The organism is Aquirhabdus sp., assembly GCF_046462495.1.
Taxonomy (GTDB): Bacteria; Pseudomonadota; Gammaproteobacteria; order Pseudomonadales; family Moraxellaceae; genus Aquirhabdus.
In genome coordinates this window covers 288,358-346,028 of sequence record NZ_JBKGVE010000012.1, presented here as the reverse complement: position 1 = coordinate 346,028, position 57,671 = coordinate 288,358, and the positions used below count along the sequence as shown (strand labels likewise).

47 protein-coding genes and 2 pseudogenes (2 of these 49 only partly in view) are annotated in these 57,671 nt (G+C 46.0%); 28 read left to right on the top strand and 21 right to left on the bottom strand.

The window, feature by feature from the left end; genetic code table 11:
- Both ACLHG7_RS15900 and ACLHG7_RS15895 read right to left on the bottom strand, forming a co-directional pair.
- A pseudogene (locus ACLHG7_RS15900) lies at positions 1 to 61 on the bottom strand (ABC transporter C-terminal domain-containing protein) (its annotated part extends 176 nt beyond the left edge of the window); the annotation flags it as partial.
- An 81-nt stretch (positions 62 to 142) separates the two neighbouring features.
- Positions 143 to 1,726 (bottom strand): annotated as a pseudogene (locus ACLHG7_RS15895) (ATP-binding cassette domain-containing protein); the annotation flags it as partial.
- 114 nt (positions 1,727 to 1,840) lie between these two features.
- Between ACLHG7_RS15895 and ACLHG7_RS15890 the strand changes: the two are divergent.
- Complete coding sequence (locus ACLHG7_RS15890; protein ID WP_410211942.1) at positions 1,841 to 2,104, top strand: SlyX family protein; 264 nt, start codon at positions 1,841 to 1,843, stop codon at positions 2,102 to 2,104.
- A 51-nt stretch (positions 2,105 to 2,155) separates the two neighbouring features.
- Here the strand turns inward: ACLHG7_RS15890 and ACLHG7_RS15885 are convergent, their stop codons facing one another.
- Positions 2,156 to 3,136, bottom strand: coding sequence for an AraC family transcriptional regulator (locus tag ACLHG7_RS15885; protein WP_410211941.1), 981 nt, complete (start codon positions 3,134 to 3,136; stop codon positions 2,156 to 2,158).
- 153 nt (positions 3,137 to 3,289) lie between these two features.
- Between ACLHG7_RS15885 and ACLHG7_RS15880 the strand changes: the two genes are divergently transcribed.
- From ACLHG7_RS15880 to ACLHG7_RS15865, 4 genes are all read left to right on the top strand, one after another.
- Entirely contained in the window at positions 3,290 to 3,952 is a 663-nt protein-coding gene (locus ACLHG7_RS15880) for a sterol desaturase family protein (RefSeq protein ID WP_410211940.1), read from the top strand.
- A gap of 565 nt (positions 3,953 to 4,517) precedes the next feature.
- Positions 4,518 to 4,805 (top strand): DUF3649 domain-containing protein, encoded by a 288-nt coding sequence (locus ACLHG7_RS15875; RefSeq protein WP_410211939.1) that lies wholly within the window; start codon positions 4,518 to 4,520, stop codon positions 4,803 to 4,805.
- A gap of 18 nt (positions 4,806 to 4,823) precedes the next feature.
- On the top strand, positions 4,824 to 6,434 hold the full coding sequence (locus tag ACLHG7_RS15870) for a PepSY-associated TM helix domain-containing protein (RefSeq protein ID WP_410211938.1): 1,611 nt from the start codon (positions 4,824 to 4,826) through the stop codon (positions 6,432 to 6,434).
- Positions 6,431 to 6,784: a DUF3325 domain-containing protein gene (locus tag ACLHG7_RS15865; protein ID WP_410211937.1), complete on the top strand. Its 354-nt coding sequence runs from the start codon at positions 6,431 to 6,433 to the stop codon at positions 6,782 to 6,784. Before ACLHG7_RS15870 ends, ACLHG7_RS15865 begins: the two co-directional genes overlap by 4 nt.
- A 169-nt stretch (positions 6,785 to 6,953) precedes the next feature.
- Here the strand turns inward: ACLHG7_RS15865 and ACLHG7_RS15860 are convergent, their stop codons facing one another.
- From ACLHG7_RS15860 to ACLHG7_RS15825, 8 genes are all read right to left on the bottom strand, one after another.
- Entirely contained in the window at positions 6,954 to 7,844 is an 891-nt protein-coding gene (locus tag ACLHG7_RS15860) for an outer envelope protein (RefSeq protein WP_410211936.1), read from the bottom strand.
- A gap of 278 nt (positions 7,845 to 8,122) precedes the next feature.
- On the bottom strand, positions 8,123 to 9,565 hold the full coding sequence (locus ACLHG7_RS15855) for an amidohydrolase family protein (RefSeq protein ID WP_410211935.1): 1,443 nt from the start codon (positions 9,563 to 9,565) through the stop codon (positions 8,123 to 8,125).
- A gap of 17 nt (positions 9,566 to 9,582) precedes the next feature.
- Positions 9,583 to 10,410, bottom strand: coding sequence for an ABC transporter permease (locus ACLHG7_RS15850; RefSeq protein WP_410211934.1), 828 nt, complete (start codon positions 10,408 to 10,410; stop codon positions 9,583 to 9,585).
- 12 nt (positions 10,411 to 10,422) lie between these two features.
- Positions 10,423 to 11,235, bottom strand: coding sequence for an ABC transporter ATP-binding protein (locus ACLHG7_RS15845; protein ID WP_410211933.1), 813 nt, complete (start codon positions 11,233 to 11,235; stop codon positions 10,423 to 10,425).
- The gene (locus tag ACLHG7_RS15840; protein WP_410211932.1) at positions 11,235 to 12,272 is read right to left on the bottom strand and encodes a Rieske 2Fe-2S domain-containing protein; all 1,038 of its coding nucleotides are present in this window, start codon (positions 12,270 to 12,272) and stop codon (positions 11,235 to 11,237) included. Before ACLHG7_RS15840 ends, ACLHG7_RS15845 begins: the two co-directional genes overlap by 1 nt.
- 54 nt (positions 12,273 to 12,326) lie before the next feature.
- On the bottom strand, positions 12,327 to 13,346 hold the full coding sequence (locus tag ACLHG7_RS15835) for an ABC transporter substrate-binding protein (RefSeq protein ID WP_410212052.1): 1,020 nt from the start codon (positions 13,344 to 13,346) through the stop codon (positions 12,327 to 12,329).
- A 488-nt stretch (positions 13,347 to 13,834) separates the two neighbouring features.
- Positions 13,835 to 15,214, bottom strand: a complete 1,380-nt coding sequence (locus tag ACLHG7_RS15830; RefSeq protein ID WP_410211931.1) for a cytochrome-c peroxidase — start codon at positions 15,212 to 15,214, stop codon at positions 13,835 to 13,837.
- A 240-nt stretch (positions 15,215 to 15,454) separates the two neighbouring features.
- On the bottom strand, positions 15,455 to 17,113 hold the full coding sequence (locus ACLHG7_RS15825) for a phospholipase C (RefSeq protein WP_410211930.1): 1,659 nt from the start codon (positions 17,111 to 17,113) through the stop codon (positions 15,455 to 15,457).
- Positions 17,114 to 17,603: 490 nt separating this feature from the next.
- Between ACLHG7_RS15825 and ACLHG7_RS15820 the strand changes: the two genes are divergently transcribed.
- From ACLHG7_RS15820 to ACLHG7_RS15795, 6 genes are all read left to right on the top strand, one after another.
- Positions 17,604 to 19,571 (top strand): PhoX family protein, encoded by a 1,968-nt coding sequence (locus tag ACLHG7_RS15820; protein WP_410211929.1) that lies wholly within the window; start codon positions 17,604 to 17,606, stop codon positions 19,569 to 19,571.
- A 193-nt stretch (positions 19,572 to 19,764) separates the two neighbouring features.
- Positions 19,765 to 20,712, top strand: coding sequence for an MOSC domain-containing protein (locus ACLHG7_RS15815; RefSeq protein ID WP_410211928.1), 948 nt, complete (start codon positions 19,765 to 19,767; stop codon positions 20,710 to 20,712).
- Between the two features lie 92 nt (positions 20,713 to 20,804).
- On the top strand, positions 20,805 to 21,296 hold the full coding sequence (locus tag ACLHG7_RS15810; protein WP_410211927.1) for an ammonium transporter: 492 nt from the start codon (positions 20,805 to 20,807) through the stop codon (positions 21,294 to 21,296).
- A 77-nt stretch (positions 21,297 to 21,373) separates the two neighbouring features.
- On the top strand, positions 21,374 to 24,163 hold the full coding sequence (topA, locus tag ACLHG7_RS15805) for a type I DNA topoisomerase (RefSeq protein ID WP_410211926.1): 2,790 nt from the start codon (positions 21,374 to 21,376) through the stop codon (positions 24,161 to 24,163).
- A gap of 154 nt (positions 24,164 to 24,317) precedes the next feature.
- Entirely contained in the window at positions 24,318 to 24,821 is a 504-nt protein-coding gene (locus tag ACLHG7_RS15800) for a DUF6586 family protein (protein ID WP_410211925.1), read from the top strand.
- Between the two features lie 204 nt (positions 24,822 to 25,025).
- Positions 25,026 to 25,382 carry a hypothetical protein gene (locus ACLHG7_RS15795; protein WP_410211924.1) on the top strand — a complete coding sequence of 119 codons (357 nt, stop codon included), beginning with the start codon at positions 25,026 to 25,028 and terminating at the stop codon, positions 25,380 to 25,382.
- Between the two features lie 131 nt (positions 25,383 to 25,513).
- Here the strand turns inward: ACLHG7_RS15795 and ACLHG7_RS15790 are convergent, their stop codons facing one another.
- From ACLHG7_RS15790 to ACLHG7_RS15775, 4 genes are all read right to left on the bottom strand, one after another.
- Positions 25,514 to 27,262: a cation:proton antiporter gene (locus ACLHG7_RS15790; RefSeq protein WP_410211923.1), complete on the bottom strand. Its 1,749-nt coding sequence runs from the start codon at positions 27,260 to 27,262 to the stop codon at positions 25,514 to 25,516.
- 283 nt (positions 27,263 to 27,545) lie between these two features.
- The gene (gene rpmG, locus ACLHG7_RS15785) at positions 27,546 to 27,701 is read right to left on the bottom strand and encodes a 50S ribosomal protein L33 (protein ID WP_114898118.1); all 156 of its coding nucleotides are present in this window, start codon (positions 27,699 to 27,701) and stop codon (positions 27,546 to 27,548) included.
- 21 nt (positions 27,702 to 27,722) lie between these two features.
- Positions 27,723 to 27,959, bottom strand: coding sequence for a 50S ribosomal protein L28 (rpmB, locus tag ACLHG7_RS15780; RefSeq protein ID WP_114898119.1), 237 nt, complete (start codon positions 27,957 to 27,959; stop codon positions 27,723 to 27,725).
- 262 nt (positions 27,960 to 28,221) lie between these two features.
- Positions 28,222 to 29,673 carry a coniferyl aldehyde dehydrogenase gene (locus ACLHG7_RS15775; RefSeq protein WP_410211922.1) on the bottom strand — a complete coding sequence of 484 codons (1,452 nt, stop codon included), beginning with the start codon at positions 29,671 to 29,673 and terminating at the stop codon, positions 28,222 to 28,224.
- Between the two features lie 186 nt (positions 29,674 to 29,859).
- Between ACLHG7_RS15775 and ACLHG7_RS15770 the strand changes: the two genes are divergently transcribed.
- The 4 genes from ACLHG7_RS15770 to ACLHG7_RS15755 all read left to right on the top strand — a co-directional run bounded on the left by ACLHG7_RS15770 (position 29,860) and on the right by ACLHG7_RS15755 (position 34,852).
- Positions 29,860 to 30,531, top strand: coding sequence for a TetR/AcrR family transcriptional regulator (locus ACLHG7_RS15770; RefSeq protein ID WP_410211921.1), 672 nt, complete (start codon positions 29,860 to 29,862; stop codon positions 30,529 to 30,531).
- A gap of 224 nt (positions 30,532 to 30,755) precedes the next feature.
- The gene (locus ACLHG7_RS15765) at positions 30,756 to 32,378 is read left to right on the top strand and encodes a hypothetical protein (RefSeq protein ID WP_410211920.1); all 1,623 of its coding nucleotides are present in this window, start codon (positions 30,756 to 30,758) and stop codon (positions 32,376 to 32,378) included.
- Positions 32,379 to 32,567: 189 nt separating this feature from the next.
- Complete coding sequence (gene purU / locus ACLHG7_RS15760) at positions 32,568 to 33,434, top strand: formyltetrahydrofolate deformylase (RefSeq protein WP_114898122.1); 867 nt, start codon at positions 32,568 to 32,570, stop codon at positions 33,432 to 33,434.
- Positions 33,435 to 33,478: 44 nt separating this feature from the next.
- Positions 33,479 to 34,852, top strand: coding sequence for an MFS transporter (locus ACLHG7_RS15755; protein ID WP_410211919.1), 1,374 nt, complete (start codon positions 33,479 to 33,481; stop codon positions 34,850 to 34,852).
- Between the two features lie 11 nt (positions 34,853 to 34,863).
- On the opposite strand, the gene ACLHG7_RS15750 is transcribed toward ACLHG7_RS15755, so the two are convergent.
- A complete protein-coding gene (locus tag ACLHG7_RS15750; protein WP_410211918.1) occupies positions 34,864 to 35,613 on the bottom strand; it encodes a class I SAM-dependent methyltransferase in 750 nt (249 codons plus the stop codon).
- A gap of 226 nt (positions 35,614 to 35,839) precedes the next feature.
- On the opposite strand from ACLHG7_RS15750, the gene ACLHG7_RS15745 reads away from it, so the two are divergent.
- Positions 35,840 to 37,231 carry an L-cystine transporter gene (locus tag ACLHG7_RS15745; protein ID WP_410211917.1) on the top strand — a complete coding sequence of 464 codons (1,392 nt, stop codon included), beginning with the start codon at positions 35,840 to 35,842 and terminating at the stop codon, positions 37,229 to 37,231.
- Between the two features lie 69 nt (positions 37,232 to 37,300).
- On the opposite strand, the gene aspS is transcribed toward ACLHG7_RS15745, so the two are convergent.
- Positions 37,301 to 39,112 carry an aspartate--tRNA ligase gene (gene aspS, locus ACLHG7_RS15740; protein WP_410211916.1) on the bottom strand — a complete coding sequence of 604 codons (1,812 nt, stop codon included), beginning with the start codon at positions 39,110 to 39,112 and terminating at the stop codon, positions 37,301 to 37,303.
- A gap of 367 nt (positions 39,113 to 39,479) precedes the next feature.
- On the opposite strand from aspS, the gene ACLHG7_RS15735 reads away from it, so the two are divergent.
- The 3 genes from ACLHG7_RS15735 to ttcA all read left to right on the top strand — a co-directional run bounded on the left by ACLHG7_RS15735 (position 39,480) and on the right by ttcA (position 42,297).
- Positions 39,480 to 40,688: an MFS transporter gene (locus tag ACLHG7_RS15735; RefSeq protein ID WP_410211915.1), complete on the top strand. Its 1,209-nt coding sequence runs from the start codon at positions 39,480 to 39,482 to the stop codon at positions 40,686 to 40,688.
- A gap of 36 nt (positions 40,689 to 40,724) precedes the next feature.
- Positions 40,725 to 41,228: a RidA family protein gene (locus tag ACLHG7_RS15730; protein ID WP_410211914.1), complete on the top strand. Its 504-nt coding sequence runs from the start codon at positions 40,725 to 40,727 to the stop codon at positions 41,226 to 41,228.
- Positions 41,229 to 41,358: 130 nt separating this feature from the next.
- Positions 41,359 to 42,297 (top strand): tRNA 2-thiocytidine(32) synthetase TtcA, encoded by a 939-nt coding sequence (gene ttcA, locus ACLHG7_RS15725; RefSeq protein ID WP_410211913.1) that lies wholly within the window; start codon positions 41,359 to 41,361, stop codon positions 42,295 to 42,297.
- A 41-nt stretch (positions 42,298 to 42,338) separates the two neighbouring features.
- Here the strand turns inward: ttcA and ACLHG7_RS15720 are convergent, their stop codons facing one another.
- Complete coding sequence (locus tag ACLHG7_RS15720; protein WP_410212051.1) at positions 42,339 to 42,935, bottom strand: TetR/AcrR family transcriptional regulator; 597 nt, start codon at positions 42,933 to 42,935, stop codon at positions 42,339 to 42,341.
- A gap of 294 nt (positions 42,936 to 43,229) precedes the next feature.
- Between ACLHG7_RS15720 and ACLHG7_RS15715 the strand changes: the two genes are divergently transcribed.
- The 6 genes from ACLHG7_RS15715 to ACLHG7_RS15690 all read left to right on the top strand — a co-directional run bounded on the left by ACLHG7_RS15715 (position 43,230) and on the right by ACLHG7_RS15690 (position 51,804).
- Positions 43,230 to 45,062 carry an acyclic terpene utilization AtuA family protein gene (locus ACLHG7_RS15715; RefSeq protein ID WP_410212050.1) on the top strand — a complete coding sequence of 611 codons (1,833 nt, stop codon included), beginning with the start codon at positions 43,230 to 43,232 and terminating at the stop codon, positions 45,060 to 45,062.
- 61 nt (positions 45,063 to 45,123) lie between these two features.
- Positions 45,124 to 45,993 (top strand): SDR family oxidoreductase, encoded by an 870-nt coding sequence (locus tag ACLHG7_RS15710; RefSeq protein WP_410211912.1) that lies wholly within the window; start codon positions 45,124 to 45,126, stop codon positions 45,991 to 45,993.
- A gap of 62 nt (positions 45,994 to 46,055) precedes the next feature.
- Entirely contained in the window at positions 46,056 to 47,669 is a 1,614-nt protein-coding gene (locus tag ACLHG7_RS15705) for an acyl-CoA carboxylase subunit beta (protein WP_410211911.1), read from the top strand.
- A gap of 72 nt (positions 47,670 to 47,741) precedes the next feature.
- The gene (locus ACLHG7_RS15700) at positions 47,742 to 48,899 is read left to right on the top strand and encodes an acyl-CoA dehydrogenase family protein (protein WP_410211910.1); all 1,158 of its coding nucleotides are present in this window, start codon (positions 47,742 to 47,744) and stop codon (positions 48,897 to 48,899) included.
- Positions 48,900 to 48,952: 53 nt separating this feature from the next.
- Entirely contained in the window at positions 48,953 to 49,762 is an 810-nt protein-coding gene (locus ACLHG7_RS15695; protein WP_410211909.1) for an enoyl-CoA hydratase/isomerase family protein, read from the top strand.
- A gap of 98 nt (positions 49,763 to 49,860) precedes the next feature.
- Complete coding sequence (locus ACLHG7_RS15690) at positions 49,861 to 51,804, top strand: acetyl/propionyl/methylcrotonyl-CoA carboxylase subunit alpha (protein ID WP_410211908.1); 1,944 nt, start codon at positions 49,861 to 49,863, stop codon at positions 51,802 to 51,804.
- Positions 51,805 to 51,888: 84 nt separating this feature from the next.
- On the opposite strand, the gene ACLHG7_RS15685 is transcribed toward ACLHG7_RS15690, so the two are convergent.
- Positions 51,889 to 52,134, bottom strand: coding sequence for an RNA recognition motif domain-containing protein (locus ACLHG7_RS15685; RefSeq protein ID WP_114898134.1), 246 nt, complete (start codon positions 52,132 to 52,134; stop codon positions 51,889 to 51,891).
- Between the two features lie 202 nt (positions 52,135 to 52,336).
- Complete coding sequence (locus tag ACLHG7_RS15680; RefSeq protein ID WP_410211907.1) at positions 52,337 to 52,642, bottom strand: VF530 family DNA-binding protein; 306 nt, start codon at positions 52,640 to 52,642, stop codon at positions 52,337 to 52,339.
- Positions 52,643 to 52,711: 69 nt separating this feature from the next.
- Here ACLHG7_RS15680 and ACLHG7_RS15675 point away from each other — a divergent pair, with 69 nt between their 5' ends.
- Positions 52,712 to 53,875 carry an isovaleryl-CoA dehydrogenase gene (locus ACLHG7_RS15675; protein ID WP_410211906.1) on the top strand — a complete coding sequence of 388 codons (1,164 nt, stop codon included), beginning with the start codon at positions 52,712 to 52,714 and terminating at the stop codon, positions 53,873 to 53,875.
- 54 nt (positions 53,876 to 53,929) lie between these two features.
- On the opposite strand, the gene ACLHG7_RS15670 is transcribed toward ACLHG7_RS15675, so the two are convergent.
- On the bottom strand, positions 53,930 to 55,225 hold the full coding sequence (locus ACLHG7_RS15670) for an MFS transporter (protein ID WP_410211905.1): 1,296 nt from the start codon (positions 55,223 to 55,225) through the stop codon (positions 53,930 to 53,932).
- Between the two features lie 337 nt (positions 55,226 to 55,562).
- Here ACLHG7_RS15670 and ACLHG7_RS15665 point away from each other — a divergent pair, with 337 nt between their 5' ends.
- Positions 55,563 to 56,600 carry an AraC family transcriptional regulator ligand-binding domain-containing protein gene (locus ACLHG7_RS15665; RefSeq protein ID WP_410211904.1) on the top strand — a complete coding sequence of 346 codons (1,038 nt, stop codon included), beginning with the start codon at positions 55,563 to 55,565 and terminating at the stop codon, positions 56,598 to 56,600.
- 132 nt (positions 56,601 to 56,732) lie between these two features.
- Positions 56,733 to 57,671, top strand: the 5' portion of a protein-coding gene (locus tag ACLHG7_RS15660) for a fatty acid desaturase (RefSeq protein ID WP_410212049.1). 114 nt of this gene lie beyond the right edge of the window; 939 of the gene's 1,053 nt are visible here — the first part of the coding sequence; its start codon is at positions 56,733 to 56,735; its stop codon lies beyond the right edge, outside the window.

The following is a 57,671-nucleotide window of genomic DNA, read 5'->3' as shown; positions in this document are numbered from 1 at the left end:
CAATCACTGCGGGCAGTCCATCTAATTCTCTTTGATCTTTATAACTCAATTTTACCGTTTTGGGTAATGGTTTTGCTATTGTCGTGTTGGATGTGGCTTTTACGGCGACAGGAGGCAACTTTTTCATGCGCTGTTGCACTTCGCGCTGAGCGAGATAATCTTTATAGCCACCAATGTATTCTTCAACGTATCCCTTACCATCAAACACCCAAGTCGAGGTCACGACTTGATCAACAAAGGCCCGGTCATGGCTAATCAGGAGCAAGGTGCCTGGATAGCTGGCAATGGCTTCTTCAAGCAGCTCCAGTGTCACCATATCCAGATCATTGGTGGGTTCGTCGAGAACCAGTAGGTTGGACGGACGAATCAGCAAACGTGCTAACAATAAGCGGTTGCGCTCACCCCCAGACAATGCTTTGACAGGTGTTCGTGCACGTGCTGGAGAAAATAGAAAGTCTTGCAGGTAGCTTAAGATATGACGACGGTTACCGTTGATTTCGATAAAGTCAGAACCTTCACTGACGTTTTCCAGTACGGTTTTTTCCAGATCCAGCTGATTACGCAGTTGGTCAAAGTAGGCGACGTCCAGTTGTGTCCCTGTTTTGACCGAACCGCCATGCTCCATTTCACCGAGCAGGGCGCGAATGAGTGTGGTTTTACCGACACCATTGTCTCCGATCAACCCAATCTTGTCACCACGCATGACCATGGCTGAGAAGTTTTCAACCAATAGTCGATCACCAAAGCCGACTGAGAGGTTTTCGATATCGAAAACCAGCTTGCCTGAACGGTTAGCATCTTGTACGACCAGTGATACATTGCCCTGTTGGCTACGGCGGGCTTTATGTTCTTCACGCAGTGCTTCAAGAGCACGGACACGGCCTTCGTTACGGGTACGGCGTGCCTTGATGCCTTGGCGAATCCACACTTCTTCTTCCGCGAGCTTCTTGTCGAAGTTGGCGCTTTGTTTTTCTTCGGCCTCAAGCTGTTGGGCTTTAATTTCTAAATATCGTGCGTAGTTGCCTTCATAACCGCGCAGTACGCCGCGATCCAGTTCCACAATCCGCGTTGCCAGACGATCCACAAAGGCGCGGTCATGGCTGATAAACATCAAGGTTAAGTTCGGCCAATCCAGCAGGAATTGTTCAAGCCATTCGATACTTTCAACATCTAAATGGTTGGTTGGCTCATCGAGAAGCAGTAATTCAGGTTGTGTCAGGAGTGCGCGAGCGAGCAATACACGGCGTTTACGACCACCAGATAGATCAGCAAGATCAGCATTGCCATCAAGGTTCATTTTACCCAAAATGGTATCCACTTGACGCTCAAGCGCCCAGCCATCGCCGTCGTCCAGTTTGCTTTGCAGGTCGCTCATGCGCTCACAGGCATCCATATCACCCAGTGCACAAGCTTCGCTTTCATGGTGATAGTCAATCAAGACTTGGGCAATGGGACCCGCACCGCCTGCGACAATGTCTGCAACCTTGCCCGTTGACATCGGCACATCTTGTTCGAGCATGGTGATGCGTAAACCACCTTGCTTGGCAATTTCGCCTTTGTCAGGAAGAAGCTGACCGCTTGCCAGTTTGAGTAGGGTAGACTTACCTTCACCGTTACGGCCAATAATACAGACACGCTCCCCCCGCTCAATTGAAAGACTTGCGCCGTCCAGTACTGCAGGGCCGCCAAAAGCCAATTGAATGTCGCGTAAAGTAAGCAATGCCATGAAGCTATTTTTCCGTATCGGGGGGTATCTGAGTCAATGATATAATCGGTCTATAGACTGATCAATCGGTAAGACCGAGAACTAAACTAAATTGAATATCAGGTGAAGGGCGGTATGATGAACGAACATTGTGACAAACGCCAGTTAGATGAGCCTTTAAGCATCATTTTACGCGATAGAATCGATGAGTTAGAGATTCGCGTGGCTTTTTTGGATGATTTAATGGATTCCTTGAATTCAACAGTAGCCGCGCAGGCACAACAATTGATGGATTTACAGGATCAATTTAAAGTGCTTTATAGCCGTATGGAGTCTGCCAATAAAGGCGAAGGGATCGCGATTTTTGATGCCGCCGCTGAGGTTCCACCGCATTATTAATGATTCATTGCTCATCGTGCTTTATACATAATACATACCAAACGCATTCCATCACTTCCTAAAGTTTTTAGGGAGTTCTCCAGTCCAGCGTTTCACCGCACGGGTGAATGCACTTTGTTCGGAATAGCCTAAACGGAGTGCGATTTCAAACAGAGTCAATTTTTCGTTTTTGATATATTGATTAAATAAATCAAGCTTCACGCTTGCGAGCAACTCCTGAAACTTGATGTCATGTTGGTTGAGTTTGCGTTGCAAGGTGCGTATAGATGTATTCATGCGCATTGCGATATGAACCAAAGAGGGCTCTTCTTGTTTTTGAACAATCTCCGTTAAGAGCGATTTCAATTGTGTTTCAAACTGGTCGCTCGGCAAGGTGCTGAGTAATGATTGAGCATGGCCTTCAAGCAAATGAAGTAAATTTGAATCTCGATTTTGTAATGCAATGTTCAAATATTCTGCAGGGAACTCGACAATGGTGCGAATCCCGCCAAAACTGACGGGGCAATGAAAAAAACGTTCATAAGGTGACTTATCCGCAGGGGTTGGATTAATAAAATTAATTCTGGTTGGGTACATGGCCTGACCTGCAATCGTCTGAATCATGGTCGCAAATGCGGAAATGGCAGTTTCATCCGCAAGTTGTCCGGGGGTGCCGTGCTCACTGCCCCAACTGATCGATACCAGATGACCTTCCAGTGTAATCGACAATGAGTTGACGTCGTAGATCAAGCGCGCAAATCGCTCAAACAGTGAAACAGCCTCGCCAACACTGCTGCAAGACAGCCCCAGATATCCTACTATTCCTGTATGTGCTGCTTTGATCTGCTGACCGATGAGTAGGCCGACTGCCGGAACAGGTGTGAGTATCGCAATTTCGTTGAGCAGGATAATCCAATCGACAGCAGAAATACGATCATATTGTTGGTAATGCAGAATTTTCTGTCTTAATACAGTGGAATCGACTGTTTGGGCTTCGAGATAATCGATCAGCATGCCGATCAGCGAGCTGTTTACATATAGCGAGGAATTCATCATTGACGCTCTGTTATCCATGGTTGGCATCTTGTCCAAAAACTATAAAGCGAATGGCGTGAAATGTCAAAAACATGGCAATGAGCGGTCAAGTCTAGTGATTAAACTTCTGCCATTATCATATGACTTCGTTTGATATAGAGTGACTGAGCCATGTTGGGGATTCCCGTTGCGTTATTTTTTGCCAATGGCGTTGAGTGGTATATGCATAAGTATGCCTTGCACGGTACATCACAATCGGGTGGGGGGCGGAAGTCGTTTTATTCTTTGGGCATGAAGTACCATTGGGCGCATCACCGTCGTGTTCGTCTAGCCCAATATCGTGATGACGAACTCTATCAGCATCCCTTGGAAAATGATGCGGCTCGGAATGAAATCAAGGGTGTTATTTTTCTTGCTGGGCTTACGACCTTTGTTTTTCCGATTGCACCGTTGTTTACACTCACTTCCTACTATTGTGGCTGGAATTACTACAATACTCACCGCAAGTCGCATCTTGATCCAGCATGGGGGAAAAAGAAAATACCGTGGCATTACGATCACCATATGAACACTAATCAAGATGCGAACTGGTGTGTGACCAAACCTTGGTTTGATTATTTAATGGGTACGCGTGTGATTTCATCGACTGATTTACAGGAGTCGAACCCGCTTGGCATTAAGCTGCCAAGAGTGATTGAAAATAAATTGAATCTATGGGCTCGTCGCTATGCCCCGCAGGCTTTTGCCAAACTCGATGCCAATATGTGTGATGAGCAAGCTAGACGCCGTAATGGTCTGGAGGATTTGATGCCTACGGATATTGTGGCCAAGTAAATCGTTTTTTAATTTTTTGAAGATTTTGACGAAGTCACTATTGATATTTAGTTATCCCCACACAAACTGGGTAACTGTCCGTGTTGTTTCAGCTTCAATGATATCCTTGATTGAATTGGTCTTAAAACAGGTTCTGACATCATAATATTGAACGAGTTATATTAAATTATTGATTTAATATAACTCGTTCAATATGCCAACCCACTTTTTTTGCAGCATTTAGTTCTACACGACTTCAAAATTACTGACCAGAATCCTATGTGCCGCAGCGCTTATGCGGGAGATGATTTCTGCACACATCAATTTCGTTGCCTAGTATGGTGACAAAGTGCAAGGTATTGTCCACAGGTGGAGCAACTTTCACTAAATATAATTTTTATTGTGTTTGATAATCATTATCGTTAAGATGGGATGTTGGTGAGCCTGCGCCTACTGCTTAGCCCATTATTCGTTATTCTCATAATGAAGCCTTCTGTTTTCGTAGTCATTCAAGATTGAGTAAGGGGCAAGGCTGCGCTCATACTGAGTTTTATATTACTTAGATTTAAAAAAAATGATTATGGCAATGAGTTCAAGAGCATCATATCGCTGGATGGTTGCATCGCGCTGTATTGCAGCGATTGTTGGTGGATATGCGTTTACGACAGCAATCACGGTTTTCTTGTCTCTGACATTACCGGGACCCAGAGCTGAGGTCGTTGTATTTGCAAGCTTACTAAGTTTTGTTTTTTATCTGCTGGCAGTGTTATGGGTATTTGCAGCGAAAACGGCTTGGCGAGCATGGTTATGGCTATTAGTGCCGACATTGGTTCTCGCGACTATTTCTTATTTAATCAAAAGAGCGGTGATCTAAGCGCTGGGGTCTCGTGTAATGCAAAATAGTTTTCGTCAATCAATGGCATGGCTACATACTTGGGTTGGTCTGGTTTTAGGGTGGATCATCTTTACGATCTTTATCATGGGAACAGCCACGTACTTTAAGCCTGAAATTAATCAGTGGATGCACCCTGAAGCACAGTTTCAAGCACCTGCGCCTGAAAAAGCAGCCCTCATTGGATTGATGACTTTAAACCGTATTGCCCCTGATGCTGAGAGCTGGTATCTGATTTTGCCCAACGAACGCGCACCTATTACTTCGGTGTTCTGGAAAGAGTCAGGTGAAAATGGTCAATATAAAAGTCAGGATATGAATCCACTCACAGGGGAGAAAGTTGTTGCCCGAGATAGTCTGGGTGGGGATTTTTTTTATCAGATGCATTATCAACTCTACGGTTTTCCTGCAATTACTGGTCGAATTATTGTTGGTATAGGCGCAATGTTTATGCTGGTTGCATTGATCAGTGGCGTGATTACCCATAAGAAGATATTCAAAGAATTTTTTACCTTTCGCCCGAGGAAAGGACAACGGTCATGGCTTGATTTTCATAATCTTACGGCTGTTATCGCATTACCATTTTTTATCATGATTACCTACACGGGTCTTGCGATCTTTTTCTATCTTTATATGCCATGGGGGCTGATGGCTCGTTTTGGCAGCGAGACAGGCAAACTGTATGATGAGTTACAAGATAGCGCAGCGGTTGTGAAATATGACAGCAAGCCAACTAATCAAAGAATGCAGCCTTTTGAACTCATGATTCAACAAGCGGCGGCAGAGTGGCAGTCTGGAAGTCCTATGGGCAGTATTTATGTCAAGCTTCCCAATACGAATCAAGCAGTCATTGCTTTCACGCGGAAGCCTCAAGAAATACTAAATAACCGCTTAGGTGAAACACTTTCCTTCAATGCAATGACGGGGGTGAAATTACCCAATCAGAAAAATCAGAGTGCTATCGCACAGACGGGTGGGGTCATTTACGGTTTACATGAGGCGCAGTTGGCAAGCTGGCCACTGCGTTGGTTACTCTTTTTTTCAGGTTTGCTTGGCACGATGATGATTGCTACGGGGTTGATTCTCTGGACCGTAAAACGTCGTGTGCAAAATCTAAAAGCGGGTAAGACCTCGTTTGGACACTATCTTGTCGAACGCTTAAATATTGCAGCTATCGCGGGCTTGCCCATCGCCATGGCCGGATATTTCTGGGCCAATCGTCTGATCCCCGTGCAACTGGCATCGCGCTCTGACCTTGAAATTCGCAGTTTCTTTATTATTTGGCTCATCAGCCTCGTGCATGCGCTGGTTCGACCTTGGCAAAAAGCATGGCATGAACAGTTGATGGTTGCAGCTGTGCTATTTATGAGCATTCCTTTTATTAATATGGTGATGACCCCTGGGAGTTCTTTGCTGGCGACACTGCAAGAGGGGCACACCGTTTTAGCGGCGTTTGATTTGACCGTGTTTGGTGTCGGGCTATTTTTTGCGTGTGCGACTTATAAGGTGATGCAGCCCAAGCACTCTACAAAGCACAATGCCAAACGGACGATTGCGAAAACACATCATGACTTGCATACGCCTCAGCATGAAGAGATGTCTAAACCATGATGCTATGGTCATTGATATTGGCTTTTGTGGCATGGACGATGCTTTGCGCTGCGATGAGTCGTCCTTATACCGAGCTATTTTCTTATGCTCGAGTCAAGCCTAATCCAGTGGTATTGCGAATTATTGGTTGGCTACTGCTTGTGGTTTCCTTGTCGTGTAGCGTGGCAAAGTGGGGTGGTTCTGTCGGATTTGCTGCGTGGTGGATTCTGCTCGCTGTGAGCGCCTTTGGTTGCATTATCATGCGAACCTATTGGCCGAAGCACATATTGTTTGTTGCGGGATTGGTATTTGTTCTGGGTGGCTTGTGCTCAGTAATCAGTGTTGCTGTGTTTAACGCAATTCCTTGGTAACGTTTGAATAATAGGTCAGCCGTCATCGGTTGCTAATTGAGCTTTATATCTAGATATGTTGAGTAACACCTGATGTGCTTCATCAGGTGTTACTGTTTTTATTACAAGAAATATTATTTATGTAATTTATTCAATATCTTATATCAGTTGTGTTGTTTTGTATGAAGTACTAAAAATGGTATTCAACACGAACCATGGGCGTGCTGGCCGTAGCACCTTTACCTGCTTGAGATTCGGGGTTACCGAACTTATTATGCCAATATTCATATTCAGCACCAATACGAACAGTCTTCGCGGATACTCCTAGATTGTGACTTAAGTCATACATCAGCTTCATGTCGAGATGCGTCTCTGGAGCAGTTGACTCACCAAATTCACTTGTACCTTTTGACCCAATGAAAAGCGCGTACCCTTCAAATGATAACGGCAGTGAATAGACAGGCAGACCCCATACAATTTCAAGTTCAGGATGAGTCCTATATTCATAGCGTTTTGCAATGCCATCAGGATCATTACTTTCAAACAAAGCCAATAAGCTGATATTTAAGTATCCAGGTACATCCATCATCAGGCTTGGACCAATGAGTAACTCCCGTTTTTTGGAACCATAGCTATCATTCTTGCTATTAAAATCGAATCCTGCTTCAGCACCAAAACTTCTGATTGGGCCAAGGCCAAGATCCTTTTTAAATATTTTTCCAAAATCCAGCATGTTGCGGTAAACCACATATGCTTCTTGAGCTCCACCGCTGGTCCCTTTCCCCGGATCTTTGCTATCGGAAAGCAAAAGGTCCGCATTAAAGAAATTGGTTCCATATTGATAACCACTACTATGGGTCAACGAAACAATATTTTTGCCGATATCCTGGCGGCTTCCATCGGGCTTGTTGACATACGGTTCTGCAAACATCGTTCCATAACGCCAACCTAAAGACGTATCACTCCAGTCTGCTGCATGAACGGATGCTGTGTCGATGGTCAGACTTCCAATGGCAAGGCTCATGAGGGTAATGAAAGAAAATTCGCGGTTTTTGAATCCGATTGGTGATGCTGATAACATGATAAAACCCCTGAAAATAAAAAATTGAGATGAGTAAATTCCATCGTTTCAAATCGAACGATTGCAATAAAAAAGTTTGATTCAGTAATGTGTTTTAACGGTCTTACTTTTTCTGAGGAGGGCCAGTTATGTTTATAAAATTAGTCAATAAGCGATGAGCGATCATCTGACTAAAAATAGTCAGATCTTGATTGATTTTAATCACGATATTTCCTATGTATAGAGTATTGGATCTGATCAATAGATGTAATTTTTAAGGCAGCAAATAGTCAAACAATCTAAGCCATATCATTGAGCAATGCTTTTACGGCGGCACGCGTTTCAATACCGAGCGCCATTAGATCAACATCTTTGATCTGATCGTCGTGGACAATCTGCTGACCCGCAGAGAAAAGTGCTTTTAAATAAGGTCGCCCACCTGAAACCACAGGACCGATCGCAGGATCATGCAATCCAAAATAACGCGGGTCATCCAGTCGATAAACTGCAATATCTGCAGAATAACCCGATGCAATTTGCCCCACTTCGGGAAGTCCCAGAATTTGAGCGCCGCCTGCGGTTCCCCAATGAATCACATCTTCTACACTGGCTGCATTTGCCCCACCTTCATAAGAACCTCCACGAAAGTTAGGCAGCGCATCCATGCCCAACCGAGCTCTTTGAGCCAGCCAAGTCATATGCACTTCTGAGATCATATCGGCGGCTTCATTGGATGCCGCACCATCAACACCAATGGAGATCGGAACCCCCCTCTTTGCCATATCACTGATCGGGCTGATGCCGCTGCCAAGCCTGCCATTACTTTGTGGGCAATGAGCCACGCCCGTACCTGTTTGTGCCAGCATGGAAATTTCATCGGCATCAACTTTCACCAAATGGGCATACCAGACATCCGGTCCCAACCAGTCATGCTCGCCGCAGAACGCAACAGGAGACTTTTGGTACATTTGATAAGCGCTGTCCTGATAACCAACGGTTTCTGACAAATGGCTATGCATGCGTAAACCAAGCCGACGAGCTGTAGCCGCGGTTTGGCGCATCTCGTGAGGTGAAATACAATACAGTACAGTCGTTGGTGCCATGACGATGCGCTGCATCGCACGAGGAGACGGATCGTGATATTGAGCTGTTAGACGCTCAATGTCAGAAATAAAAGAATCAATCGTTTCGGGACGTAATGCAGATGGTAAGTCTGCTTCTAGTTGACGGGTTTGGGTCGCTCCTCCACGTAGCAACACAAAGCGAATTCCAAGTTTTTCTGCTTCTTCAAACAAAATCGCTGAACTGTCAAATGACATTTGCGGATAGTACACATAGTTATGATCTGCAATGGTTGTACATCCCGAGCGAATCAGCTCAATCATGCCAAGACGGACTGCAAGTCGAAAACGCTGTTCATTAAATGATGCTCGGAAACGATAAGGTGTGGTCGCTAACCATTCTGTCAGTGACGCATTAATACCCAAGGGATCACCTTTCAACAAAGATTGAAAGAGGTGGTGATGGGTATTGACCCACGCGGGATACACGACACAATCCGTTGCATCAATGATCTTTTCATTGGGCAGAGGTGATAACTGTCCTATGGCCTCAATGATTTCTCCACGAATACGGATATCAGGGCTAGAAATGCGAGCAGGACAACCATTAAGTGGTCGTGCTCCTGTCATAATTGCCGCCGCATTTCTGATGAGAGTGGTGTGTTGCGCTATTGATGACATATGTGTTGTCCTTGTCTTTAGAGTTGGCTTTCGTGCCAGCCGCGTAGAAATATTCGAGTAATCCAATCGGTAATGCCAAAAAGAACGATACCTGTCAGAGTAATCAGCAATAGTGCAGCGAAGAGACGAGGAATATTAAGTTGAAAACCCGCTTGAAGAATCTGATAGGCAAGGCCTGCACCACTACCGCCAGTACCCGCAACAAATTCGGCAACAACCGCACCGATCAGTGAAAGCCCACTTGAGATACGCAACCCCCCAAAGAAGTACGGCAACGCGCTGGGTATACGTAATCGAACCAAGGTCTGCCAGCGACTTGCCCGATTGATACGGAAGAGATTGGTTAATCCAGGGTTCACGCTTCTAAGGCCAAGGATTGTATTGGAGATGATTGGAAACAGCGCAACCAACATGGCACACAGTACCAATGCCGCTGTCATATTTTTGACCCAGATGATGATCAAGGGTGCTATCGCTACAATGGGGGTTACCTGCAATAAGATCGCGTAAGGAAATAAGCTAGCTTCAATGAGTGGGCTTTGGACAAACAGCAATGCAATCGCCACCCCTAAAATGGTTGCACAGAGAAATGCTAGCAATGTAATTTTAAGCGTCGCGCCCAGACTGCCTAATAAAAGAGGAGCATCCTGAAAAAGCTGTACTGCGATGACCGTAGGTGTAGGAACGAGATAGGTCGGGACATCCATCAGTACACAGGTCATTTGCCATATGATCAGAAAGATCAATCCGACCACAACCGGTGCAAGTATCTTAAAACCAAGATGGGAGGCAATAGGTGTGCGCTTACCTATATTCGGTTGAATAACAGAAGAATCATTAATCATGAGAATTTCTCCTTAAACAACATCGGTCTGATGCGCATATGCAATCAATTCTGAAAGCGTTTTGCACTGTTGAATAAACGGATCAGAAATACGATAGGTTGCATTTCGTTCAATAGGACCGTCGATCGGCATGTTGGCAATGATTTTTCCCGGACGCGCCTGCATGACAACCACACGACTTGAGATGAAAACAGCCTCATAGATACTGTGCGTGACGAAGACAACAGTCATCTTGTTCTTCTGCCATAACTCACGTAGATCGCTATCCAGCCGATTACGCGTGAACTCATCCAGCGCTCCGAAGGGCTCATCCAGTAGTAGTAAATCCGGCTTGGTGACAATGGCGCGAGCCAGTGATGCACGCATCTGCATGCCACCCGATAGCTCTCTAGGCAGGAATTTACCAAACTTGCTCAGCCCCACACCTTCAAGAGCTTCGGCTACAAGCTGATTGGCCCGCAGTCTGGGAATTTTGGCAAGATCTAATGGCAAGCGAACATTTTCTTCAATCGTCGCCCATGGCATCAGGGTTGGTTCCTGAAAGACCATAGAAATTCGCCAGCCATTGGTTGATCCTGTTGTGTCAAAGGTTTGTCCCCACCAACTGAGTTGGCCTTGGCTGGGATTCTCTAGACCAGCAAACATTTTGAGTAATGTGCTCTTGCCACACCCTGAAGGACCCAGTAAGGAAATAAACTCTCCCGATTGAATGGTCAGATTGACGTCATCCAATGCCACGGTACCATTGGGATAGCGCATATCGATTGATTGCGCGGATAGTGCAGGGATGGGTAAGATTTCACCAGAACCTTTAATCGTTTCCATCATGCATCCTCCGAGCTGCCGCGAAAAATTTCTTTCTCGCCATGATCAGTGAGGAGCTTCATGAGCATCCGTCTCATCAAGAGACCCGGTTGATCTGACTCCATATGGCACTCTTGTTGACGTGTCGTATCGATACAGGCATCGTAATCAGTGGCTTCGAGAATATCCCGATCTTCATCGGTAATCGGTCGATCCCAATCAATCAATTCTTGGGTTGAACAAGATTCCTCTGAGTCATTGCGATAGAGCCACTGGGACAGCATAAGCGTTTGATCATCGATAGGTGTTGCACAGTTATAGATGATGTGATGAATGCCGCTCTCCGGGTAAACGCAACCAAAGCGACGTGAAAAAGGCATATACCAACGATTAATCAAATGACGTTGAGTAATCTCTTGCGTAGATCCAGTGATCCGATGACTCGCTAGAGGATTGCGAACAGGCACTAAAGTCTCTGCTTCAAAGCCCCACTCTTGTGGTCTAAATTCATATTTGGAGGGGGTAGGATTGTTAAAAAGTCCAAAGTTGGATTTGTGAACAAAACTAAAATGGGAGTTGTCGAAAGAATTTTCCATCATCCGGAGCGGGCTGGTGTTCCAGCGCTCATAGAACTGCAGAATCCGCCGGAATCCTTGGGCGCCTTCCTCGGGGAATTGAGGAATGGGTTGCAACGGATCTTCAAGTGCAACCCAAGCATATCCATAGCGTTCTTCACAGTGATAAGCGGGTATGACGGCACGTGAAGGAATGGCATTGTTGTTATTTTGCGGAATCCTGACGCATTGACCGGAGCAATCATAAGTCCAGCCATGATAGCCACATGAAATATTACCATCAGGATCGACAAAGCCTTTTGAAAGTTTGGCTGTACGATGACAGCACCGATCGCGAAGCGCGTGGGGTTTTCCATCGGCACCTTTCCAAAGAACGATTGCCTCACCAAGCAAGGTAAATGGTTGAGGACCGTCATCCAGTTGAGACAACGGCATAATGGCATACCAAAATCGGCGTAAAACTTTTTGTTTAGTCACTAACATCGTGAACCCCATATCATAGAATTGAATAAAATAAGTAGTTTGAGTTGGGTTTTATTAAGGTAATACCTTGGTATCTTTAATAAATTTCAATGTATAAGCCTTGTGGTAGTCTGTCGTAGGTTTGAGTAATTTGGTCCTGATCATGTAATCTGCGGTCTGCTTCCAGCGTGTATCTGTCATTACGCCAATTCCTTGTGTAGCCGCATCCCCACCAGTAACTAGCTTCAATTTTTTTAATTGCGCGACACCGAAAGCCAGTTGAGCATCAGTCATCTGAGGGTTTTCTTTTTTGATTAAGGCATTGGCTGGAGCAGGATTGTTGAGATAACTTTTCCATCCCTCCATAGAGGCTTTTACAAATTTTGCTGCAACATCGGGCTTGCTTTTGAGCGTGTCCTGCATCGCGACAATCGTGGCGCTATAAGGAGGGTAACCTTGATCCGCAAACAGGAAGAATTTGGTCTTGGTATGCGCTTGTTCAGCTTGAAATGGCTCAGAAGACGGGTAGGCTTGGATGGCGACATCAGGGTTGACGAAGAAAGGTTGCAGGTTAAAGGTATAAGGACGGACTTGCGCATCACTGTAGCCATACTTTTCTTTTAACCATGGCCACCAACTGGTCATGTTGTTACCCGCCACCAGAATGGTTTTATTTTTAAGTCCATCCAGACCGGTGATATCCGTGTGAGTCATCAATCCCTGGGGATCATATTGAAACGATGTGGCTATTGTCGTGACAGGAATGCCAGCTTCCGCGCTGGATAGAACCTGAAAATCATAGCTCAGAATAAAATCCGCTTGATGAGCTGCCAGAAGCTGTATGCCATTGACTTGAGGTCCGCCCATTTTTATGGTGACGTCAAGTCCGTACTTTTGATAAATCCCAGTCGCGACGGCCTGATAAAAACCACCGTGTTCTGCTTGTGCATACCAGTTTGTCAGCAATGTGACTTTATCTGCAGCGTAAGCACCTGAAGAGAGTGCTGTACTGGAGAGTAGAAACAAGGATGCAGCTTTTAGAGTACGCATGGATTTGATTTGCGGAAATTTAGGAAAAAGTGAGAAAGCACGCATAGGTAATCCTCCGAAAGGGATACGGTGATGAGGTTTGTAGCTGGGAGTCGGAATAAGGAGGGAGCGAACACCGCGACTACATATACAGGACAATGCAGTATGTATGTTAAAAATATGCAAACGAGAAACTAAAAAACGATGATCGTAGTCAGGCATTTTGCGCTCCTTATTGACGAAACCAAGATGGTTTAGTTCAAACATCAACGGATATTGATGTGGACGTACGTTACGTCCTAAGAGCAATGCCCCACGGAGCCAACAAGGACTGTTGGACGCTAGCTGCTTCTACTCAAGATTGAATAAAGCAAAACTAATGCCAAATTTAATATTTTTTATAATTATTGGTTTTAATTGAAATTTGTAGAAATCGTTCCTTCCTTAAGGATCATACTACATACTTTCTAGCCACTTCTGTCCTAATAGGGCGCTTACTGATCGAAAAGTGCTCTTAAAGTGTGCATATTACTTCGATGTGTTCGTAACAGGATTTAATGCGGTAACTGATATCCGTCATTCAGTGTTTTGAGGAACGCAACAATATCTTGAATTTCGCTGTCATTAAGGACCGCGGTATCTCCTATTTTTCGGTTAAATGGTGCATCGGTGAAATCGATGTTCTGTTGATACTTTTGCGGCAGGTCATTAAATTTATCAATACGGCCATTGACGAATTCGGGGTAGACCAATTCTGGATGGATATCCCGATTCACATAAAAGTGAAGCACATCAGTGAGGTTGTGATAAATCCCATTATGGAAAAAGGCCTGACGCATAGCGACATTGCGTAGAGATGGGGTTTTGAATAAACCACAATTTGTGGGCTGCTTCGCATAGGCATCCTGACGTGTCGGCCCACATATCCCGAGATCATAGTAATGGGTATTTTGATTGGCTTTAATGGCCATGTTACGAGGAACACCCAGCGCCTCATATTGATAATCCGTAAATAAAGGGGGACGACCCTCTGCGCTTGGTTTATCGAGATGACATGCCGCGCAATTGCCTTTGTCTGGAGCATTGAAGAGATCCAGCCCATGTTTTTCGGCAGCACTCAGTTGTGTTTTACCTTGTAAGTAAAAATCGTATTTGCTGGTGTAGGCGGCAAAACTTGGCGACTCAGTCTGATAGCGTGAAATGGCAAAGAGTGCTTCAGAAAGCAAAAGGTTGTCATTGGTCATTGCACTTGGTCCAGCAAGGTCTGCAAGTGCCTTGACATAGCTGAGTTTCTTGATCTTTTTGATCAACGCTTGAGGTGAGGGATTGGCCATTTCCAGAGGGTTCAGCAGGGGCCCTAAGGCTTGACCCTGCAGCGTATTGGCGCGACCATCCCAGAAGAACCCCCCTTGCGGAATCATGGCATTCAGATTTGGGGCGCTATTTGCGGATTTTGCTTGTGTGGTTGGTGTCTTCGCTAGTTTGAGTGGGTTGGGTGCGGGCATTGCACCAAGGACCGCTTGGATGTTTCCATGTACTGGAGAGGGTGGAACGCGTTGCTCTGTGCCCGAGTCATCATCTATACCAATCGTGAAGTTTGGCGTTTCCCGTGAATAGGTAAGATTCGGAACCGCGCGAGCACCTTGACGATCTAAACTTTCTCCGCCGAATTGTGCGGTTAGTCCATTAGCAGGACCAAAAGCATGCTCAGGACTGTGGCAATTAGCACAGGACATTTTTCCAGAGGCCGATAGCGCCGGATCAAAAAAAAGTTTTTGACCAATCTGTGCCATCACACTTAATGGACGGGTTGTGATTGGAGGCCGCGGCTGAGTTGAAGAAGATGCTTGTGAGTGATCGGGTTTGTGGTGTGAATCACACCCACTTAATGAACCCAATATGAGCGTACATGCGATTGCGATCCATGTAGACATCCTAGACTCACTTTTACTCTGAATATCCTGTTTTTTTATAAATTTTTTTAATGGAGATACAGAAGTAAGATGTACATTGTTCACACTAGTATCCATTTTTTTCAATATTGTTTGATGACTATGAAAGATATCATTGCATGACAATGTCAGTATGAAGGATCAGTTTTTCAATCATCCATCTGACATTGCATACGGGGTAGACAACGAGAATAACCTGTGGCTATTTCCGTGCGGATCAGTTTACTGTGGTAGACCTGTTGAAGGGTCTAACGTGTATGGGCTGGTATTGGGCGACGCCGCGAAGTTCAGCATATTGGTAATATTGCCTGCAATACCGTCAAAAGAACCAGCGATGCGTTGTCCACCCAACCAGTTGTCCTCAATAAATTTCAAGGTCGAGGTTTGGTCGGTCAAGGTGTGATCAACATAGTTCTGTTTGGCGTACGGAGAGATAACCAAGAGCGGTTGACGTGGACCATAACCACAACGACCTTGTGCAGCGGTCTTGCCATCTACACCAGCTAAGACTGGAGTACTTGCAGAGGTACATTTGTTTAGTGGGTCATAGTTTGCTGCATGGATATTTGAACCGTTAACAATGGCCGCTTTGTGATCATACCAACCATCTGAGTCATCATACATCACGATAACGAGGGTGTTTTTCCATTCTGGACTTTGTTGCAGCGTGTTGATCGTACTTGCGACGAATTGTTGCTCATCCAGTGGTGAGGAGTAGCCCGCATGACCGTCTTGATAGCCAGGTGCTTTTAAGAAACTGACTGCTGGGAAGTTGCCGGCTTTCAGCGCATCGAAGAAGTCATGAATGTCATATTGATGATTTGCTCCTCCATCATTGCTGGTACCAATAGCCTGTACACTGCTTGGACGTGTGTGGTTGAGGTTGGCAGTGGATGCATAGTATTGGAAGGGTTGATGGTGCGGAATGTAATCTACTTTCTTGACATTGGTTACGCCTGAAGTAGTCGAGCGTTTACAGCCAGTTGTGCCGTTGCTGTTAGTCTGAGTGAGATCAAATCCACCAGAGAAAAAGCCCCAGGAGATATTCTTCGCATTGAGCAGGTCGCCCACGTTTTTACCCGTCATATGGAAGGTATAAGCGCTTGAACATACATCTCCAGCAGGATCTTCGTCATCTGCGACAGTCCATCCGTTATTACCATCAGGGACCAATGTTGCTGCGAGCAGGCCATTTGCATCAGTGTATTCGTCACGAGTGCCATCAGCAGCAAGATCGAGACCTTTATCGGGTACGGCACCATTTGTTTGACCTGAAATCAGGTTAATCGCGCCAGGGGTAGATGGTCCAAAAGTAGTGCTATAGGAGTTATCACTCATCGCAAAGTGCTGAGCGTAATTCCACATTGCTGTCACGGTATTTCCGTCGTAGTAACCCATGACTTGACCGCTGGTACCAAATGCGCCTGCTGCTCCAGTAGAGCCTGTTCCTGTGTTTTTAGGAAATAGGTCCATCGCACCATTGTTATAGGCGAATTGTTCTGCAGGATAAGCATGATTCTGATCTTGGGTTGCCGCTTGACTGCGGTCTAGGCGGAATGGGTTTGCCGCCCCCTTACCATTTGCAGGATTGAGGTTTGGATTAGCCGTCAGCAGAGAACCACTTAAACCATCAATTGCTGGGGTTCCCGCGAGTGCTGTAAATGCTGGCTCACCAGCAATATTGGCCGCTTTGGGATAAGTGCCAAAGTAATGATCAAAGGAAACGTTCTCTTGGAAGATAACGACGACATGTTTGATCGGTGTGGTGGTTGCAGCGCTGTCTTCTGGAGTTAGGACTGGCGCATCATCACCACCCCCTCCACAAGCGCTAAGCATCAACGTACTCGTTAATGCCAGAGTTAAACATGAATGACGAAACATAGTGGATCCCCGTTAGTGTTTTGACATAAATCTCAATCATCTAAAGAGCCTCATAATTCACGTCCTTCTTATGAAAGTATGAACCTGTTCTAAATGATGAAGTTTTTTGTTGGAGTACCTTCGCTGGCGCATATTTTTAGCGAGTTCATGTACTTATTCAGATTGAGGCTATATGGCACTAAAAAGCAGGTGTCTCATTGATCGCATTTTTAACGTTTCTCAGATCTGTTGCGATGCGTAAGCGGTTTTTAGTGACATATTTCGACTGAAGCAGGGTAGTTTTTTTGTGTGACAGCCATGTGAAAAATTCTATATTTAACAAATAGTTGTATACAAAAAATAATATTTAATAACAAATGTCAAAAAAATGACACATACGATCTTCATACTCTCCACGTTTTCCATATTTTCTACACATGAACTACATGAATTGAATTAAATCTACATGTTTCATGGGTCTAGCCAAATTTATAAAGCCAAAGGGATTATCATGTCTGAACTAAAATTACCAACGACCACTCGCCGTCAAATTTTGAAATATTTTGCAAGTGCGCCATTGCTGCCTATGGCTGTTGGCGGGGCATCAGCATCCATGCTGGTGGGGTGTAGTGGGGATGATGATAGTGCGCCCGCCGTACCAACAGCTTCATTCAAAGCGGCAGTGTTCTTGCCAATGGCGGCGCCTACACTTGCAAAACCCGCGGAAATGGCAACGACGCTTGTTAATTCTTCTCTTGAAGTAACGCTTTCCGATGATAGCAAACTTGGTTATGTGCTTTCTTATAAGCCTTTCTTTATCACAGGCGATCTTGTTGCAGATGGCAAAGGCGGTACGATCCTTGCTGGTGGCTATGTTGATATCAATAATAAACCGATTATCGATAAATCGGTTGTTGGTAAAGAGCGTCAATTCTTCTCTGATAGTCCAGATGGAACCTCGCTGTTGTCTGTACCTGATGCCAAAGTTGATGGTGTAAAAGGTAAGCCTGTTTTTGCTGTGGTTCAATTTGAATACACAACTCGCAATCAAGCCGGTGGTGATACTTATGGCCAACTGCCATCTCCAATCGCTGTTCTGACTTTGGATCAGGATCAAACCACTGGTCAATTGAGCTTAGTAAAATATCATAACGTGGATACCTCAAAAGCTCACGGTCTTTGGATTACTTGCGGAGCGAGTTTATCTCCATGGGGAACGCATCTTTCAAGTGAAGAGTATGAGCCGGATGCTTTCACAGCGCGTACAGATGCCCAATTTCAAGCCTATAGCACCAATGTATTTGGCAGCCCATCAGCGGCAAACCCCTATCATTATGGACACTTGCCTGAAGTAACGGTTAATCCAGATGGGACTGGCTCTATCAAGAAGCATTATTGTTTAGGTCGTATTTCACATGAATTGATTCAGGTTATGCCTGACAACCGCACTGCACTGATGGGTGATGACAATACGAACTCTGGCTTATTCATATTTGTTGCAGACAAAGAGAAAGACCTCTCTGCGGGTACGTTATATGTTGCAAAATTAGGAACAGGTTTTTCAGTTGATACAGCAGCAGCAGGTGCGGCAATCTCTTGGATCAATTTGGGTCATGCAACCAGTGCAGAAATTGAAAATCTAGCGAATACGTTGAAACCAACAGATATTATGGAAGTGTTGACCAAAGATCCTAGCGATACGAGTTTTACCAAGATTTTCACGAATGGTGTTGCAAATTGGATCAAAGTAAAACCTGGCATGGAAAAAGCGGCTGCTTTCCTTGAAACGCATCGCTATGCCTATCTAAAAGGCGGCAGCATGGGCTTTACTAAGATGGAAGGTACCACGGTCAATATCAAAGATAAGACGGCCTACTCAGCTTTGCAAAACTGTCAAGATTCCATGGTTAAAGATGGGAAAGGTTGGAATGCTGCTAGTGGTATTGCATTAGACAAGCCTTTAAAAGCTGGTGTTGTTATGGCACATACTTTGACAGGTGGCCAAGTTGATCTTGGCGGTGCTGGGATCAATAGCGAATGGGTTCCTGTTCGTACAAAAGCGTTGCTCAGTGGCGAAGACATTTCTGCTGATACCCTAGGGAATACGGCTAATCCGAATAAAATCGGTAATCCAGATAATCTGAAATTCTCTGAAAAACTGCGGACATTGTTTATTGGCGAAGATAGTAGCCAGCATGTGAATAATTTTGTCTGGGCATATAACGTGGATACCAAAGCGTTGGTGCGTTTGATGTCAATGCCAGCTGGGGCAGAAGCGACGGGTCTTGGTGTGGTTGATGACTTAAATGGCTGGACATATATTACAACTAATTTTCAACATGCAGGGGATTGGGGATCTATTCATAAAATTGTACAGCCGACATTGGATCCATTAATTCGTGCTAATTACAAAGATCGATTTGGTTCTGCTGTGGGTTACCTGACCGCATCTCCACAAGCGATCAAGTTGACGAAATAGTTTTAAGTCACTATTCGGTTTAGATTCAACGAGTAGTCGCTCTGTAAAAAAGTCAGTCATTCGGCTGACTTTTTTACGTTTACACGATACTCTGCACTCAAGAGTATCGTATTGCATTTTTAATGATGAGCTTAGAACTTCATTTGAAGCTCTTCTTTTCGCTTCAAGCGTTTGTTCCCTCGAAAGGTAAGACATGTCTGATCTTTTTCTAAAGTCTATCTCGCACTATCCTTTAAAGTCAGCACAAGGACTTTCTTTAACGACAGCACAAGTTAACCCATTGGGCTTGGAGCAAGATCGTCGCTGGGTCTTGGTGGATGAACATGACAAATTCATTAGTCAGCGTAGCTGCGCCGCAATGGGCGGTATTCGTGTTGTTGCTGAAGATCAGCGGCTGACACTGATATTTAATGGGCAAACCCAAATTGCTGATGCAAATCCAGATGATAGGATCACTGCTACGGTATGGGGCGATACAATAGCTGATTGTTGGGGTGTCCAGCATGAGGTTAATCAATGGCTATCAGTAAACTTAGAACTCTCTGTAAAACTCGTCTATTTTCCTAATCATGCCATTCGGCCAGTTGATGAGATCTATGCAGGGGAGGGCTATCACACGGCTTTCTCGGATGGTTACCCCGTATTGGTGATTAGCCAAAGTTCACTTAATGAGCTTTCGCGTCTATGGGGTGCTCCGATTGATCCCAGACGCTTTCGAGCGAATCTGATTATTGGCGGGGAGTGTGAGCCATTTGCTGAGGATCAGTGGCGGCAAGTGACCGTGGGCGATGTTATTTTTGATCTGGTGAAGCCTTGCTCACGCTGTGTAATACCCAGCCTAGATCCAGAGACGCATCAGCAGACCGATGGATTCTTACGATTTTTGGCCAGTGTGAGACGTAAAGCCGATGGCAAGACCTATCTGGGACAAAATGCGGTTTTAGCACGTCATCAAACCGTTGATCGCAAAAATATTGCCAAACCTGAAAATATTGGTATGGAAAGTCATAGACAAAGTATTGCTGAAAATGCGGGATTACTGCACACTAAAAAAGAGTATGGAAACGCGCCGTTAGAATCTGGGCATAGGGAGCATGCACAGTTAACGGTTAGCGTTGGACAAATTGTCCGAGTAAGGTGAGTTTGGACTCCCCTTTATTTGAGTTGAAACATCGTGATTTTATGAGCAGTGCTCATATGATTCTTTTTCATGGGATATAAAAGAAGCATAGTATGACAAATGTGGGTTATTGGGTTATTGGGTTAGTTGCGGTATTTATGCTGGGTACCTTTATGAGTGCCCGGATTAGCCCACGCGAGAAGGCGCTTGGAAATATGCGCGAACGCGCAAAAAAGATGGGTTTTATCCCACGCTTAATTCCTGCGCCACTGTGGATTGAACATACCACTTATTCAGGCAAGCCAGGCGGGATGGTGGCTTATTATAGTGTGGTGTTGTCGGATGCCACGCATGCACTCGTTCAGGCACTGGTGGTGGATGGGCATTTAAACGTTTTAAAAGGTGAACCGACCTTGCAAGGTGAACCGATCAGTAGTAATTTAAAGGGTATTCAAGCACTTGAAATTCAATCGAATAGTGCTGGTTTTTATTGGGATGAAGAGGCAGATTTAAGTGGTGAGCAACTTGAATCAATGAAAACAGCCCTCATTTCATTTGCGGATCGTATGAGGCCAAAAATCAGAAGTTTCACGTCCGTTGATTAATTGCTTTTGAGTATCGTGTTTCAATTTACAGTGCAGATTGTCTGTGAATCATTATTTATTTATTGGAATATTCCATAATGGCTACCCGTCCACGCTCGACTACTACCAACACGATTAAAGCGGGTCGGCGTACTAGCCCTAAAGCGGCTACAGCAAAGACCTCGACAGCAAAGCGTGTCAAGAGTGACGAAGATATTGCGGACTTACCTGAGAAAAGAACGACGAAAGCTCGGGCATTGGTGATCGTCGAGTCCCCAGCTAAAGCGAAAACGATTAATAAATATCTGGGCAGTGACTATATCGTCAAGTCCAGTATTGGTCATGTCCGTGATTTGCCCGTGAGTGGGGGTGGTGTCAAAGCACCAGTGGTGAAAGTGGATGCAAAAGCCAAGGCTAAGCTTACGGATGAACAGAAAGCGTTAGAGAAAGAAACCAAATCACGTGCTGCGTTGATCAATCGGATGGGGGTAGACCCCGAGCATGATTGGCAAGCGCATTACGAAGTCTTGCCGGGTAAAGAGCATGTGGTTAGTGAACTGCAGAAGATTGCGGGTCAAGTTGATGAAATCTATCTCGCAACCGACTTGGACAGAGAGGGAGAAGCGATTGCTTGGCATTTGCAGCAAGTGATTGGCGGTAATCCTGATAAGTATAAGCGTGTCGTGTTTAATGAAATTACCAAAAATGCCATTCAGGCGGCATTTAAAGAGCCGGGACGCTTAGATTTAGATAAAGTCAACGCACAGCAGGCGCGCCGCTTTCTGGATCGTGTTGTGGGCTATATGGTTTCTCCACTCCTGTGGGAAAAAATCGCTCGAGGATTATCTGCCGGACGTGTTCAATCTGTCGCGGTGAAGCTGGTGGTTGAGCGTGAGCGTGAGATTCGTGCTTTTATTCCTGAAGAATACTGGGAAGTCTTTGCAGACACACTGTATAGCGAGAAGGGCAAAGTTCCCATCCGCTTGGAGGCGATCAAGCAAGCTGGTGCGCCCCTTAAATTAAAAAACAAAGCTGAAACGGATGCGGTGGTTGCCAAAATTACCCCGGCAACCTATACCGTGATTGCGCGTGAAGATAAGCCGACCAAGGTGAATCCAACCGCCCCTTATATCACTTCGACTTTGCAACAGGCCGCAAGTACGCGTTTGGGATTCTCGGTCAAGAAAACCATGATCTTAGCGCAACGTCTTTATGAGGCAGGGCATATTACCTATATGCGTACGGACTCGACATTTATCAGTAATGATGCATTGGCGATGGTTCGTGGTCATATTGAAGATGCATTCGGCGCGAAATATGTGCCAGCGAAGCCCAATTTTTATGGCAACAAAGCAGGGGCACAAGAAGCGCACGAGGCAATTCGTCCATCAAATATTAAATTGTCTGGCGACCAACTCACGACAGTCGAGCGCGATGCGCAACGTCTGTACGAGCTGATTTGGCGCCAATTTACGGCGAGTCAAATGCCGCCCGCCGAATATCTTTCGTCGAATATTACGGTGAAAGCCGCCGATGTTGAGCTGCGTGCTCGTGGTCGTACTATGGTCTTTGATGGTTTCACCAGAGTCATGGCACCGAGCAAACAAGATGATGACCTGTTGCTACCGACGGTAAAATCTGGTGATGTCTTAGAACTGGTCAAAGTTGATCCGAGTCAGCACTTTACTAAACCGCCTGCGCGCTTTACCGAAGCCAGTCTGGTCAAAGAGCTTGAGAAACGGGGCATTGGTCGCCCCTCGACGTATGCGGCAATTATTTCTACCGTACAAGACCGTGGTTATGTGAAATTGGATAATCGCCGTCTCTATGCGGAAAAAATGGGTGATATCGTCACTGATCGTTTAAGTGAAAATTTCTCCAATCTCATGGATTATAAATTCACGGCCGAGCTTGAAGGTCAGTTGGATAAAGTTGCTGATGGCGATCGTGATTGGAAAAATGTGCTGAATGAGTTCTATGGCGACTTTAAGCAAAAACTGGTTCGTGCACAGTCACAAGATCCCGATCAAGGCATGCGTCGTAATTTACCAGTTGCAGTTGACGAGGTATCTTGTCCGCTGTGTAGTCGTCCCATGCAGATTCGTACGGGTTCTACAGGTGTGTTCTTAGGCTGTTCAGGCTATAACCTGCCACCGAAAGAGCGTTGCAAAGGCACGATTAATCTAGCGCCCGTTGAGTCACTGGCTGCGCTCACCGAAGATACGAGTACTGATAGTGAAGATGGCAGTGCGGCAGAAACAGCGGATCTGATGGCGAAGAAACGCTGTCCGATCTGTGACACTGCGATGGACAGTTACATTATCGATGGCGGCCGTAAGTTACATGTGTGCGGTAATAACCCAGATTGCTCGGGGCATATCGTTGAAGAAGGATCATTTAAAATCAAAGGCTATGATGGCCCAACGATTCCTTGTGATAAGTGTGATGGCGAAATGCAATTGAAGACGGGTCGTTTTGGACCTTACTTTGCCTGCAACAACTGTACGAATACCCGTAAAGTCCTTAAAAATGGTCAACCTGCACCACCGCGTGCGGATGCGATTCCAATGCCTGAACTACGCTCGACCAAACATGATGATTATTTTATCCTGCGCGATGGTGCTGCAGGGATGTTCTTAGCGGCCAGCAAGTTCCCTAAAATTCGTGAAACACGTGCGCCAACGATTGGTGAATTACGTTCGGTCAAAGATAAGCTTGATCCTAAGCATCTTTATTTATTGGGTGCGCCAGATACCGATCCTGATGGCAATCCCGCTTTGCTCAAATTTAGTCGTAAAACAGCGAGTCAGTACGTATCTTCAGAGCATGACGGTAAGCCTACTAAATGGTCGATGATTTATGAAAATGGTGAGTGGGTTGAAGGCTAGGATAGCTCGGTTTAATTGGCTCCTCGTCACGTCTTAAGCTTTTTATCCTGCGGATATCCATCAATGGTGTCCGCAGTTCTTTTATGCGGCGATGAGGACTTCAAGGTCCGTATCATCGTTCTTTGTCGTTTATTTGAATTATTGGAAGATTTATATGTCTCGTGTTGCGCGATACCATGCTGACCGCACCAATCAAAAAATGTATTTTGCACGTTTGTCGACATTGCAGGCTGACAAAGCTGAAAACGCTCAAATTGCTCAAGCATCGCGCGAAGCTGCGGTTTTTCACTTGCATGGCGCTGTGTTGGCTTTTTTGCAAGAACTTGTGCGTTATTACAAATTGAATGATCGTCATCCGACCTTTAGTAGCATTAAAGATAAAATGGCTGCTCGTGGTCAAGTCTCACCGGAAATCATCATTTTGGAGCAGCTTGCCCAGTCTGGATTTATTGCCGAATTGAATCGCACCTATGCGGCGTGTGAGTACGCACCAGAGCCACCAGAGCCGACTTTTGATGATGACAGCTCATCAAATTTGATCATCAAAGTCACCCATAGCCCGCTGTCTTGGCTGCCGGATGTACAGATTTTAAGGGAGTGGCACCGTGATCTGGTTGCGCTGATTGAGGGTTTCCGCAACGAAATGGTCGAATTTTAGAAAATCGCACTATTATTTAGCACTTTTTTCATTTTTTTATTAAAAAAAGCCATTTTAGTACTTGAATTATTCTGAAAATATCTGCATTGTTGCGTTACATGTAAAGCACACCTGATTTTGGTTGCCGTTTTAGGTAACACTGTGGTGAGTTTCAAACAGATATTTTTAGCTTGTATTGTTTCAATATAAGTAATGAGGTGCAAAATGACTGCAATTCGTAAAACTCCTGAAATGTTTATGCCTAACGAAACTGTGCTTGAGTTAGTGCAACTGCAAACTGGCGTGATTGCACTGCGTTCTGCAGATTTCCCTGCAACCGCAGAATTAGATGCAGAGTCATTCGTATCGAATGATGAAAATTTGATTGCAGAGCGATCAGAGTCCTCAAGTGAACCTTTAGTTACGATCCAGTTTTCTGAGCAAATTCAGGAAGCTTTGGGTGATGCGCTGCAAAGTATTGGTCAACAAATGATTCAGGCTGCACTTTCCTCTTTGATGGAGCAGCAATCTGCAAAATGGCATGCTCAAGTCATGGACGAACGTCCTGCACGCTTTAGCTAATCTTAAAATAAACGATCAGTATTAAAGTTCCTCATTACTTTATACGTGATCCATAAAAAAACGACACTCATTGGGTGTCGTTTTTTTATGGATCACGATAATTAAATTTTAATTTAAATCGTATTCAAACGTTAATGTGCAGCACCTGTTTCATGCAACGACTTGGCGGCAGTTTCAAGTCCTAGACGATGAAATACATGTTCGGTCATACTGTCTGCCAGCGCACGTTTTGCCATAAAGACTTTGCCGATCTTTTCCTGTTCGAGAAGATTAGCTTCTGCACTACTATCTGTGCAGAGTACTGCCTCTATTTTGGGATTAAGCGTGCGTGCGATATCCACCATCCGTCTGACATCAAACACATCGGCTGTGGAGACGACCAGCATACTGGCTTGCATGATATGTGCTTGAATCAAAACAGCAGGATCACACGCGTCACCTGAAACCGCAGGGATATCCTGAGCTCGGAGTGCTTCAATGATTTCGCGGTTCTCATCGACGACCACGTATTTGATCCCTTGCTCTTTAAAGGTCTTGGCAATACTGCGCCCAACGCCACCATGACCGACGAGAACGACTTGACCATTGAGATAAGTGTTATCCACACTCATAGGCAACATGGCCAGTGGGTCGCCGCTACGTTCCAGCATACGAGCAAGGTGTGAGCGTGCGCGAATCCAGCGCTGTGCTGGCTCAATCGCCGCAAATACTGCTGCATTGAGCGTGATTGAGATGAGGGCACCAGCAAGAATGAGATTCTGGCCTTCAAGCGTTAGTAGCTTTAGCGATAAGCCGACACTGGCAAGAATAAAAGAGAACTCGCCAATCTGTGCCAAACTCGCACCGACTGTTAGTGCTGTATTTAAAGGGTAGCGGAAGAAGAGGACGAGAGCCATCGCGGCAATGGTTTTACCCACAACGATGACAGCAACTACACCAAGCACTTGTAAGGGGTGTTCAATCAGAATAGAAGGATTAAACAGCATCCCGACCGAGACAAAGAACAAAATTGAAAAGGTTTCTCGTAGCGGCAAAGTCTCTGTTTCAGCACGATGACTAAAGTCTGATTCACGTACGACCATGCCCGCAAAGAAGGCACCCAGAGCGAAGGACACGCCAAACAACACATAAGAACCATAGGCAATGGTGACCGCAGCGGCAACGACCGACAGTGTAAAGAGTTCGCGTGAGCCGGTACGTGACACGAGGAGCAGGAATTTTGGAAATACGCGGCGTCCAACAACCAGCATTAACGCAATAAAAGCGATGACTTTCGCAAGTGTGATACCAATGGTGATCCAGATATTATCTAATGAGGCTGTAGCGCCATGAGCGGATACAGGGGCTTCTCCGCCAAGCATCACTGCCATCGGCGGCAATAACACCAGAACCAGCACCATAACCAGATCTTCGACAACAAGCCAGCCGATCGCAATCCTCCCATTGACTGATTCCATGAGCCCACGAGATTCCAGTGCCCGCAAAAGTACAACGGTACTTGCAACTGATAAACAGAGCCCAAAAACCAGCCCAGAACCCAAGCTCCAGCCCCATAACGCAGCAAGACCCATCCCCATGAGGGTTGCTACCGCAATTTGTAAAATCGCTCCGGGAATCGCAATTCTGCGCACGGCGAGCAAATCTGAAAAAGAGAAATGCATCCCCACACCAAACATGAGAAACATGACCCCAAGCTCTGCAAGTTGATTCGCCAAATGCATATCGGCGACCACACCCGGCGTATTGGGACTAATCAGAATCCCGGCAATTAAATAGCCGACGAGGGGAGGCAATCGTAATCGTGCGGCAATATAGCCAAATACTAATGCCAGTCCAAAACCTACAGCTAAAAGGACAATTAAGCTAACATCATGCGGCATAGTAGGCTCCAATGAATTATGTTGGGGGCGAAATAGGATTATTATTCATACAGCATAAAGGTCTCATGCATAAAGTATGTCGGTAAGCATTAAAATAATATGATATTCAGCAATATAGCAAATTTAGGCTTTATGTTGATAGGGTTGGTGATTTTCAAAATGTAGTTTTTTGCATAGCATTGGTGGATCAAAGTTAGAAATTCAGTGTAAGACTTTAAAATTTAGGCATAAAAAAACGGCTCACTTTTTAGGAGCCGTTTTTTATTTTTTAACGAATCAAAAATTATTTGATTTTTGCTTCGTTAAAAATAACGTGTTGACGAATGGTTGGATCAAATTTTTTGATCGCCATTTTTTCTGGCATAGTGCGTTTGTTTTTGGTGGTGGTGTAGAAATAACCAGTACCAGCAGACGACACGAGGCGAATTTTATCACGCATGATTGAGCTCCTTAGTTAGTCTTAGACTTTTTGACCAGAAGCGCGCAAGTCAGCGATGACTTTCTCGATTCCATGTTTATCAATGATACGCATGCCCTTAGCGGTCAGACGTAGACGGACGAAGCGCTTTTCGCCTTCGACCCAGAAACGATGGTAGTGCAGGTTCGGTTCGAACCGGCGCTTGGTTTTGTTGTTTGCGTGCGAAATGTTGTTACCAACGATCGGACGCTTGCCGGTTACTTGGCAAACCTTTGACATGATGACGCTCCACTTTACTTTATATAACGACATAGCCACTGATGTAAGACACTGTGGGCTGACTACTCGCTACTCTTAAGAAAGTATAGAGAAGCAACTTAGCCGACGATATCGTATAAAAAGGCTGTTTAAAACTGATTGAAAAAAGCAAGGCGCGTTTTATACCAAAAAAACACGCCTGAATCAAGCTAGAAGCAAAAAAGCAGCCAAATTTTTACATATTTGTGCCTTTTGGCATTGAAACGACGTCCGTTAAAAAGTATTAACGGAAAAAAGCTTTTTCCATAATTTTATGCACGGTCTTACCAAATGGCGGGAAGATCAGTTTCAAGCTATAAAATTTTGGATTTTGCAGGACGGCACGTGCATGGCTCATGGTTAGGAAGCCCTCGTGGGCATGATATTTACCCATACCAGAATTGCCGACACCACCAAAGGGTAGATCACCATGTACGATATGGGTCAGGACGGCATTGACGCCGAATTGCCCCGAGTGTGTATGATCAGCCACATATTGTGCACGGGTAGTGTCATAGTCGAAATAATACAGCGCCAGTGGACGTGGACGGTCGTTGATATATTCAATCGCTTGTTCAAGCGAATCATATTCAAAGATCAACAGTAATGGACCAAACAACTCGTTCTGACAGACTTCCATATCTTGAGTAAGACCTGTGATCAGCGTTGGCGCAATTTTACGTGTTCCACTTAAGTCTTCATTGGCAGGGTTGATCTCAAAGAATTCTGCCCCTTTACTACGTGCGTCATCCATATAGCCACTCAGGCGGTTATATTGTTTATCGTTGACGATGCTGGTGTAGTCTGGATTATTCAGCAGTGTTGGGTAGAGCTTGCTGATTTGTAAGCGCATTTGAGCAATAAATTCACGAGTTTTACCGCGTGGCAGCATGATATAATCCGGTGCAACACAGGTTTGACCTGCATTCCAAAGCTTACCAAAGGCTAAGCGTTCAGCCACGTCTTTCATCGGTACCGATTGATGAACCAGAGTTGGGGATTTACCGCCAAGCTCAAGTAGAACCGGGGTCAGATTTTCTGCCGCAGCGGCCATCACGGTCTTGCCAATTGCACTAGAACCCGTAAAGACGAGGAAGTCAAAAGGTAAACGACAGAATGTGTCTGAAATCACGCCGCCACCGTTGACCACGGCAACAAGATTCTCAGGGAATACTTCACCAAGGATCTTTTCAAGCAGTGCGCCCATGCGTGCTGATGAACTGGAAATTTTCAGCATGGCGTGGTTACCCGCAGCCAATGCACAGATCAATGGACTGACGGATAATAGCAGTGGGTAGTTCCAAGGTGACATGATGCCAACCACACCCAGTGGTTGATAGGAAACCCAACCCTTCGCTGGCTGATGAATGACGCTGATATGGCGCTTGGAAGGTTGCATCCATTGGGCAAGGTTTTTGCTTGCATAGTCAATGTATTCTAAGCTAGTCATCAGCTCAGCAATTTTGGTCTCATGAACAGAGCGATTGCCGAAGTCATCGCTGATCGCTTGCGCCAGCGCATCCTGATGTTTAACCAGTACGCGACGAAGGCGAGCAAGGCGTTCAATACGCTCAGGTGCAGAGGCAATTGGATTGGCACGATAAGCGGCTTTTTGAGCGGCAAGTAGGTCGTGGATGCGCTGTACATCTGGGGGTGTTGCGGCATCTGTGGTAAATGAGTGGGCTGCTGTGTTCATGTCTAGACTTAGGGTCATGTTGAAGATAGCCTGTTTTAGAGCAATTACTCTAAACTGTCAAATGATTTTCGGTGAATGGCACGTTCATTTGTCGCAAAACGTGCTTTGAGGTTGAAACTTTGATTGCAAATTAGGTAAAGATAATGGATTCTGACCTGCTGGATAAAAGGAGCTTCGGAAAGCCAGATGAAAACTCGTGATCGCATTCTGCAAAAAAGCTTACAGCTCTTTAATGAGCAGGGTGAGCGTTCTGTCTCGACCAATCATATCGCCGCAGCGCTCGGCATCAGTCCAGGCAATCTTTATTATCATTTCCGCAATAAAGAGTCGATTATCAGTGAATTACTGCTGGTTTATCAGCATGAAATACTGGGTTTATTGAGCATTCCTGAAGGGCGTATCATGGAAGTCTCAGATAAATTCGTTTATTTTCAAGTGCTGTCGAGTCAGTTTTGGAAGTATCGCTTCCTGCATCGGGATAGTAATCATCTCATCGAGTCTAGCGATATCCTTAAGCAGCGCTACCCCATTTTTGCCAAACAGGTGATGCAGCAAGGCATGCTGATTTATCGTGGCTTTGTCGATGCAGGATTAATGCGAGCCAGCAATGCAGAAATTGAAGCTCTGATCATTAATATTTGGATTGTTATGACCAATTGGTCTAACTTTCTATTAATGACTGGACATATTTCTCAGACCGATGCGATCGATGAGCGCTGGTTACGTCAGGGTTTAAGGCAAATGGTGTTTTTAGAGGGGCCTTATTTAACAGGAGAAGGACGAACCGCTTACGAGCCTTTATTACAAACGTTTGGAGGGAGTAACGATGAAGGTGGATGGTTTGGTAATGTGAACTAATGTATACCAATTCACATTAACTCTAGGAAATTGCGACAATAATATTCTTGAAAAAACTAGAATGCTGATTGCCAAGTTTTTATTTGTACAGTAAAGTCCATAGGTATTAATTTGGGGTTTAGGCGAGTGGCATCGCAGCTTGCCAGATGGTGCCATGAATGGATTTTATTTTGGAATAAAAGGGTTTTGCAATTATGGACATTAATTTACAGAATGGAAGCAAGATGAAGCATCTATTTCAGTTGACGGCACTATCTACCGCATTGGTCGTCGCAGGTTGTGGCGGTGGCGGTGGTGGTGGTTTTTATGGGCCTTCTACGCCACCGACAACTACTACGCCGACAACACCAACTACTCCTGCCGCAGTAGCGACGAACTATCATATCGTATTAAGTAGCAATAAACCGACTATGGTTGCTACAGGTGACACAGCAGTTGTGACAGTGAAACTCGTTGATGTCAATGGGGGAGGAGTGTCCGCTCAGAATGTGACATTGTCAATCCCGAATACCATCACAAATGGTGTGACAATTAACGGTGCTTCCTCTCTGGCAACTGATGCGAATGGTAATGCATCATTTACAATCAATCTTCCTGCAACGAGTAATGCCGCCGCATTAATTGCAAGCGGGATTACTCTCAATGCGACCTTTACGGATGAAACTAAGAAAACAACATCACAAACAACGGTCATTAATGTTGTGCAAGCTTTGACGCCTGCAACATCGACTGCTCAATATCATCTGACAATGAGTAGTAACAAGCCTACTCTCGTTGTGACAGGAGATAATGCAATTGTGACTGTTAAGGCTGTTGATGTGAATGGTGGTGGGGTCGCTGGGCAGAATGTGATGTTATCGATTCCTGATACCCTGACTAATGGAGTGACTGTAAATGGGCCATCTACGTTAACAACTGATGCGAATGGCAATGCGGCATTTACAGTGATTCTGCCTGCTGCAAGTGCAGCGAATACTGCGGCGCTTATTGCTAAGGGAGTGACTATTAATGCCTCTCTTACTGATGTCAATGGTGTTACAAGCAAACAGTCAACACTGTTAAACGTTGTTGCTACTCCGATTACGCAACCAGTAGCCAATATTACTTTTGGTAATTCAGCTTTATTGCAAACGAGTACTGATGGTACATATTATACTGAGTCATTGTCTGCAAGTGTCGTGGGTTTAGATGGTAAACCTATTGTTAATCAACCTGTTGTGATATCAATTAGTTTGTTGGGTTTTGCTAAAGGAACTTATGTCTTTAACCCAAATGCCAAGCCTACAGCAACAAGAGAATCAGGACGATACACAAGTTGTCCGCTTAACCCGCCGACCCCTCCTTCATTTGTACAAATCGCGACTACGTTTGTTGCGCCATCGGTTTCAACAGATGGGACTGTTACTTATACGACAGACAGTACAGGTAAATTTGATTTTCAAGTACGTTTCTTACGCCGTTTTGGAACTTGGCAAACCGTCAATATTTCAGCTGTAGCGACGGCAAGCGGTGCAACCGTAAAAGCGGATCTACCTTATACATTGAGTGTATTAAAAGGCGATTTTGATAATGCTGCAGGGCAGCCATTTGATGTCAGCCCTTATGGTGCCGGTCCTGATGTTCTTCAGGGCGCGCCAGCGCCATACGATTCAACAAACCCAGCAGCATTTAATGCGGCTACTTATTCAGCACGTTACAATGCTTATCTACAAAATTTTGCAATAACCAGTAAGCAGAGTTATCCTATAGCACCTGATGTTAATGATCCTAGCTATGTGGCAGATAGTAAGGCCTTTACAACAGCCTTCACTGCTGTTCAAACAGAAGCTTGTAGTAATCAGAACTAAGTTTTCAAGTGAGAAAAAAGCCCTTTTTAAGGGCTTTTTTCTGCTGTACTCTTTTTATAATTTTATGTCAGTAGTTTTTATAAAAAAATACCGAATTGTTTGTTAATACGGCTAAAATGTTGCCCAAATTTTTATTGGGTAACATTTATTTGCTCAGTATCCTAATTGTTTTGAAAAAAATATGGATTTATACCAATGACAGCAGCACACACCGCACGATTGTTGATCACCTGCGCTGATCGCCCAGGTATCGTGCAAGCCGTATCCAGTTTTTTATATCACCACGGTGCGAATATTATTTCGTTGGATCAGTATGCGACTGAAGAGCAGGGCGGCACGTATTTTATGCGGGTTGAGTTTGCGCTTGATCGTTTGCAAGAGGTGCGCGATGTACTGACTCGCTCATTTGGGGATACCGTTGCGGCGCAATATCAGATGAGTTGGCAGTTGACTCTGGTTGGTGATATCAAGAAGGTGGGTATTCTTGTCTCCAAGTATGATCATGCACTCCTTGAGTTGTTATGGCGTTGGTCACGGGGCTTACTTCCTTGTGAAATCACACAAGTAGTCAGTAACCATGAAGACTTACGAGATGCGGTGGAACGTTTTGGTGTGCCGTATCATGTGGTGAAAGTCACCAAAGAGAATAAAGTTGAAGCTGAGGCCGAAATTCATGAGCTGATGGCTGGCAATGACGTGCTGGTACTTGCGCGTTATATGCAAATCCTCAGCAGTGAGTTTGTTGAGAAGTGGTCTTATCGGGTGATTAATATTCACCATTCGTTTTTGCCAGCGTTTGTTGGTGCGGATCCTTATCGCCAAGCCTATGAAAAAGGCGTGAAATTGATTGGTGCGACTGCACATTATGTGACGGCTGATCTCGACCAAGGGCCAATTATCGAGCAAGCTGTGGAGCGTGTTAGCCATCGCTATACGGTCGAAGATTTACGAGAACTGGGTGAAGATGTTGAGCGTAACGTATTAACCCGTGCCGTGCGTTGGCATCTCGAAGATCGTGTTATTGTGCATGATAATAAAACGATTGTTTTTGATTAAAATTAAATTATTCGTTGTTGCCCCCTTTTCAAAGGGGGCTTTTTTTGGAAGACATCTCTTTGACGCATCAACACACGCCGACATATACGCTGGGTCTCTTGCTAAGTCTCTATATCGCCCAAGGGTTGCCAGCAGGTTTTTTGACACAGGCGCTTCCTGCGATCCTGCGCCAGTATCACGTATCGTTGGCGGTCATTGGCTGGTCGGGGCTACTGTTGTTTCCGTGGGCGGTGAAGTTTTTGTGGGCGCCAATGGTGGATCATCATTACAGTGAGAAGGTTGGTCAGAGCCGGAGTTGGATATTACCGTTATCCAGCCTAGCCATACTGATTCTGCTGTGTGTGGCCATGTTTGAACCCACCTCACTGGTTCATCCCACGTCCGCATTCGTATTATTTGGTTTGTTATTCTTGCTCAGCATCGTGGGCGCAACACAAGATATTGCGACGGATGGGCTTGCGGTACGCATGCTCGGCAGTGAGGCGCGCAGTGCAGGAAATGCTGTTCAGGTGACTGGCTATCGCATTGGCTTGATCGTTGGTGGCGGTGTGCTGTTGATCGTGATGGATTATTGGTCGTGGATGGCTGTTTTTTTTGCCATGATTGGACTTGTGATCCTGAATACTTTACCCGTACTGTTTTTTAAAGAACCTCTATGGTTGGAGTGCAAAACAAAACAGGCTCATAGTGCCCAGTCCTCGCTATCTGATCAGCTTTCTTCAGTTGAACAATTGAGAATTAAGGTCAGTCAGTTTTGGGCAAAATTTCAGATTCAGTTTGGCTATTTCTGGTCGAATACAGAAATGCGTGCATGGTTATTAGTCCTACTGGTTTTTAAAATAGCGGATTATATGTCCAGTGGTATGGTCAAACCCATGATGGTCGATATGGGTTTTAGCCTATCCAAGATTGGTTTTTGGGGAACTATTCTAGGTTCTGCGTCATCTCTAGTGGGTGCTGCTTTGGCGGCCTTACTGATGCGGCATATGCGCAGGGTCACGGCGCTCTGGGTATTTAACGGCTTACAAGCATTAACGACGGGACTTTACAGCTTAATTGCTTTTCTCCACTCACAGGGCTATGCCTTGCAAGGCTGGGAGCTGTATGCTGCAAATGCGATAGAGCATGTTGCTGCTGCAATGGCTATGGTGGGTTTACTGACGGTTGCGATGGACTATGCGCGTCCTGCGCATGCAGGCAGTGATTTTACCTTTCAAGTCTGCGCGATGACGGTATTGGGTGGGATGGGTTACTTGATCAGTGGCTATTTGGCTAATGGTTTAGGTTATGCAGCTCAGTTTGGGCTGTCGGCAGGTTTGGGGATCATTCTTCTACTACCCATCATTTATTGGGGACGACTATTTCATCAGCCACCCGCCGCAAGCACCTCTTTGCATATTAAGCAACTGAGTGAATAAATCATCAAGATTTAACCGATTCGCCCGACACGTAATGCAACGGGCCATTCTATTTTGCGCAAGGTTTCAGGTTCTCCCCAAAGCGGACGTAATGTGGTCTCAAGTTCAGGAATGGGATTGTGGCCTGTCGAGGCCATGTATTGCTTGGTCGCAGACCATGTAGCTTGGTAACCGACGAAATGGGGCAGCGACCATTCGGCTTCTAATTTAAATTCAGGTGCACTGATTTCCTCAAAAGGGAAGGGCAAATCGCGATACAGATTCTCAACCCACTTCCGCTCAGGTGGCCAGTAATTGCCGATGACATCGTGATAATAGTGCAGTGATGGAACATCAATGGTTTCATCGATACGATGATGTGCATAGGTAATTAGTGCAATCACGCCATGAGGTTTGAGGACGCGTTTTGCTTCGGCATAGAACGCATCAAAATCAAACCAGTGCACTGCTTGTGCGACGACAAGGAGATCAACTGATTGATCGGGCAAGTTTGAGTGTTCGGCAGATGCCACACTAAAGTGTACATTTGCGGGACCTGTCGCTTCTGTGATTTGATCCACTGAAGCATCTGTTGCAGCCACACGCGTAAAATATTGTGCAAGATGCTTTGCTGCTTGGCCATTCCCCGTTGCACAATCCCATGCAAGCTGATGCTCTTGGCATAAACTGGATAGCCAAGTGAAAAGCGCATTCGGATAGTCTGGCCGAAAAGCTGCATATGCATTGGCAAGAGATGAGAAATGGTCTTTAAACGTTGACATGGTGAGCTTCTTCTTTTTGGGTACTGGGCAAAAACTACCTCAACATAGCATTAAATTTGTGTCATCGACTACTTCTAAAGTTTTGCCATTTGGTTATAGGTCTTTAATCTTTTTTAGAGATAAGCTATTCGTGATGCGTTATTAAAGCCTCAGAATGACTTAATGGTAATATGTTTTATAAACCATTTGGTTATAAATGAAGTGATGAATAAGTGGAGCGTTTAAGATGAATTTAGCATTGGTGATCAATGTCGTGGTGTTCATCGCTTTGCTGGTGCTACTCGGTCAGACACAGCGGACCTCTTGGAGCCTTGCTAAAAAAGTCTTGGCAGGCCTGACGATTGGTGTGGTTTTTGGTCTGGCATTGCAGTTTATCTATGGGCCAACAAACGCAGTGCTTAAAGAGTCGATCACGTGGTTCAATATCGTAGGCAATGGCTATGTCCAGTTGCTTGAAATGATTGTGATGCCGCTGGTATTTGCATCGATTTTAAGTGCGGTTGCCAAGCTGCATAATGCATCTTCTTTGGGCAAGATTAGCTTCCTGACCATTGGAATTCTCCTATTCACAACGCTCATCGCTGCACTAGTCGGCGTGTTGATGACCAATGTTTTTGGTTTAACAGCGGAAGGCCTAGTGCAAGGTGCCAAGGAAACAGCACGTTTAACGGCAATTCAAACCAATTATGTCGGCCAGTTGACTGATCTTTCTGTGCCGCAATTGATTCTGTCATTTATTCCCACCAATCCTTTTGCAGATTTAACCGGTGTTAAGCCTACCTCGATCATAAGTGTGGTGATCTTCGCAGCCCTACTGGGTGTGTCATCTCTACAGCTCTTGAAAGACGATGAGGTGAAAGGCCGACAGGTTCTTGTTGCGATTGATACGATACAAGCATGGGTCATGAAACTGGTCCGCTTGGTGATGAAGTTGACGCCCTACGGCGTACTTGCCCTGATGACCAAGGTTGTCGCAGGTTCTAATATTCAGGACATTATTAAGCTTGGTAGCTTTGTGGTGGCATCTTACCTCGGCCTTGCGATCATGTTTGTCGTGCATGCACTCTTGTTGAGTCTGGCGGGAATCAATCCTGCCAAGTTCTTTCGAAAAGTATTACCTGTCCTGACGTTTGCATTCACCAGTCGCTCCAGTGCGGCAAGTATTCCGCTCAACGTTGAGGCGCAAACACGGAGGATTGGCGTACCTGAGTCGATTGCCAGCTTTTCTGCATCCTTTGGTGCAACGATAGGGCAGAATGGCTGTGCGGGTCTGTATCCCGCGATGTTGGCAGTCATGGTGGCACCCACGGTTGGGATCAATCCTCTAGATCCAGTGTGGATTGCGACATTGGTTGGTGTGGTGACCTTGAGTTCCGTTGGTGTGGCAGGTGTGGGCGGCGGTGCAACTTTTGCGGCCCTGATTGTGCTGCCTGCCATGGGCTTGCCCGTGACGTTGGTGGCACTCCTGATCTCGGTTGAACCGTTGATCGATATGGGACGTACTACGCTGAATGTCAGTGGCGCAATGACCGCAGGAACGATCACTAGTCAAATACTGGGACTAACGGATAAGACTATTTTTGATCATGAGGAAGAGGTGGAACTGGTTCATCGTTAGGGATCGACGTATGAATAAAAAAAGCCCAGTCAAACGACTGGGCTTTTTTAGATCATTATAAAAGCAGGATTAGGCTTTTACGTCATCGGCTTTTGGTTTTTCGCGTAAGCGAATACCCAAGTCACGTAGTTGATTGGGTTCAACTGGAGCAGGAGCTTGAGTCAACGGACATTCTGCAGTTTTGGTTTTCGGGAATGCGATAACATCACGAATCGAAGATGCACCTGTCATCAGCATAATCAAACGATCCAAACCGAATGCCAAACCACCGTGCGGCGGTGCACCATACTTGAGTGCGTCAAGTAAGAAGCTGAACTTGTCAGCGGCTTCTTCATCAGAAATACCGAGCGCTTCAAACACCGCTTTTTGCATCTCTAGGGTATAGATACGCAAGCTACCACCACCGAGTTCAGTCCCGTTCAACACCATGTCATAGGCGACCGATGTTGCGGCACCTGGATCAGCTTTCATTTCTTCTACGCTGACTTTAGGTAGCGTGAAAGGGTGGTGAACCGAAGTCCATTGGCCTTCGCCAATTTCTTCAAACATCGGGAAGTCGACAACCCAAAGTGGTGCCCACTCTGTGGTTGACATACCGAGGTCATGACCGATCTTGATACGTAGGGCTCCCATGGCATCGTTGACGATTTTGGCTTTATCCGCACCAAAGAAAATCAAGTCACCGTTTTGTGCGCCTGTACGTTCAATGATGGTTTGGAGTGCTGCATCTGGGAAGAACTTGACGATCGGGGATTGCAGACCGGTTTCTTTGCCATCCAAACCATTGTTGATTTTGGTGATGTCATTGATCTTGATGTATGCCAGACCTTTGGCGCCGTAGATGCTGACGAATTTGGTGTAGTCATCAATTTTACCGCGTGACAAGTCACCTGCATTCGGCACGCGTAATGCGACGACACGGCCTTTAGGGTCTTTGGCAGGGGCTGCAAAGACTTTGAATTCGATATCTTGCAGCAAGTCCGCGACATCAACCAGTTCCAGTGGAATACGCAGATCAGGCTTATCTGAGGCAAAGCGACGCATGGCTTCGGCATAGGTCATGCGGGGAAATTTATCAAATTTCACACCCATGAGGTTATCAAACAGCTTGACGATCATACCTTCCATCATGGTCATGATGTCTTCATCATCCATGAACGACGTTTCAACGTCGATCTGGGTGAATTCAGGCTGACGATCCGCACGTAGGTCTTCATCACGGAAACATTTTGCGATCTGATAGTAACGATCAAAACCAGATACCATCAGCAATTGTTTAAACAATTGCGGAGATTGAGGCAGTGCAAAGAAGCTGCCCGGTTGTGTACGTGACGGTACGAGATAGTCACGCGCGCCTTCTGGTGTTGCACGGGTCAGAATCGGGGTTTCAACATCCAGAAAGCCATTCTCATCCAGATAGTTACGGATTTGACTGGTGACTTTCGAGCGGAAACGCATACGCTCGAGCATTTCTGGACGACGCATGTCGAGATAACGATATTTGAGGCGGTTTTCTTCTGAAACGTTGGTGAAATCATCGTTCAGTGGGAACGGAGGCGTTTCTGAGGTCGCCAAGACTTCGATTTCTTTTGCCAAGACTTCGATTTGACCACTGATCATGTTGGCATTTTCGGTACCGGCATAGCGCGCACGGACGCGGCCAGTGATCTTCAGTACGTATTCACTACGTACACGATCAGCAGTAGCAAATGCTTCCGGGGTATCTGGATCGATAACGACTTGCACGAGGCCATCACGGTCGCGCATATCCAGGAAAATCACGCCACCGTGGTCACGGCGACGATGTACCCAACCACAGAGGGTAACTGTTTGTTCTAAAAGAGCTTCGGTAAGTGTGCCGCAGTAATGGGTGCGCATCATGGTGCGAGATGTCCAACGTATTCTATAAAGGGCAAGATTATGCCGTATGCAGCTAGGTAGGACAAGGGATTCGGGCATATTCACGTGAATTGAGTTGATTCATCTTATGGAGATTTGTAGGCGTAACCATCCGGTTGGAGAAAAGTTTATTTGTAAAAATATTGAACATTTGGTCAAAATTATTTAAGCGGCATGCAATCGATAAGTTTCTTTGTTTTTAAATCAAAATATTAATTTTAAACAATTTTAATGTACATGTTTAATCTAATTATTCATTATGCCTATGACACCTAGTGATAAATTCAATTGGTCATCCTTGCCTAAAAACAGGATAATAAGGCTGTCTCATTTCTTGATAGACGCTGTCATGACTGCTTTACCAACCGCACCAGCCATCAATTCCGTTCAAACCAAGCATATGCCACCCGCCTTAGTGGTGTTGATGTCCATTGCGACAGGGATATCCGTTGCCAGTTTGTATTATGCGCAGCCCTTACTTCATACCCTAGCCCTTGAGTTTCATCTTACAAGTGCCGAGGCGGGGAGTATCGTGACAACAGCACAAATTGGCTATGCGACGGGGTTATTACTGATCGTGCCTTTAGGTGATCGCTTTGAGCATCGACGTCTTATTGTGATCATGACATTACTTGCGGCAGTAGGTTTGGCTTTAACTGCTATAGCACCAAGTTTTACCTTGTTACTTATTGCGACGGGTTTGACGGCGTTATTCACCGTCGTGGCTCAGATTTTATTGCCCTTTGCGGCGACGCTTGCTGCGGATGACGAACGGGGTAAAGTGGTTGGCACGGTCATGAGCGGTTTGCTGATGGGCTTATTACTCGCACGTACGGCTTCGGGATTATTGTCTTCGCTGGGTAGTTGGCGCACGGTCTATGGTGTAGCCGCGATTGCGATGACCATACTGGCCTTTGTCCTCTATCGTGCATTACCGACCTATCGTAAGACGTCATCGCTTCCTTATCCACAACTGATTTTATCTGTACTACGTTTATTTTTAGAAGAGCGAGTTTTACGCGTGCGGGCCTTGATTGGCGGATTGATTTTTGCAGTCTTTAGTGTGCTGTGGACATCGATGGCTTTTTTGCTGGCTCAAGATCCATTTCATTATTCCGATGGCACGATTGGGCTGTTTGGATTAATCGGTGCCATTGGCGCGCTTGCCGCTTCGGGTGCGGGTCGTCTGGCGGATCGTGGTCTGGGAGGCCGTGTCACGACGTTTGGTTTAGTCATTTTATTGTTGTCTTGGCTTGCTATGGTTTTTGCTCCGATTTCGGTTTTTGCTTTGATCGTTGGTATCTTGCTCCTTGATCTTGCAGTACAAGCGATCCATGTTAGCAATTTAAATGCGTTGTTTAATAAACGCCCAGAAGCCCGTAGTCGTTTGAATTCTGGCTATATGACGTCTTATTTTATCGGCGGAGCTTTGGGCTCGGTCCTTTCTGCCAATGCCTATCAATATGCGGGTTGGCAAGGTGTGGTTTGGGTAGGTGCTGGTTTGAGTGCATTGGCACTTCTGGTGTGGTTTTGGAGTCTAGCGCCGATGCGGCGCTGAAAAGTTTATCGACGTTCACAATACAAGGAAGGACCTATGAGCCAGTTTACAGGTTTAACACGATATCCGTTTCCTACAAATGATGAGGTCGTAACTCATGCGCAAGGTCCACAAGCGGGTGATCAGGTTATTGCGAATTCGGGCTCACTGCCTTTTTTGTTGGCTACAGGGATAGCTTCTACTCAAGAGATCATCTTTTTAAGCGGGCATACACCTCCAGTCATTAATTCCTATGCAGCACTCGATAGTATCGAGGCTTTTGGTGATACTCGCGTGCAAACGATTGGTATCTTTCAGGAGTTACAGAAATCATTGGCGCAATTAGGTTTAACGTTTGAGAACTTGGTGAAACTGCAAGTCTTTTTGGTCGGTGACCCTGCCTTAAACGGGCGTATGGATAATGAGGGATTTTCGTCTGCATATGCTGAGTTTTTTGGCACGACTGAGCAACCACATCTTGTTTCGCGGACACGGGTACAGGTTGTGGGGCTTGTCAATCCAGGTTGGCTGGTCGAGATTGAGGCGGTTGCAGCGCGTTAAGGTTCTTAGCTGTTTAGCTTTAAACAAGATGGATTGTGGAGGGTTTTATTTTTAGCGCTGGACTCAATTATTCAAAAATCGTTAAAATATCGCCTCATTTTTTAGGCTGATCTTTGTGCGGGTGGGTGCGATGGATGATTTAATCGTTGATAGTGTGGCTTCTGTTGGAGCGGCCTATTCAGATGTGTCGACTTTATCGCGTGTGCCGTTTTTTAATCCCGATGCACCCACTACCACCGCATTTCTTAAGCTGCAAAAAAAGCTCCGCAAGCAAGTTGGCGAAGCCATCAAAGATTTCAACATGATCGAAGAGGGCGATAAGGTGATGGTGTGCCTGTCTGGCGGTAAAGACAGTTATACCATGCTCGATATTCTATTGTTTTTACAAAGTATTGCACCGATTCGCTTTGAGATTGTGGCGGTCAACATGGATCAGAAGCAGCCAGACTTTCCTGAGCATATCCTGCCGGAGTATCTATCCAAACGAAATATTCCGTATTACATCCTAGAAAAAGATACCTACAGCATCGTCAAACAACTCACGCCAGAAGGAAAGACCTTTTGTGCGGTGTGCTCTCGTTTACGTCGTGGTTCGCTGTATGGTTTTGCACAGCAAATCGGTGCGACTAAAGTGGCTTTAGGGCATCACCGAGATGACATCGTTGCGACGTTTTTCCTTAATCTGTTTCATGGTGGAACGCTCAAAGCCATGCCACCCAAATTGAAATCGGATGATGGCAAAAATATTGTCATTCGTCCGCTTGCGTATGTCGCTGAAAAGGACATCATCAAATACGCAACCCAAAGCCAGTTTCCCATTATCCCGTGCAATCTGTGCGGCAGTCAGACCAATCTACAACGGGCGGTAGTGAATAATATGTTGCGCGATTGGGACCTTGAACATCCTAAGCGTCTAGCCAGTATTTTTACGGCCTTGCAGAATGTCCATCCTTCGCAGCTTGCTGATCGCGAGATGTTTGATTTTGAGTCATTACGTGCTGATGCAGCAGAAGAGAACTGTGCGATTGATGAAAAGCGTTTGGATGTGGTGAATTTAACCTTGGCGTAATTGCTCAGTGTCTTGGATACATTTCTTGACGGATAGTGGGTTTACTGACCGAGCGCCATTGCCAGCGTAATCTCTGTCAGTTCTTCCAGTGAAATCCGCCCATTAGGCTTATACCAAAGTGCAGTGCCAAAGGTTGCACCACTGATCAGGCGTCGCCAAATAAATGTGTCGTGATGGACGTCTCCTTGCTGTTTTAAATCCTCTAATACATTTAGCCATAAGGTTTCGTATTCTTGTCGCATAGCGAGCAGGGGTTCTTGCTGGGCGCGTGAAATGGCGTTCCACTCATACACTAAGACCGCCATAGCGTTACTGGTATTACCATTAATCGATTCCAGCTCCGCCCGGATCAATCCTTTTAGTCTTTCAGCAGCGGTGTGACCGACCTCTATTGCAAGTTTCATTTGCGCCAGATTATAAATAATGGCCTCTTCCATCACGGCACACAGAATGTCGTCTTTCGTCTTGAAATGATGAAATAAGCTACCGGATTGAATCCCTACGATTTGAGCAAGTTCGCGTACCGTGGTTCGTGCATAGCCTTGCTCATGAAAAAGGTACGCTGCAGCGCGCAATACTCGCCCACGAGGGCTATCATCCATCCCCCCAATCAAAGGAAGGTGCTCTAGCAATTGCATGACTGCTGGGTCATTCACGTCATCATTACCTATAAAGTATGGTCGTTAGACAGTAGAAGCTTTAGCCTATAAAACAAATAAAGTCAAAAAGTTAAACACTATTTTTTGATAAGAAATCCATTCGTAAAACAGGATTTAAATCGAAAATTTAGCGGTGAATTCTAACAGTTTACTCACCTATTAATAAAATTATTACATATCTGGCTTTACAAACCAAGCGCTTGCTTGGTAACTTATCGTAAAGCAAAACAAACTCAAACCATTCCAAAGAAGGAAGTTTGCATCGTGAATGATATTCGAGCTATTCCTGAACACGATTCTCAAGCTGCATCGCCAGATCAACAGCGCGTCGTACGCATTGGGTGTGCCTCAGGATTCTGGGGCGATACCAATACAGCAGCATTTCAGTTGGTGCATCAGGCGCAGATTGACTATCTCGTATTTGATTATCTGTCCGAAGTCACGATGTCGATCATGGCGCGTGCCAAGCTCAAAGACCCTTCCCAAGGCTACGCCCATGATTTCGTCACACGCGTGATGGAACCTCTGCTGAAATCGATTGCCAAGAAAAAAATCAAAGTCGTCAGCAATGCTGGGGGTATCAATCCATTGTCGTGTCGTGATGCGCTGGTCAAACTCATCAGTGATGCGGGATTGGACCTTAAAGTTGCGGTGGTTTTGGGCGACGATTTGATGACTGAGCAAGAAACGCTCCGTGTTTCAGGAGTGACCGAGATGTTTACCGGTCAAGCGATGCCTGAGCAGATGACCAGTATCAATGCCTATCTCGGTGCAGTGCCTATTCGTGATGCTTTAGCTGCTGGCGCGGATATTGTCATCACCGGGCGCGTTGTTGATTCGGCCGTGGTGATTGGCCCGCTCATGCATGAGTTTGGCTGGGGGGTGGAAGATTATGATCATCTCGCACAAGCGGCTCTTGCAGGTCATGTGATTGAGTGCGGTGCGCAGTGTACAGGCGGGAACTATACCGATTGGGAGGATGTTCCCGGTTACGACAACATGGGCTTTCCGATTGCTGAAGTGTCTGCGGATGGTTCATTTGTGATTAGCAAACCGGAAGGGACGGGCGGCTTGATCAATTTGGGCACGATTGGTGAGCAAATCGTTTACGAGATCAATGATCCACAGTCGTATATTCTTCCTGATGTGATCGCAGACTTTAGTCATGTACAGCTTAAGCAAGTGGGTGAGAACCGAGTTCAACTGACGGGTGCACGTGGTCGTGCACCGACTACACAGTACAAAGTCAGTGCGACTTATGCTGATGGGTATCGCGTACTGGTCAGCTTTGTGATCGCTGGGATTGATGCAAAGCGTAAAGCTGAAAAAGTTTCGCAAGCGATTCTTGATAAGTGCGAGCGTGTCTTGGCGCTTCGCGGTGTGATGGGCTTTACTGAAAAATCAGTGGAATATATCGGCACGGAAAGTACCTATGGTCCTCATGGTCGTCGTTCTGATAGCCGTGAAGTTGCTGTCAAAATTGCAGTCAGCCATCCCTATCAGCAAGCCTGTATGTTCTTAGCCTCTGAAATTGCTCAAGCCTCTACTGGTATGGCACCGGGCCTTGCGGGCATCATGGGCGGACGCCCTAAAGTATCACCCGTGGTCAAACTCTTTTCTTTCCTCATTGATAAGTCGCACTGCACGGTTGAACTGGATATCAATGGCATCCGTCAAGTGACTGATATCCCAGCGGGTGTCAAACATGAGCCACTTGCACCGATTAGCGCAGGCGATATTGCTGATCTCACGCAGGCTAAAAATTTGGTGACAGTGCCACTGATCAAAGTTGCCCATGCGCGCAGTGGCGACAAGGGTAATGCATCGAATATCGGTGTGCTTGCTCGCCGCCCTGAATACCTGCCTTGGATTAGAGCTTCGGTAAATGAACAGACGGTCGCTGAGTATATGGCACATGTCTTAGATGGCGCGAACAGTCGTGTCCGTCGCTTTGAACTTCCGGGCCTAAACGCAATGAACTTTTTCCTCGAGAATGCTTTGGGCGGCGGCGGAATGGCGAGTTTACGCATTGACCCGCAAGGCAAAGCATTGGCGCAGCAATTATTGGAAATCTCTGTTCAGATTCCTGCGGATTTATTGAAATAAGTCCAAATCGATTATCTATACATAAACCATGAATTAATTTGAAATAAACGGAATGAAAACGATGTCATACAGTTCAATCTTTCGATCAGATGCATTTGCAGGAAAAGTGATCATTGTCACAGGCGGTGGTTCGGGTATAGGCCGTTGTACCGCCCATGAGCTTGCGGCGCTGGGTGCGCAGGTGATTATTACTGGACGCAAACCTGAAAAACTGGACGCCATCAGTGCTGAAATTGCAGGGGATGGCGGTAAGGTCAAAGGCTTTGTCTGTGATATTCGGCAAGAAGAGCAGGTCAAGGCGACGATTGCTGCGGTGATTGCAGAGTTTGGTCGTATTGATGGCTTGTTTAATAACGCCGGTGGGCAATTTCCAGCGGCACTGGAGTCGATTTCATTTAATGGTTTTGATTCGGTGATTCGTAATAACTTGCATGGCACGTTCTTGATGATGCGTGAAGTCTATAACCAGTGGATGAGTGCCAATGGCGGCAGCATCGTCAATATGACCGCTGACATGTGGGGGGGTATGCCTGGTATGGGTCATTCCGGAGCCGCGCGCGCAGGGGTGGATAACCTCACCAAGACGGCTGCGATTGAGTGGGCGAAGTCCGGTGTGCGTGTCAATGCGGTCGCACCCGGTTGGATTATGTCATCGGGCATGGATACGTACCAAGGTGCATTTCGCGCCATGATCCCCATGCTGGCGGAAAAAGTGCCACTAAAGCGTATGGGTACAGAATCTGAAGTGTCCTCAGTGACTTGTTTCTTACTCTCTGAGGCTGCTGCATTTGTCAGCGGCGTGACTATTCGGATTGATGGTGCTGCATCACTGGGGACACCGATGTATCCCCTGGTCGATGCCAAGAATAATGAGCCATTCAATGGCTTCCATCGTGCATTTATTCCTGATGTGTTGAAAAAAGATGCTTGATGCTTGTCTGGATAGTATTTAAAAACGGTCAACAAAATCAAGAAAATAGAGAGTAAAAGATAATGGCGATTCTTGAAACAGCACTTGATCCAAGCAGTCCTCAATTTGCGGCGAACCGTGAGTTTGTTGAAAAGTCTATTGCGGCCATGCGTACCATTCAGCAAAAAGTGATTGATAAATCGTTTGCCGCAAAACCAAAATTTGAAAAGCGTGGGCAGATTTTGCCGCATGAACGCGTGCGTTTATTACTGGATGCGGGAACGCCTTTTGTTGAGTTACTCGGTCTTGTTGGCTACGGCATGTATGACGACAAGGATGGTTCCGATGCAGGGGGCGGCATTATTGCCGGGATTGGTTTTGTCAATGGCATGCGCTGCATGGTTACGGCCAGTAACAGTGCGATCAAAGGCGGTACGATTTCTCCGGCAGGCATGATCAAGACGCTACGTCTTCATGAAATTATTCGAGAAAATAAGCTTCCGGTCATTTGCTTAACCGAAAGTGGTGGCGCCAATCTGAATTATGGTGGCGAGATTTTTGTGAATGCAGGTCGCACCTTTGCCAATCAGGCGCGCCTTTCTGCCATGGGCATTCCGCAAATCTCCGTGGTACATGGCAATGCGACGGCAGGCGGCGCGTATCAACCTGGCTTGTCAGATTACATCATTGTGATTCGTAAGCGTACGCAGATGTTTTTGGCAGGTCCGCCATTACTGCTTGCTGCAACGGGTGAGGTGGCCAATGGCGAAGATTTGGGTGGTGCCGAGATGCATGCCATGGTTGCGGGCACTGCAGAATATCTCGCTGAGAATGACGCGGATGGTATCCGTCAAGCGCGTGACATCGTTAAGATGTTGAACTGGATAGAAAATACGGCATCGACCCCGACACAGTATCTAGAACCGCGTTATCCGATCGAAAACCTTTACGGTTTAATTCCAACCGATATTAAGCAGCCGCTGGATATGAAAGAAGTCATTGCCCATATTGTCGATGATTCAGACTTTCTGGAGTTTAAACAAGAGTTTGATGCCATGACGGTCTGTGGTTGGGCAAAAATGGGTGGCATGACCGTTGGGATTATTACCAATAATGGTCCAATCACTGTCCAAGGCGCGACCAAAACCGCGCAGTTTATTCACCTTTGTGAGCAGACACGTCGACCTTTGTTGTTTTTGCACAATACCACGGGTTTTATCGTTGGCACTGACGCAGAGCAGAACGGCATCGTCAAGCATGGTTCAAAACTCATTCAGGCGGTTGCTAATGCGACTGTGCCTAAAATTTCATTGATTGTTGGCGGATCCTATGGTGCAGGTAACTACGCCATGTGTGGTCGCGCACTGTCTCCTAATTTCTTGTTTGCATGGCCCAGCTCACGTACAGCAGTCATGGGTGGGGCACAAGCAGGCAAAGTGATGCGGATTGTTGCTGAAGAGAAACAGCGATCAACAGGGCAGGAGCCGAATGAACAAATGCTCGACTTCATTGAGCAAAGTACTGCGGCAAAGCTGGATGAGCAGACAACGGCGCTCTACAACACAGCACATGGTCACGATGACGGTCTCATTGATCCTCGTGATACGCGCAATGTCTTAATCTTTGTATTGCAAACGATTTTTGAAGCAGAGAAACGTCAGCTCAATCCAATCAGTTTTGGGGCGTCAAGGTTCTAAGGGTGATGGGATCCATCGCAAGCCTGAATTATTTTTAACGTATTTTGCATATTCTAATGAAAGGAATGAGTCATGAAATTTACCGCAGAACATGAAGCCTTACGTCGCGCCACGACTCAATTTGTCGAAAAAGAAATTAATCCGTATGTGGCAGAGTGGGAAGCGGCGGGTCGTTTTCCGATGCATGAAGTCTTTAAAAAGATGGGTGATCTGGGGTTACTTGGAATCTGTAAACCGGTTGAGAATGGTGGTCTGGGTTTAGATTACTCCTATAACCTGGTTGTTGCCGAAGCACTTGGCCGGGTGAGTTGCGGCGGTGTACCACTGGCAATCGGTGTACAAACCGATATGGCAACCCCAGCGCTGGCACGTTTTGGTAGCCCTGAGCTCCGCGAAAAGTTTCTAACCAAAGCGATTGCTGGTGAATACATTGCATCGATCGCCGTGTCTGAACCACATGCGGGTTCAGACGTTGCAGCCATTAAAACCACGGCGGTGAAAGATGGTGATGATTACATCATCAACGGCACTAAAATGTGGATCACCAATTCGGTGCAGGCAGACTTCTTATGCTTATTGGCCAATACCTCTGACGGTAAACCGCATAGCAACAAGTCCATGATCATCGTACCGACCAATACCCTTGGCATTACCCGCTCTGAGCCATTGGACAAATTGGGGATGCGCTCAACAGAAACTTGCCAGATCTTCTTTGACAATGTCCGAGTACCACAAAGCAATCTGGTGGGTGCTGAGGGCATGGGCTTCATGATGCAGATGATGCAGTTTCAGGAAGAGCGCTTATGGGCTGCCGCAAATTCTTTGGGTGGCATGGAGCGTTGTATTGAAGCAACAATAGATTATTGCCGTCAGCGTAGTACCTTTGGTCAGCCGCTGATTGATAATCAAGTCGTGCATTTCCGCCTTGCAGAACTGCAAAGCGAAGTAGAAGCCTTACGTGCACTGACGTATCAGGCGTGCGAGCTGCATATCGCGGGCGAGAATGTCACAAAACTAGCCTCCATGGCAAAACTGAAATCAGGTCGTTTGATGCGTGAAGTGGCAGACAGTTGTCTGCAATACTGGGGCGGCATGGGTTTTATGTGGGATAACCCAGCATCGCAACTATATCGTGATGGTCGTTTAGGCTCGATTGGTGGCGGTGCGGATGAAATCATGCTGGGCATCATTTGCAAGCTGATGGATATTTTACCCAGTAAGAAAAAGTAATCACTCAAACACGATTGGATTTCCCTTGATTGAGATTTATACGAGTAAACGCTATGACTCTGCCAGAAACGCAAACCCTGATTCTTGAACAACAAGGCGCGATTTTGCATGTGCGCTTGAATCGTCCTGATGCCCGCAATGCCATGAGTCAACTGATGGTGACTGAGCTGATTGAACTATTCACCACGCTTGCTGACAGTGAAACGATCCGTGGCGTTGTGCTTCGCGGTAAAGGCGGCAACTTCTGTTCAGGTGGCGATATCAAGGACATGTCGAATCTGCGGTTGTTGGCCAATCAAGAAGGTTCTAATGCTGCCTATGTTGCGTTCAATCGAGGCTTTGGCACATTGATTAATCTGGTCAATCAAGCGCCGCAAGTTGTTGTTGCCGTCCTTGAAGGAGCAGTGCTTGGTGGCGGTTTTGGTCTTGTGTGTGTGTCAGATGTGGCCCTGTGTCTGGATAGTGCAAAGTTTGGTTTGCCTGAAACGGGTCTTGGTGTGATTCCTGCGCAGATTGCGCCTTTTGTGGTGCAGCGCATTGGATTAACGCAAGCCCGTCGTTTGGCATTACTGGGCAATCGTTTCGGCGGTGCAGAAGCTTATCGGATTGGTTTGGTCCATGAACTCTTTAGCAGTGTAGACGCATTGAATGCAGCGATTGATGAGGTCGTTGGGCAAATCCGTCGCACAGCACCCAAAGCCAGTCGTGTGACCAAGTCCATTTTACATCGTGTAGGACATGTACCCTTGGATACCTTACTGGATGATGTGGCTGTTCAGTTTGCAGAAGCTGTGTCAGGTAGTGAAGGGCTCGAGGGCACCATGGCTTTCGTTCAGAAGCGTCTGCCGACTTGGGCTGAATAACGAGTGGTTTAACAAATGCCCCTTTCCGAACGACTTTCATCTGGGAAGGGATTTTTTAGATAAAAACAACTTTTCAAATTTTGTTGCACGGAGGCCGTATGGCATTTACCAAAGTCCTGATCGCAAACCGCGGCGAGATCGCAGTGCGTGTCATGCGCACTGCCAAAGCCCTGGGTTATCGTACTGTTGCAGTGTATTCTGAAGCTGATGCCAATGCATTACACGTGCAGTTTGCGGATGAGGCTGTGTGTATTGGTCCTGCTAAAGTTTCGGATTCATACTTACGCGTGGATCATATTTTAGACGCCGCGAAGAAAACGGGTGCTGATGCGATCCATCCGGGCTATGGCTTTCTATCAGAGAATGCAGCTTTTGCTAAAGCCTGTGTTGAAGCAGGGATTACCTTTATCGGTCCAACGCCTGCGGCCATTGAGCTCATGGGCAGTAAGCGGCTATCAAAAATCGCCATGTTAGAGGCCAATGTGCCGTGTATTCCCGGCTATCAAGGTGGCAATCAAGACCTTGATAATCTGATTGCTGAAGGCAGGAAAATTGGTTTTCCGCTGATGGTGAAGGCCTCTGCGGGTGGTGGTGGCCGCGGAATGCGTTTGGTACATCAAGAAAGTGAATTGAAGTCATCGCTTGAGACCGCGCAATCAGAAGCGCTAAATGCCTTTGGGTCCAGTGAAATGATTCTGGAGCGTGCAGTGATTGCACCGCGCCATGTTGAAATCCAAGTGTTTGGTGATACCCATGGTAATCATGTCTATCTGTTTGAGCGTGATTGCTCTATTCAGCGTCGTAACCAAAAAGTCGTCGAAGAAGCGCCATGTCCGGTGATGACGTCTGATCTACGCAAACGAATGGGGGAAGCCGCTGTTGCGGCAGCCAAGTCTTGTGATTATGTTGGTGCGGGTACGGTTGAGTTTCTGCTGGATAGCCAAGGCAATTTTTATTTCTTGGAAATGAATACCCGTTTGCAAGTTGAACATCCTGTGACGGAGTTGATTACGGGGCTGGATCTGGTTGAGTGGCAATTACGCGTGGCAAATGGAGAAACACTGCCGCTTGCACAAGAAGAACTGACACTGACAGGCCATGCGGTTGAAGTCCGTCTCTATGCGGAAGATCCGGGTGTGGACTTCCTGCCGCAAACGGGTGAAATTCTGCTTTGGCAACCTGCTGACTTGCCGAATGTTCGTGTGGATCATGGCATGACCAGTCTTGGCGAAGTCAGTCCACACTATGATCCGATGATTGCCAAAGTCATTGCCTATGGCAAAACGCGGACTGATGCGGTGCGTTTACTTGCGAGAGCCTTGCAAGATACGGTGCTTTTGGGTGTAAACAGCAACAAGCAATTTTTAGTCAATCTTTTGCAAAACCCCGTGCTGGTTTCAGGTGATACCAATACTGCATTTATTACAGAGCATTTTGCACAAGACATTAGTCTCAAGCTTGCTGTGGCGTCCCATGAAGCTTTGGCGGTTGCGGCCAGTTTATTTGTTCATCAGACTTCGCAAAGCGGTTGGCATACGGGGATTGCTCCTGCGATTCCGTTGAAGCTGCAAGTTGGCGAGCAACTCTATAAGTTAGCTATAGACCAAGCTGGCTCACGTTTCTGTTTGCAGCATGAAGGTCAAACTGAAGGCTTAGAGATCATTTCTCGTCTTGAAAACCAACTGGTTTATATCTGGCAGGGTGTCCGCAAGTCTGTAGCCTATGTTCATGTGGATGACACGCTCTACTTAGATATGGCAAATGGCAATCTCACGATTGTCGACGTCACGCACGCGCCACCCGCCAGTAGCGAAGAAGCGGGCGATGGTCAGATTCGCGCACCGATGAATGGAGCCGTGGTGAATATTCTTGTGGCGGAAGGGGAAACTGTGGTCAAAGATCAGACTTTGGTGATCTTGGAAGCGATGAAAATTCAACAGCAGATCAAAGCAAACTGTGATGGTGTAGTGGGTGCGATTTCTGCCCATGTGGGGTTGCAGGTTAAGAAACGCCAAGTACTGTTAGTCATTAATGCAGATTGAGGCAAGTGGCTACAAGTGATTAAACGACAGCATCGATGAGAAATGATGATGCTGTCGCACAGACAGGTAGAGGTCTAATTCTAATTATTTTGGAGTTTCTTCGGCTTCTTTGACACGGATGACACTACCGGCAATACGCTTGGTATTTAAGCGTTTAATCGCGGTGCGGGCTTCGTAGAGTGGCATTTCGATGAAACCAAAACCTTTGGATTTACCAGTTTCCTTGTCCATGACCAAGGTGCAAGATTGCACGACACCGAACTCAGCAAACAGGGCTTTTAGCTCTTCTTCGGTGGTTTCGCGAGAGAGGTTACGGGCAATGATTTTCATGGGAATGTCCAAAAGATTAAGCAAAAGGTTAAGCAATTTAAATGTGTACAGCAAGAGCAGAGCGAATCGTATTGAGGGGTAAGCATTTTAAGAGGCTATTGTAGCGTTTTTTGAAGGTGTACAGGTTATTTTAACCGCATAGATTTTAGCCTTGGGGGAGACTCAAGGCGTAGATAAAAGTATTTTGGTATCGAGGGGCTGATTAAATCGGATCTGAAGTCGAGGCGTGATTCAGGCGCTCACGCTCCAGCCAGACACCGTGCCCATAGTCGACATAGAAGTCTTCGACTTGTTTTCTGGCCCAAGGTGTGCGACGTAAAAAAGTAAGGCTAGACTTGATACTGGGGTCAAAGGTAAAGCAGCGGATATTAATAAAGTGGGCGAGCTCTTCCCAGCCATAAATCGAGACTAGTCGTTCAAGAATGATTGCCAGTGTCAGCCCGTGCAATGGGTCGTTCGACGCTTTATTGAATGGGGCAGAGGTGTTGTCGGGATTAGACGTTGTCATGGGTGTGCCATCAGATTCAGTTTGAATGGGTTATTTGTCATTGTTGCTCAATAAGGAAATAAATGCATTATGTATATCTCTAACTTTAACCACGATTTAGGTGAAGAAATTGTTGCCCTACGCGATATGGTGCGTCAATTCGCGCAGCGCGAAATTGCACCTATTGCTCAGGAAATCGATAAGAATAATCACTTCCCGCTAGAGCTCTGGGGCCAAATGGGTGATCTGGGTTTGCTCGGGATCACAGTGGAAGAGGAGTTTGGGGGAGCCGGATTAGGGTATTTGGCCCATGTCATCGTTTCTGAAGAAATTTCCCGTGCGTCGGCTGCGGTGGGATTATCCTATGGTGCTCACTCTAATCTGTGTGTGAATCAACTGCGTTTGAATGGTACAGAGACACAAAAGCGTAAATATCTCCCTAAGCTGGTGAGTGGTGAGCACATTGGCGCTTTGGCCATGTCTGAATCCGAGGCAGGGTCAGATGTTGTTAGCATGAAGCTGCGCGCTGATTTAGACGGCGATCACTATGTATTGAATGGCAATAAGATGTGGATCACCAATGGACCTGATGCGGATACGTTGATTGTCTATGCCAAGACCGATGTCTCGGCAAAATCCAAGGGAATTACTGCATTTATTATTGAAAAATCCTTTGCGGGTTTTAGTACGGGGCAAAAGCTCGACAAGTTGGGCCTGCGCGGCTCAAATACCTGCGAATTGATCTTTAAAGATTGCAAAGTGCCTGTTGAAAATGTTTTGGGCAGGCTCAATGGTGGCGTCAAGGTGTTAATGTCTGGATTGGATTACGAACGGATTCTTATTGCTGGCGGACCACTTGGGATTATGGCGGCAGCACTGGATGTGGTTGTGCCTTATATTCATGAGCGCAAGCAGTTTGGACAAGCCATTGGAGAATTTCAGCTCATGCAGGGCAAACTCGCTGATATGTATGTGGGGTATAACGCCTGTGCATCTTATTTGTATGCGGTAGCCAAGGCAGCCGATCGCGGCGAGACAACTCGCAAAGATGCAGCCGGAGCAATCCTTTACGCCGCGGAGAAAGCCACATGGATGGCTGGCCAGGCGATTCAGGTCTTGGGGGGGAATGGTTATATCAATGACTATCCCGCAGGTCGCTTATGGCGTGATGCAAAGCTTTTTGAGATTGGCGCTGGAACGTCGGAAATTCGCCGGATGCTGATCGGGCGTGAGCTGTTTGCTGAGACGAAATAGTTCAAGACGATCGGATCAAAAAAAGGGCGCTTTTAGCGCCCTTTTTTGATCATATCATTTGGCAAGCACAGTATTGCTTTGGATCATCTTGTTTTTTCTATACAGAATCAAGGTGGAAACCAGACCACAAATGGCAGCAAAGGTCATCCATAACCCCGGTGAGGCCTTATTGCCTGTTTCCTGAATCAAGGATGTCGCAATGGCAGGAGTAAACCCACCAAAAATTGCGGTTGCCAGACTATAGGCCAGTGAAAATCCCACGGTACGTACCTCAACAGGGATAATCTCCGTCAGGGCAACAACCATCGCGCCATTGTAGCTGGCATAGAGAAAAGACAGCCATAATTCGACGATCAGCATGTTTTTAAAGGTGGGTATCGAAACCAGCCATGATAATGCGGGATAGGCAGTGAGAATCGTGAGAATCGTAAATACCACGAGGAGTGGCTTACGACCAATCCGATCGGATAGGGTGCCCATAATCGGCAGCCAAATAAAATTTGATATGCCGATACAAAGTGTGACCAGTAGAGAGTCGGTTGTGGATAGATTGAGTTCTGCCTTGCCAAAAGTCGGGGTATAGACGGTGATCAAATAAAATGAAACCGTGGTCATCGACACCATCATCATACCAAGGACAATGAGTAACCAGTTGCTTTTCATCGATTGCACGATTTCCCGTAGATTTGGCTTGTGTTTACGGGCCATGAACTCTTCGGTCTCCTGCAAGGAGCGCCGGATCACAAACAAGATCGGTACGATCATACATCCCACAAAAAACGGAATGCGCCAGCCCCATTCGCCGATTTGCACCGGGGAAAGGGTTTGCTGGACGACATATCCTAAAGTTGCAGCAAAGATAATAGCGACTTGCTGACTAGCCGATTGCCAACTGACATAGAAACCTTTGTTGCCAGGTGTGGCCATCTCCGATAAGTAGACTGAGACACCGCCGAGTTCCACCCCAGCGGAGAATCCTTGTAGTAATCGACCAATCAAAACGAGGAATGGTGCAAAAAGCCCGATGGAGGCATAGCCGGGAACAAAGGCAATCAGCATGGTACCCAGTGCCATCATACCCAGTGTCAAAATAAGACCCTTACGTCGCCCGACTCGGTCAACATAAGAACCCAGAATGATCGCGCCCAACGGACGCATTAGAAATCCAGCCCCAAACGTCATAAAGGTGAGGAGTAGTGATGAGAAGGGATCGTTGGTGGGGAAGAACGTCTTTGCGATATAGGTTGCGTAAAAACCAAAAACAAAAAAATCAAACATTTCTAAAAAGTTACCGCTGGTAACTCGAATCACAGTCGCGAATTTTGAGGAATGAGCTTGACCTGAATTCATGGCATTCTATTCCTTGTGCCTGATTAATGGGGGGGGTATCACCATCAGAATGATGAGCGGGATGATCGATCAATCAAGCCATTAAGCATAAAAGATTTGAGTGAATGGTTTTGTGAGTAAATGCGGTGTTTTATAGAGAGCTTTGAAAATGAACCCATAGAACCGCAGTAATACGGCATTTGCTGTTGTATTGATCTTTTTAATGAAAGGTTTTGATGGTTGGGGCAATATCACGAGACGCACAAGCTGATATGATCATCTGTAATAACCCCAAACTTATGTTTCGCAGGATCGTGAGAACATTATTTTTAATAATTAAGAATTGGCATAACCGATCATGGATTTATTCAAACAACGTGACATGCTACAGACGAGTTTAGCGGCAACGTATGCCAGCTACATGCTGCGTTTAGCAGAAAGTCGCGGTATAAAGGCTGAACAATTGTTGGCCCATACCGATCTCATTGCTAGCACACTATTACAGCCTCAAGCGCGTATTTTCGCTTGGCAACAGGCAATCATTGTCCATAACCTGCTTAAACTGACCCATGATCCAAGTCTGGCGATTGAAATAGGCTTACGTAGCAATCTCACCAAAGCGGGTTTTATCGGTTATGGCTTGATGAGCTGTGCGACACTGCGAGATGCGATCGAACTCGGGACGCGTTTCTTACCCACACAAGTGCCTTTTTTTAAGCTTGGATTTGATATCCAAGATGAAATGGCAGTCGTTACGGTGGAGGAGGCTTTTCCGTTATGGCATTTTCGGACTTTTGCGATTGAAAATTTTTTGATCGAAGTCTCGGAGATTTTTCGTTCTTTATTAGTGGGTCAATACGCACCGGGGAAATATCAACAGCTTCAGCTTTATTTTGATTATCCTGAACCCGACTACTTTGCTGCCTACAAGGATCGTCTACCCAAACTTTATTTCAATCAAGCTGCTAATCAATTTCGCTTCTCGGCACACATGCTGGATCAATCCATTAGTACAGCGAATCCTGCGATGGCACAGTTAGTGATCAGTCAAGGCGAGTCTGAACTTGCAAGGTTAGGACTGACTGAAAACTGGCTGGATCGTGTCCGTGCTTTGCTTGAGTGCCAAGCAGGACAGTATCCCGATTTACCCAGCATTGCTGCACAATTGCATCTGTCTGAACGAACGTTCAAACGGAAACTCGCTGAGCAAAACTTAAGTTTTTCTGAATTGTTAGAATCGGTGATGTTACGGGATGCTTACGCTTTGCTTCAAAGTTCGGCACTGAGCATCGATGAGGTCTCTCAACGCTTAGGCTATCAGGATCGCTCTAATTTTACCCGTGCATTCAAGCGCTGGACAGGACAGACACCGAGTGAGTATCGAACGACGTTATAAGTGCAATCTATGAATCCACTGGCCTAAAATGACACCTAGATTGGCACAGGCTCATCTCACGTGCATTTAAATCTCAGATTAAATTAGTCACTATGAACCCATCCTTGCGGAGAGTGTGTAGTGACTTCCAATATGTCAGCCATGACTGAACAAGCAAAAATTCAAAAAGTCCGTACCATCGTGATGCAAGCAGGCGTAGACCTGCGCGTGCGCTACCCAATTCTTTATCGTCAGAATACCATTGGTGCCAGCATTTTAGCCTTTGCACTGCTGGGTATGTTAGGCAGTGCATGGCTCTACTCCCAATCGTTGATCCCGTTTTGGATTTGTATTCCAGTGATTGCAATCTTTGCATCACTGACTCACGAGCTTGAGCATGATTTAATTCACTATATGTATTTTAAGCAGACCCCATGGGCACATAATGTGATGATGGGGCTGGTTTGGCTCGCAAGACCGAATACGATCAGTCCTTGGACGCGCCGTCGCATGCATTTGCATCATCACAAATACTCAGGGACGGAACATGATCTTGAGGAGCGTGGGATTAGCAATGGTGAACCGTGGGGGATTCGTCGTTTGCTGATCATCAGCGATCAATTGATGTCGGTATATCTGCGCCCTTTTCAAATGCATCAGATGGTTGAATTGTTTATTAAAGCCCAACCTAAAGAAGAACGCCGTACCGCGTTGAAAGCCCAATTGATTGGTTTTATTCCATTGAGTTATCTGCACTATGGACTGTTGTATAGCTTTGTCCTGTTTCACGTCGCGGATTGGGTTGCACCGCACGTTGGTTATAGCTTGATTTGGCCAGTATGGCTGGTGAGCATCATGGCTGTGGTGAACTTTTTGGCAGTTGTCTGGGTGCTGCCAAATTTATTGCGATCATTCTGCTTGCAGTTTGTTAGTTCAAATATGCATTACTACGGCGATATCGATCCACGTGATGTAATCAAACAAACTCAAGTGTTAAACCCATGGTGGATGATGCCGATGCAATTGTTCTGCTTTAACTTTGGCGGCACACATGCCATTCATCATTTTGTGGTGAAGGAGCCGTTTTATATT

Bases quoted from the DNA above. Each gene is read 5' to 3' on its own strand.
- ACLHG7_RS15700 (WP_410211910.1), top strand. From the start codon at position 47,742: ATGAAATTTACCGCAGAACATGAAGCCTTACGTCGCGCCACGACTCAA.
- ACLHG7_RS15770 (WP_410211921.1), top strand. From the start codon at position 29,860: ATGAAAACTCGTGATCGCATTCTGCAAAAAAGCTTACAGCTCTTTAAT.
- ACLHG7_RS15710 (WP_410211912.1), top strand. From the start codon at position 45,124: ATGTCATACAGTTCAATCTTTCGATCAGATGCATTTGCAGGAAAAGTG.
- ACLHG7_RS15875 (WP_410211939.1), top strand. From the start codon at position 4,518: ATGAGTTCAAGAGCATCATATCGCTGGATGGTTGCATCGCGCTGTATT.
- ACLHG7_RS15695 (WP_410211909.1), top strand. From the start codon at position 48,953: ATGACTCTGCCAGAAACGCAAACCCTGATTCTTGAACAACAAGGCGCG.
- ACLHG7_RS15865 (WP_410211937.1), top strand. From the start codon at position 6,431: ATGATGCTATGGTCATTGATATTGGCTTTTGTGGCATGGACGATGCTT.
- ACLHG7_RS15835 (WP_410212052.1), bottom strand. From the start codon at position 13,346: ATGCGTGCTTTCTCACTTTTTCCTAAATTTCCGCAAATCAAATCCATG.
- ACLHG7_RS15820 (WP_410211929.1), top strand. From the start codon at position 17,604: ATGTCTGAACTAAAATTACCAACGACCACTCGCCGTCAAATTTTGAAA.
- ACLHG7_RS15860 (WP_410211936.1), bottom strand. From the start codon at position 7,844: ATGTTATCAGCATCACCAATCGGATTCAAAAACCGCGAATTTTCTTTC.
- ACLHG7_RS15775 (WP_410211922.1), bottom strand. From the start codon at position 29,673: ATGAACACAGCAGCCCACTCATTTACCACAGATGCCGCAACACCCCCA.
- ACLHG7_RS15795 (WP_410211924.1), top strand. From the start codon at position 25,026: ATGACTGCAATTCGTAAAACTCCTGAAATGTTTATGCCTAACGAAACT.
- ACLHG7_RS15730 (WP_410211914.1), top strand. From the start codon at position 40,725: ATGAGCCAGTTTACAGGTTTAACACGATATCCGTTTCCTACAAATGAT.
- ACLHG7_RS15750 (WP_410211918.1), bottom strand. From the start codon at position 35,613: ATGTCAACGTTTAAAGACCATTTCTCATCTCTTGCCAATGCATATGCA.
- topA (WP_410211926.1), top strand. From the start codon at position 21,374: ATGGCTACCCGTCCACGCTCGACTACTACCAACACGATTAAAGCGGGT.
- ACLHG7_RS15825 (WP_410211930.1), bottom strand. From the start codon at position 17,113: ATGTTTCGTCATTCATGTTTAACTCTGGCATTAACGAGTACGTTGATG.
- ACLHG7_RS15815 (WP_410211928.1), top strand. From the start codon at position 19,765: ATGTCTGATCTTTTTCTAAAGTCTATCTCGCACTATCCTTTAAAGTCA.
- ACLHG7_RS15665 (WP_410211904.1), top strand. From the start codon at position 55,563: ATGGATTTATTCAAACAACGTGACATGCTACAGACGAGTTTAGCGGCA.
- ACLHG7_RS15890 (WP_410211942.1), top strand. From the start codon at position 1,841: ATGATGAACGAACATTGTGACAAACGCCAGTTAGATGAGCCTTTAAGC.
- ACLHG7_RS15790 (WP_410211923.1), bottom strand. From the start codon at position 27,262: ATGCCGCATGATGTTAGCTTAATTGTCCTTTTAGCTGTAGGTTTTGGA.
- ACLHG7_RS15685 (WP_114898134.1), bottom strand. From the start codon at position 52,134: ATGAAAATCATTGCCCGTAACCTCTCTCGCGAAACCACCGAAGAAGAG.
- ACLHG7_RS15690 (WP_410211908.1), top strand. From the start codon at position 49,861: ATGGCATTTACCAAAGTCCTGATCGCAAACCGCGGCGAGATCGCAGTG.
- ACLHG7_RS15720 (WP_410212051.1), bottom strand. From the start codon at position 42,935: ATGCAATTGCTAGAGCACCTTCCTTTGATTGGGGGGATGGATGATAGC.
- ACLHG7_RS15830 (WP_410211931.1), bottom strand. From the start codon at position 15,214: ATGTCTACATGGATCGCAATCGCATGTACGCTCATATTGGGTTCATTA.
- rpmB (WP_114898119.1), bottom strand. From the start codon at position 27,959: ATGTCAAAGGTTTGCCAAGTAACCGGCAAGCGTCCGATCGTTGGTAAC.
- ACLHG7_RS15680 (WP_410211907.1), bottom strand. From the start codon at position 52,642: ATGACAACGTCTAATCCCGACAACACCTCTGCCCCATTCAATAAAGCG.
- ACLHG7_RS15885 (WP_410211941.1), bottom strand. From the start codon at position 3,136: ATGAATTCCTCGCTATATGTAAACAGCTCGCTGATCGGCATGCTGATC.
- ACLHG7_RS15855 (WP_410211935.1), bottom strand. From the start codon at position 9,565: ATGTCATCAATAGCGCAACACACCACTCTCATCAGAAATGCGGCGGCA.
- ACLHG7_RS15705 (WP_410211911.1), top strand. From the start codon at position 46,056: ATGGCGATTCTTGAAACAGCACTTGATCCAAGCAGTCCTCAATTTGCG.
- ACLHG7_RS15670 (WP_410211905.1), bottom strand. From the start codon at position 55,225: ATGAATTCAGGTCAAGCTCATTCCTCAAAATTCGCGACTGTGATTCGA.
- ACLHG7_RS15675 (WP_410211906.1), top strand. From the start codon at position 52,712: ATGTATATCTCTAACTTTAACCACGATTTAGGTGAAGAAATTGTTGCC.
- ACLHG7_RS15845 (WP_410211933.1), bottom strand. From the start codon at position 11,235: ATGGAAACGATTAAAGGTTCTGGTGAAATCTTACCCATCCCTGCACTA.
- aspS (WP_410211916.1), bottom strand. From the start codon at position 39,112: ATGATGCGCACCCATTACTGCGGCACACTTACCGAAGCTCTTTTAGAA.
- ACLHG7_RS15870 (WP_410211938.1), top strand. From the start codon at position 4,824: ATGCAAAATAGTTTTCGTCAATCAATGGCATGGCTACATACTTGGGTT.
- ACLHG7_RS15735 (WP_410211915.1), top strand. From the start codon at position 39,480: ATGACTGCTTTACCAACCGCACCAGCCATCAATTCCGTTCAAACCAAG.
- ACLHG7_RS15880 (WP_410211940.1), top strand. From the start codon at position 3,290: ATGTTGGGGATTCCCGTTGCGTTATTTTTTGCCAATGGCGTTGAGTGG.
- ACLHG7_RS15810 (WP_410211927.1), top strand. From the start codon at position 20,805: ATGACAAATGTGGGTTATTGGGTTATTGGGTTAGTTGCGGTATTTATG.
- ACLHG7_RS15800 (WP_410211925.1), top strand. From the start codon at position 24,318: ATGTCTCGTGTTGCGCGATACCATGCTGACCGCACCAATCAAAAAATG.
- ACLHG7_RS15840 (WP_410211932.1), bottom strand. From the start codon at position 12,272: ATGTTAGTGACTAAACAAAAAGTTTTACGCCGATTTTGGTATGCCATT.
- ACLHG7_RS15765 (WP_410211920.1), top strand. From the start codon at position 30,756: ATGAAGCATCTATTTCAGTTGACGGCACTATCTACCGCATTGGTCGTC.
- ACLHG7_RS15850 (WP_410211934.1), bottom strand. From the start codon at position 10,410: ATGATTAATGATTCTTCTGTTATTCAACCGAATATAGGTAAGCGCACA.
- ACLHG7_RS15745 (WP_410211917.1), top strand. From the start codon at position 35,840: ATGAATTTAGCATTGGTGATCAATGTCGTGGTGTTCATCGCTTTGCTG.
- rpmG (WP_114898118.1), bottom strand. From the start codon at position 27,701: ATGCGTGATAAAATTCGCCTCGTGTCGTCTGCTGGTACTGGTTATTTC.
- ttcA (WP_410211913.1), top strand. From the start codon at position 41,359: ATGGATGATTTAATCGTTGATAGTGTGGCTTCTGTTGGAGCGGCCTAT.